Genomic DNA, 57,671 nt, shown 5'->3' with positions numbered 1-57,671 from the left:
ATTATCCGGCATTTGTCGTCAAGTAAATATTCTGAATCAACTGAGTCACCGTATGCCCATTTGCCATACGGAAGCCAGCCGGCCAGTGGTTCGCCTATTCGTTCGAGTAACCATAGCGCAACCCCTCGATAGCTCCTGATCCATCTAGCCAAACGGTCTCGATCATAAAAATCAAGAGTCAGTGATGTGCCTGGTGGCAGATCCGAGATAGCATCTTGCATCGCACTCTTGCGATTGTTAAGTGCACTATCTGCTGTTGAGCCTTTTCCACTAACGATTACATAGGCTCCTTTCTTAGAAGCCAACTCGCAAATTGAGAGACGAAGCTTTTTATTTGGACGCATCTCAGGCCGAATGGCGTTTGGTGGCATATCTTCCTGCTTGACCTGAAAACCAGTGACACTTTTTAGGATGAAATCCAAATCAGGAGAACCATCTGGTAATTCCACTCGGACATCAATACCACCATCCGCCGCATTTTGATGTCCACCAGCAGTAACCGCAGATAAAGGAATATTTAATCGGCGAAGCTCCGCTTCACATAACCTTACAACTAAAGTACGAAGATCTTCGTCGTTAAGTTTACTGATGTGATCACCAGTGATATCTAGCATTTCAAAATTTTGGAATTGGGAAAACGGTACTGTACCACCCTAAGCAAAATAAAAGGAAATCGGGGGCATACCACAATTTTTATTTTCAAGCAGTTTTATGCATTGCCAGAAACTTATAACATGACATATTTTTTCTGCCAGTTCTTAGTTACTACTTTTCTCGTAACCTCATGGAATGTCACCATCGACATAAAACCATGATTCGTCCTCGCGCACGAATCGGCTGATTTCATGCAATCGATGAGCACGCCCATTGATTTTGTAACGTGCGACAAATTCAACAATGGCGCGATCTGGAGCGGATTGTTCGTGGCGTTTCACGGTGAGGCCCGACCACTGGTTGGGCGGCTGACTTGCCAGCCCGAGTGAGGTGGGACGCGTGCTGTGATGCCAGGTTGCCAGCAGGTAGTCTTCACGATTCAGCGTATACGCCGTGTAACGTGAGCGCATCAGGTGTTCTGCCGTGACGGCTACTTCACCCTGATCCAGATAGCGGCCGCAGCAATCGCTGTATTGCTTCGAATTGCCGCATGGGCAGTGCAGTGTTTTCAAATTGGCAGATTGAGTATTCATATACAATGCGGTTTATTTGACAGTGTAATTTATCACAGTCCTTCTCTGAAATTGTGTGAATAATGAATGCGCCGCAACGTCGTATCGCTCATCTGGATATGGATGCTTTTTATGCCTCCGTGGAGTTACTGCGTTATCCCGAATTGTGCGGTTTGCCGGTTGTGATTGGCGGGCGGGACGAGCACCAGCCGGTGATGCGGGCGGATGGCAGTAAGCATTTTTTCCGCTTGCGCGACTATGCCGGTCGCGGGGTCATAACGACCGCCACGTATGAAGCGCGTGCAATGGGTGTTCATTCCGCCATGGGGGTCATGAAAGCAGCACAGCTTGCGCCGGATGCCATTCTTCTGCCGGTTGATTTTGCTATTTACCGTCATTATTCGTGTCTGTTTAAGGCTGCGGTTGCCGGTATCGCGCCGCAGATTGAAGATTCCGGCATTGATGAAATCTACATTGATCTCAGCGATCTGCCGGATGATACCTTGGCGCTTGCGCGGCGCATTAAGCAGTCAGTGAAAGAATCTACCGGACTTTCCTGTTCTATCGGCATCACACCAAACAAGTTACTGTCAAAAATTTGTTCGGATCTCGAGAAACCCGATGGATTGACAATTCTCGGGATATCCGACATTCCTGATCGAATTTGGCCGCTGCCGGTAAGTAAAATCAACGGTATCGGCCCTAAGGCTGCCAAGAAACTTGCGTCACTGGGTATCACCACCATTGCCGAGCTGGCGCAGGTCGAATTGAGTTTTCTCCGGATATACTTTGGGCGCAGCTATTCGATCTGGTTATATGAAGCTTCTCACGGAATCGATCAGCGCCCGGTGATTACCGATGCTGAACCTAAATCCATCAGCCGGGAAACCACTTTTGAGCGGGATCTGCACCCGCGTCAGGATCGTCATGATTTATCAGAAGCATTCACAGCTTTGTGCACACAAGTAGCCGATGATCTAAAGCATAAAGGCTATGCTGGACGTACCATCAGTATAAAGCTGCGTTTCGAGGATTTTCATACGCTCACACGAGACTGCTCGCTGACTGTACGTACTGCGGATCCTGTTTTGATACGTCGTACCGCAGGAGAATGTTTGCGAAGAATACCATTGAAGAAGAAAATTAGGTTGCTCGGTATAAAAGTCAGTACACTTTCTCCGGTTGAATCCAAACAGGGAGTCGAAGTACTTCGTCAAAGAGAGTTGCCGCTGGAATTTTGAAGCATTATAAATGGCAGTTATCCATAAGCCAGCGATGGATCATGTGGCATGTGTTTTTTTAGTACTTAAATTTTTAATCTTTCTTTATAGACTGGCCGGAATGATATGAATTAGCGTACTGCTAATTTTGGCAATAACACCACAGTTAAAAGAAAAATTCAGAAGGAATTTGTTATGTTTGATCGTGCTAATTTATATCGTGTGGCGCCATTCGGCGCGTATGTCTTCTTCATGCTGCTGGAAGATATGCTGTTGAAGTTTGGCTGGGAGGCTAATGATTTGCGCCTGCTTTATGTGGTGAAAATAACTGTCGTGGCCGGTTTGCTTTGGACGATGAGAAGTGCCTATAGCGAATTGCGCTGGCCAATTGGCGCCAGCTTTCGTACTTGGGCTGTTGCAATAGTTGCCGGTATCGTTGTTTTTGTTGCGTGGATTAACTTGACAGCAGACTGGATGGTGATGGGAGAATCCGTTGGCTTTGATCCGCGCGATCAGGATGAGATTGATTGGTTTCTGGTTGTGGTGAGGCTGGTGGGTGCGGCACTGATAGTTCCGGTGATGGAAGAGCTTTTCTGGCGGTCATTTCTGATGCGTTGGATAGATCATCCAAACTTTCTTTCGGTTAGTCCTGCGCACGTCGGATTAAAAGCATTCTGTATCACGGCTGTACTTTTTGCACTGGCACACAGTCTGTGGCTGGCTGGTTTATTTGCCGGTATTGTTTATAACTTATTATATATGCGTAGCGGAACGCTATGGTCACCGATTCTTGCCCATGCAATTACCAACGCGATATTGGGTATATGGATCGTATCGACAGGTAATTGGGGTTTCTGGTAGACGGATTTGCCGGTGAGATTTTGTAATTAAATTACATTCTCAGGATGCTCGACGATTTCTTGATAAATCAGGTGATGTATTGTCTGCATATGTTCTGATTTTATGTCGACAAATTCAACGCCAGTGGAGATTGTTTTGTGTCCGTTCTTATTGATTGGTTTGGCAGATCTGATAGCACTTTTAACGGTTACAGGTATTTCTTTGTCAAGAATTGTGATGGTAAAAGCTAAAGTGATTATTGTACCTAGTGGTCCCAAAGGGAGGCTTGAGCTGATCCCTGCACCACATACACTGAGATCTATGAGGGATAGCGGGATATGTTTTTCAACGACAGATCCTGGAAGACTGCAACGGATCCTTCGTGATTTCCGAATGTTTTGACCTTGAATTTCCTTGGGGAAGGATAAGTGCAAATACTTAAACGGTACTTTAATAACCTTGTCGACAAAGACTATAAAATTGAATACAGAATTTCCGCTGAATAAACTTACCTGAACTTGATCGCCTTCAACGAATGGTTCTCCTATTAACTGATCAGTTGCGGGCATGGCAGTGATGACAGTGCTGTCTTGCACATAACCAATCAAGGATGTTACGTAGGAATTATATTTTATCTCGACTGGGCCTTTTGATCGCGAGGATAGTTTAAGCTGTAGCTTATGTCCCACTTTGAGCCGCATATCATCAAATCTAAACTTATCACCGCTTGACTCAATCTGCTCCGGTTCGGGCTTTTGCATGCGAAATATCGACGATCCTTCCAATTGCTTTAATTCATCCTCTGTTTCGAAGACATAACCGCGCTTTTGTATCGGCTGATGCGCTTGATCGAATAAATCCCATGGTAATGGCTGACCAATTGTCAGATCGGTAGTTTGTATCGGTATCAAATTCATAATCGATTATTTTTAGAGTGAGTAATGAATATTTAGTTAGCGAATCGGTCCGTAGCGCTGATAGGATGCAAGCCAATACTTGGCAGTTAGCACAGGATTGTCTTTTTAACGGTTTGAGCGATTTAAAACTTTAATCGTGGCAGGAAAGCGTTCAGGGATGAATACACCGGTAGGAAGTGGGTTAGCTATTGCATCTGTTTAGCTGGTGATGACAATTTCTATTGCAGATATTTGCTGCTTACTCCACATGGATTAATCCAGCTCCAGCGGTGTAATTGCAAACCCAGAGCTTGCATGCCACAGCAAGAAGAATTATCTTGCAATTAACCAGTGCTTCTTGGGCAGACCAGATAGGGAGATTGTACAATACACATTTACGCTAATATTCGAGAAAAAACTGAATGTAGTGACGATAAAACCACTATTTGTGTTGTATTTTTTAATGATAAGCCGATTAACTCGCTTGTTCGCGTTGACCCCTTAAGCGATTCAGTGTTAGAGTTCTTTCCACGTGGTGGCTAGGGTCTTTTGTGGTTTTTAGTTTTTGTATCTTTTTCATTGTCTTATTTATATTTAGAGAGAGGGGAGAGTAATGGAATATCAATCGCTATACAAGAAACAGATGTTTCACGCTGTGGCTGGTGGGTTACTGTTGATCGGCATGAGTTCGTCGAGTGTTTATGCACAAGCTGTCACGAATAACAAAGATAGTGGTGGCAGCAGTTTTATGAATTTGCTTAAAAATAGCGGCGTTAAGTTTGGCGGCTGGGTGAATGGCGGCGCGACTTTCAATCCAAGTCAGACTGATGGTTTTAACGGTCCGATTACTTTTGCTGATCAAGCGAATAGAGCTCAACTGAATCAGTTGAACATTTTTATGGAGCGTGCTGTGAAGACGGAAGGTAAAAGATGGGATGTCGGTTTCCGTGCTGATTTCATGTTCGGTACTGATGCTATCTTTACCCAAGCCTATGGCAATCCGGCATTTGATGTCAATAATGGTAGGGGTTTGTCTGATCGGGGTAACTGGGATCTTGGGATATGTTGTAACTCTAGTCGCACATACGGCATCGCAATTCCACAAGCCTTTGCAGAAGTTTATGTGCCGATTGGCAATGGGCTCAATGTGAAAGCAGGCCATTTTTATACGCCGATTGGCTATGAAACGGTTCCTGCGCCTAATAATTTCTTCTATACCCATGCTTACACGATGCAATACGGTGAGCCTTTTACCCATACCGGTGTGTTAAGTAACTATACGGTGAATAGGAATTTTACCGCGATGGCTGGTGCAATCGGTGGTAGTGGAACCGGTGGCTGGGATGGTAATTTTGATAGGCAAATGGGAAATTGGGGCGGAATTGGCGGTGTTACCTGGACCAGTGATGATAAACAAAGCTCACTGAATATTGCAGGTACCGGTAGTACAGCCTCCACACGCAGCAATAATTTCTGGGGTATGTATAGCATCGTGGCGAAACATAAGTTTACAGAAAAGACCCATTTTATCTTGCAACATGACCATGGCTTCGCTGATGGTGTGTTGACAGCTAACGGGGTGACGAATGCTACGTGGTATGGTATTAACTCACATACATATTATGATCTGACACCGGATCTGTCGGTCGGTGTCCGCGCTGAGTGGTTTCGCGATACCGACGGCTTCCGTGTTTTCTCGCCAGGGCGGGTAGCCGCAGCAACGAATCATCTTGGAAACAGCTATGCGCTGGGTGGCGCAAGCTCACTGGCCACTAGTACTCCTGCGGATTATTATGCAGTAACCTTAGGTGCAAATTGGAAGGCAGCTAGAACATTAAAACTTGGCTGGCAGGGGTTAAGAAATTTGAATATTCGCCCCAATATTCGCTATGACAGAGCCGATGCACTTCATGCCGCTGCATATCGGCCATTTGGCGGTAATAAGGATCAAATTTTATTTTCATTGGATGCGATGATACCTTTCTAAGTTCTTTACCAGTCTATGAGTTTACTGATGAAGCAAGAAGAAAAAATGCGCCTGCGGGCGCATTTTTTTATTCCGTGATCTCTGATCTGCTGTGTTGCCGCAATAGCTGCAATAAATTATTCAGGTCTTCTGGCGCATCGGCTTTCCATTCGAGGATTTGCTCCGTTTGCGGGTGAGTCAATGCAAGTTTCTGAGCATGCAGAGCTTGCCTGGGAAAGCTAATCAATAGCTGTCCGATTACTTGCCCTGTTTTTCCGGGTCTGCCACCATAAACAGGATCACCGGCCATTGAATGTCCAATAGAACTCAAGTGCACCCGGATTTGATGTGTGCGCCCGGTTTCAAGGCTACATTGCAGTAACGTGCAGCCTGTAAAGTTTTCGATAACCTGATAGCGTGTGCGTGCTGACTTGCCGTTTGTTGTAACGGCCATTTTCGTGCGATGTATGGGATGACGGCCTATCGGCGCATCGACACTGCCAGCTTGCGTAACCTCTCCCAGAACCAACGCCAGATAATCGCGTTTTACCGTATGTTGCTGTAATTGGCGGACAAGGTTTGTTTGTGCTTCTAGTGTTTTTGCAACGACCAGTAAACCGCTGGTGTCTTTGTCCAGACGATGGACTATGCCGGCACGGGGTACGTTTTCCAGTTGTGGCGCGTGATGTAGTAAGGCATTTAACAAAGTGCCCTGCCAGTTGCCATTCCCCGGATGTGTGACCAAACCGGCTGGTTTGTTGATAATAATAATTGCATCATCTTCGTGAATGATGTTCAGATCGATATCTTCAGCCACATACGTTGATTCAGCGGGCATATCTTGAGGAGAGACTTGAACATGCTCATTTCCCCATACTTTTTGTTTTATCGTGGTGACTTGGCCATCCAGCATGACTCGATTTTCAGTAATCCAAGTTTGCAAGCGGCTGCGTGACCAGTTGGGTAAAAGCTTCGCCAGAGCTTGATCGAGGCGCAGTCCTGCATAATCCGCAGGAATCGTTAAGTCAATGATGCTGTGCGCTGGTTCGTTGCGTACTGGCGGAAGTGGCTTTACGCTATAATCGCCAGATGTATCTTTGTTTTTTATGGAATTCGTCATGTTACGTAGTTTAGCTTTATTTCTAGTGTTATGGTTACCGGCATGCGGTTTGTTGCCGGATCGCACCGAAGATCAACAGGACTGGTCTGCCAATAAGTTCTACAGTGAAGCAAAAAATAAATTGAATGATGGTAGTTATGCTGCAGCCATCAAACTGTATGAATCATTGGAAGCGCGCTATCCTTATGGCCGGATAGCACAGCAGGCGCAGCTTGAAATTGCCTATGCACATTATAAAAATGAAGAACCGGCTTCTGCAATCGCAGCCACGGATCGATTTATTAAATTGCATCCGAATCATGTGAATGTTGACTATGCCTATTATATAAAGGGATTATCAAGTTTTAACGACAATTGGGGAATGATGGGTTTCTTGATGAAAGGCCCGCTCAAACAGGACATGAGCGAGCGTGATTCAAAAGCATCGCGTGAGTCATTTGAAAATTTCAAAGAACTCGCGACGAGATTTCCTGAGAGCAAATATGCGGTCGATGCCAGGCAGCGTATGGCCTATTTGGTCAATGCGGTCGCTATGAGTGAAATTCACATTGCACGCTACTATATGAAGCGCAAGGCCTATGTTGCCGCGGCCAACCGGGCGCAAAATGCAGTCAAGGAGTACCCTCGTACACCGGCGACTGAAGAGGCCTTATATATTATGATAAAAGCCTATGAAGCATTGGAGATGCATGATTTGCGGGGTGATGCCGAGCGCGTGATGCGAATCAATTTTCCTGACAGCCACTTTCTTGCGGAATTGCCAGAGGTTGGTGCTAAGGCTTGGTGGCAGTTCTGGAAATAAACCGAGCACTTCAGTGGATGTTGGTTATTCTTGATGGTCTCTCAGGTGAATAGCCAGTACATCACATTCTGCATGATATAAAACGCCTTTGGCCGTTGAGCCCATCAGTATGGCAAGTCCATGTCGCCCATGTGAACCCACGACAATCAGATCAATTTGCTCTTGTGCAGCAAGCTGGGTGATTTCCTGTTGCGGCTCACCCCAGATCATCCAGCGACGTTCTGGTGGAATATCCAGTTGCTTGCTGATTTGTATTAATTTATCTTTTTCTGCTTCCAGTAAATCATACGATGAATCTTCATTCAGTGGAATCGCCATGCCATAAGGCGTGTCAGGCATAGGAATATTATCCAGAACATGAATGATATGGAGACGTGCATTAAATTGATTTGCCAGAGATCTTGCCCTTTGCGCCACAAAATGGCCATAATCGGAGAAATCGATAGCGAGTAGAATATTCTGGTAGTTATTCATATTGGGTTCCTTCTTGTGCAAGCAGAAATATGGATTTTAACCCATCTTTAACATCCACAAAAATATATTTATGTTAATCAATGTATTATCGTGTACTGGTATTTTCTGTTATTGATTTACGTGTAATTTTCTTGTCAGCTGATCAGTTTTTTGGTTCCACCGGGAGCCGGGTTAATTTGCAGCGTTTGATAAATCGCCATTAACTCAGGTTCGGCTAGCGTACTTTTCCGAAGATGAATCGTTTGTCCATCTTTCCGGCGTAGACTGGTAGTCACACGCTGCTGCACCAGCAGAGTGCGCTTTAGTTGTGACCAGGAATCGTTGATTCCGGCCTTTTTAAGCGTTGTCCTAATGGCTTGCACACATTGATAGGCCAGTACCGTGATAAACAAATGCCCATCCGACCGACTCTCCTTCGAGTGAAACACGGGATGCAAGCTTAGCGCATCAAGCGGGACATGAGACTAGAACTTGATATACAGCGGGTATGGAAAGACAATTTCCGAGTTTATGGTGCTCGCAAAGTAGGGCAGAAGTTGTTGCGAGAAGGCATGGGTGTTGCTCGTTGTACGGTCGATCGGTTGATGAAGAAGCTTGGAATGCAAGGTGTTCGGCGTAGCACGAAATGTTGGACTAATAGGCACTGGCGTATCTGGAGTCAAGCAGTTACACATTGAGGTCTACATGAAAATGACAATCTTGATCTGTTGATGATTGCAACGGCCAGACAGCAAGTGTTATCGCAGCATTAATTCACGTTCACCGAGCTGCATAATCGTTCGATTGACATCGGGCTCGATAAATCCGTTTCACTCATCAACTGCAGCAATGATTCATAAGGCACAGGGCGGCTGAAATAATATCCTTGCTGCAAATGACAGTGATGATGAAGCAATATCCTGACTTGCTGCTCAGATTCGACACCCTCCGCAATGATAGCCAGATCCAAATTCATACCCAAACCAATAATTGCCTGAGTAATAGTCAGATCATTGAGGTTTTGATCCAATGCGCGGATAAAGGATTTGTCAATCTTCAAGATATCGATTGGTAATTCACGGAGTAATGTGAGCGAGGAATAGCCGGTCCCAAAATCATCCAGCGCGATTAGAGCACCGAGTGCTTTTATTTGTATCAAAATATCAGATGCCCGCCCAATGTCGCTCACGACAGCGCTTTCGGTAATTTCAAGGATAAGTGAAGTGGCAGGTAGTTTTGTTTCGCTTAATACTTGCGAAAGTGTTTGCATAAAATTTCCATATAAAAGCTGACGAGGGTTAACGTTAACCGATACATTGACCGGTTTGCCAGCTTGTAAAAGCTTCTCAGCGGCGGTGCATGCTGATCGCAATACTTCTTCTCCCAGCTGTTCCATCAATCCAACACTTTCTGCTAATGGTAGAAAATCACCCGGTGACAGGTATCCGCGCGTGGGATGCGGCCAGCGCACCAGAGCTTCCATGCGTACGATCCGCCGTTGATGGACATCGACGATAGGTTGGTATAAAACTTGTAAATGACCTTCGTTCAAAGCGGTGCGCAATTCTTTCTCAAATTCAAGCCGATCGCGCGTCCAAGCGACAGAAGATTCTGCCGAATAAAATCCAAAACTATTACCGCCCTCATTTTTTACCCGATGCATTACTGTACTTGCGCGTTCTAATACAGCCTCAGAGTTTTCTCCATCTTCCGGGAAAAAACCGATTCCTATGCTAACGGTTACAAAAACTTCCTGATTGTGTAAGCGAAACTTCTGTCTGATCGACTCAAGGATTTTTTGCGCCATTTGCGGAGTGGTATCGTCTTTGTGCAAATGGTCAAATAGCAAAACAAATTCATCACCGCCCCAGCGCGCAACAATATTACTCTGATGCGCTGTGTTAGTGAGTCGCTGTGAGACCATTTTCAACAACTCATCGCCTGCGCGGTGACCTAATGCATCATTAATTTTTTTAAAATTATCTAATGTGACAAAAAACGCGGTAATAGTTTTACCGTGTTTCTGTACTGTTGATATCAATTCTTCAAAGCGTGTCAGCAGCAATGCCCGGTTGGGAAGTTTGGTTAAAGTGTCGTAACTTGCCTGATAGGCAACTTGTTTAGTCAATTCAACGGTATCGGTGATATCTGCAATTGCGATAACAAACCCCATTAACACTTCTTGTTCATCACGCAATGTATGCCGGGTAATGCGCACGGCGCGCTTCTCACCACCGGCAGTCTTCAAATAGCATTGGATTGTATTGACGTTGAATGCAGGCACAGGCAACTCTGACCCTTCTGATTCATTATAGGTGCCATCGCGGATCTTGCTGAGATCAAGTATTGTGGGGAGTAGGGTGCCTTGCACCTGGTTGAGGGTCACACCGAAAATCCTTTCCGCTCCTTTGTTCATATAAATAACATGATCGCGGGCATCGGTTGTAATGACGCCGTCTCCTACCGATTCCAGAGCTGCATTGGAACCCGCCTTAGCAACAAATAACGACTGCATGAATTCGTTGATGCGCCGCCAATTCAGTAATGGATAAATCGCTATCGTTCCAAGCAGGGCAGCGCTCGGGGGAAGCCAGATATGCGCCAGACGTAGGGCTACCCAAACAAAAAATAAACCGCAACCCAACAAAATTAGCAGAAAAGGTATCGTGATGTTGCGCTGCAGAATACTTACAGCGAGTAGTGCAGTCAGTACCCAAATTACCGAAATCAAGCTGATTGCATAATCGGCTACAGGATGGATAGCGCGATTATGCAACAACATATTGAGGACGTTGGCGTGCCATTCAACACCGCTCATCGGTTGCCGGTTGAGCGGAGAAACGGGTGTGGCGAAGCGCGTTCCCATGCCGGTTGCCGTCATTCCAACAAGAATGATTTTATCTTTCAAGCTGGCAAGCACCTGATCATCAAACAAAACCTGCGTATAGGACAATTGCCGAAAACTACCCGGTTGTCCGGCGTAGGGAATCAGCGCTTCGTGCGAGCGCACCCAACGGCCCCGGGTATTTACAGGCGTTTCGCTTAAATCACCGGTCCAATCCGCCATGTATTTGTTTGATTGTGTTGCCAATGCAAGTCCGAATGCAGGCCACCGGGGTTCTTCGATACCGGCTTTTAGAAAAACCCGCCGGGCTATGCCATCACTATCCAGTTCAATATCTACATGGCCGAGCCTTGCGCTTTCACGAAAGAAGGAGAGTGGTTCAACAAGATAGATGCGCTCAACGTTACCATCCGCGACGGGCGCAACCGGTAAGATAACAGCGCCGTGTGCGGCAATGGCAGCAGCCAGCAACTCATCGGCAAATGGATCATTTTGCGGTTCTGAAAACAGAATATCAAGCCCAATGACATTACTGCCGGTCTTTTGCAGCCGATTGATTAGTTCTGCATGCAAACTTCTTGACCAAGGCCAGCGTCCCAATGTTTGCAGACTTTCTTCATTAATTGCTACGATAACGATGTTGTTGTCGGGCAGGGATTGCTGAATGGTGGAAATTTTGTCATAAAAAACAGCATCAATGCGCTCCAGGACTGAGAAAAATGACAGCAATCCCACCCCGACTACTAGCAGGATCGTGCGTAAAATGAAAGTGACGTGAGGGAAATACGTATGCCATCCGGTCATAGAAGAAGGTCAATTAATGGCATAAAGGGTATTAAGTTCCAGTAAGGATTAGCATAAGGGATATCAATTGCTTGCGCTGGTCCCCATGGTCCTTCGAAACCATCCGATTCAATCGTTTTGGTGCGCAGGAAATATTTTCCGCCATCGGGGCGATTAACGGTGAGTTGCGTCGTGGTTGTATTTTCGTCATGTAAAATTTTCGTGAATTCCTTGTCGCGCGCCAGTTGGAAATGAAAGCGCTGTCCTTCACCGCCAGCTCTCCATGCAAATGTCATTTGAGATTTATCGAATTTAGTTTCTTCCATTGCTGGCCCTGGGAATGGCATCCGGAACGGCATGGCATCTGTAAATGGTCCGGCCCCCTCGATTGCGGAAACCGATGCAATGCGCCAGAAATAATGCCCTGGCGATAAGGGATCGATCAAACGGAACTTATTGTCTGTTACTTTGGTGTCATGCACGATCGTCGCTGAGAATTCAGGATCCTGGCTGACCATAACAATATAATGTGCCGCTTCCGATTGAGCCGCCCATTGGAATTCTCGCGCAATCGGATCAATCACGCCGTCGGGTAAGGGCATAATGACAAAAGGCGGTTCAGGCCGTGCGTTCAACGTAAATGGTATAACGGCATCACGCCCCTCAATTCCCGAAGCATCAATGCCGCGAACCCGCAGCCAGTAATCGCCATCCGGAATGTCACCGTCGCGGAAAGGCAATTTGGTTGTAGTAAATTCAGACCACATAGCGTCAAAATTCCGATCTTTGGCGATTTGTGCGCGGTAGGTGCTGGCACCTGCTAAAGCGGGCAATGTGATTATTAATGGCAAGCGTTCATAAATAGCGGATGTTTGTGTCAAATCGGGCGGTGGTAATAATTTTACCGGTGGAGAAGGCGGCGCACTGAGCGCAGTCACTGTTCCAAATCCAGCGGAAACGTTAATCGCTTTCTGGCCGCCACTAACTTGTACCAGGCCAGTCAGCACTTCACTGCTGGTATCCGTGCCGTTGATTAAAGTGCCCACGCGGAAATCAGTGCCGCGAACCGAACTGACCGCAGAAGGGGTTTTAATTCTAAAACGGGTGCCGATTTCTGATTTAGGCGGCACAGAACTTTCGGTTCGGCCTTGTTGCAGCTCAATCAAGGTATCCACTAATCCATAATCGCCAAATACTTTCATCTCGTTGATGCGAATATGGCTGTTATCCTGGAGGCGCATGCGTGATTTGTCCGAAAATTCAACGGTAACGAAAGCGTCATTTTTGCTTTTGATTTCATCTCCGGCATAAAGCGGCATGCCTAACTCTACCGGTACATTTTCCGCCGTACTCACGCGCGTTAACATTGCAGTGCCATGGATATTCACTACACGAGCGGTAACACCTTCAGTATGTTGTTTTGACCACGCGACAGGAATTCTGATTTTTGTGCCGGGCGGGATGGTATAAGCATTTGGAACCCGGTTGAGCTGTTGCAGTCTGTTTACATATTGCATGCTGGTGAGATGCCGCTCACTAACGTTCCAGAGATTGTCGCCAGGACGTATCGTATAAATCCATTCCTCGGCCGTGGCTTGAGCGGATAAAGTCAGTAAACTGGTGAGAAACAATATCCAACAGGTGAATTTAAATCTTTTATTGATTAATTGCGGCTTCATTTTATCCTCCAGTTATCAGCGAATTGACTTGAATTCATCCGGATAGAGAAAACCCGTCGACTTTAATCCTCTACCTCACGATGCAATAATTTCAACCGGAGCGCCAACACTGATCCGGTCAAATAATTCCAATAAATCACTGTTACGCATCCGGATGCATCCGATTGAACCGGGTTTGCCCATTTCCACGCTATCCGGTGTGCCATGGATGTAAATATAACGTCGCATGGTGTCGACCGTACCGAGGCGATTAAAACCCGGCTCACAGCCGGAGAGCCATAAGATGCGAGTCAGAATCCAATCTCTTTTGGGGAATTGCGCGGCAAACTCCGGCGAATAGAATTCGCCAGTAGGCCGTCGCTTGATAAAAACCGTATTGATCGGCTGACCGGCACCGATCTTGGCGCGAATGATATGTTTTCCTAATGGCGTGCAGAAGCTACCATTTTCCTGGCCAGTACCATTTTTTGCAGAGGAAATCCGATATTGCCGGATGAGCTGTCCGCGTTCATCCAGCAGATCAAGTTGTTGGGTTGCAATAGTGATATTAATTTTCATGATTGCTCCGCACGGCTGTTTTGCGTCTTTGTGCGAAAAATTGTTTCAATAATGCACTGGCTTCGGGTGCCAGGATGCCTGCCGCAACTTGTAGGTGATGATTCAGCCGCGTCTCTGCTGGTAGATCAATCACACTGCCGCACGCGCCGGTTTTCGGATCCGCAGCCGCGTAAACCAGGCGTTGGATGCGGGCATGAAAAATCGCACCGATACACATCACACAGGGCTCCAATGTGACATAAAGCGTGCAGTCCTGCAAACGATAATTGACCAGAATACTGCTTGCATCGCGCATCGCCATGATTTCAGCGTGTGCGGTAGGATCGTCGGAAGAAATGGGACGATTATGGCCACGCCCCACGATGACTCCATTTTGCACTACCACAGCGCCAACCGGCACCTCGCCAATAGCTTGCGCCTGTTGAGCGAGTTCCAAAGCAACCTGCATGAAATGACTATCGGTATCGGTTTTTAGCGTCATTTTGGTTTCAAATAATGTTTGGCAATTCCGCGTGATGCATTCACGCCATGGTTTTTATGCTACATTGCTACCCATTGTAAATCCTGAATCTTCATGGCGAGCTGTTTCCCGGCTTATTCTGCATTAACGCGCTTGATTCCTAAAACTTTTATTACACATGATCGCTCAAGCTCAATCGCAACTTCATACTATTCGTGATCTTTTACGTTTTGCGGTCAGCCAGTTTAATAAAGCCGGCCTGCATTTTGGCCATGGCTCCGCCAACGCGTATGACGAGGCGGCTTATCTTATTCTGAAAACCCTTTATTTGCCACTGGATCAACTGGAACCCTTCCTGGACGCTCGCGTGACGGATACTGAGTGCAGCCAAGTGTTGGAAATGATCGATCGCCGTGTCACAGATAGAATTCCCGTCGCTTATCTGACACATGAGGCCTGGCTGGGAGATTTTAATTTTTATGTCGACGAACGCGTAATTATACCGAGATCTTTCATTGCCGAATTGCTGCAAACGCAACTCTCGCCTTGGATCACCGAACCCGATACTATTATTTCCGCACTGGATTTGTGTACCGGATCAGGTTGTCTCGCGATTCTGATGGCGCACGCTTTTGAGAATGCACAGATCGATGCTGCCGATATTTCTACTCAGGCGCTGGCAGTGGCACATAAGAATGTACAGGATTACGGACTGGAACAAAGAATTGATCTGATCGAGTCCGATCTGTTTTCAGCTTTACACGGAAAGCGCTACGACCTGATCATCAGTAATCCACCGTATGTAAATGCCGAATCTATGACGGCATTACCTCAGGAGTACCGGCATGAGCCAGAAAATGCACTGGCAAGCGGATTGGATGGGCTGGATGCAACGCGCCAAATTTTGCAACGGGCTGCACGGTACTTAACCGATGACGGCATATTAGTGGTCGAAATCGGCCATAACCGTGCGGAACTGGAACAAACTTATCCGAAAGTGCCGTTTACTTGGCTGGAAACCAGTGCCGGAGACGAATTTGTGTTTCTGTTGCAGCGGGAACAGTTGCCGGATGACTGAACGAAGCTTCAATCGAAGGGCCGTAGGATGTGCTGAGCAAAGTGAAGCGCATCGCGCTCTCGAAATATGCGCCTCCTTATTGCGTCGGCACATCCTACACACTTCCTGTATAAATTATTAACTTAAGGATTTTCCCTATGCCGATGCTATCGATCAACCCGGCCACAGACCAAACCATACAATCTTTTCCAACTTGGCAAAGCGCCGAAATTGATGCGACATTAAATCAGGTTGCAGCCGCGCAGATCGATTGGGCTGCGCTCAGTTTTGCGCAGCGATCGAACTGTATGCGGAATCTTGCGAAAATATTCCGGCAGCGTAGCGAAGAGTATGCCAATCTGATTACGGAAGAAATGGGCAAATTACTCAAAGAGGCCAAAGCGGAGATAGAAAAATGTGCGGTGGGTTGTCAGTACTATGCCGATCATGCGCAATCGTATTTAAACGATGAAGTGATCACTTCCGACGCCAGCCGCAGTATGGTTATTTATCAGCCTTTGGGCACCGTATTGTGCATCATGCCGTGGAATTTTCCTTTCTGGCAATTAATACGTGCCGCAGCACCGGCGATGATGGCAGGTAATGCGGTGGTGTTAAAGCATGCGTCGAACGTTCCCCGCTGTGCCTTGGCGTTAGAAGAAGCATTCCGGCAAGCCGGATTTCCCGCTTATACATTCCGCACCCTGATGATCAGCGCCGAGCAAGCGGAAGCAGTGGTCGCCGATAAACGTATTGCAGCGGTCACCTTAACTGGCAGCAGTGCGGCGGGACGGAAAGTCGCGGCCGCCGCCGGCCAGCATCTAAAAAAATGCGTACTCGAACTCGGTGGGTCGGACCCCTTTATCGTACTCGACGATGCCGATATCGAATTCACAGCGCAGCAAGCGCTCGTTGCGCGTTTCCAGAATATGGGGCAGAGCTGTATTGCAGCCAAACGTTTCATTCTTGTGGATACTATCGCCGATTCATTTGTTGAGCAATTTAAGGCACTGGTCAGCCAATTGCAGAGCGGCGACCCGAAAAACGATGCCACCAGCATTGCGCCGATGGCGCGCACCGATTTGCGCACTGCAATGCACGACCAGGTCGAAAGGAGTTTGGCAGCGGGCGCAAAGCTCGTGATCGGTGGCACTTTTATCGGTACACAAGGTGCCTATTATGCACCGACAATTTTGGATCATGTGCAACCGGGCATGCCGGCGTTTGATGAAGAATTGTTCGGCCCGGTGGCTGCGATAGTGCGGGTAAGAAATGCCGAAGAGGCAATCCAATTGGCCAATCAGACGGATTTCGGTTTGGGCGGCAGTGTGTGGACATCGAACGCGGCGCGGGGTGAAACGCTGGCGCGGAAAATTCACGCGGGTTGCGTCTTTGTCAATGGTATCGTCAAAAGTGATCCACGCTTACCGTTTGGCGGCATTAAAGATTCAGGGTATGGGCGGGAATTGTCTTATCACGGCATCCGTGAATTCATGAATATCAAAACGGTGTGGATCAAGTAGCTGCGGGTAAATCATATGATACTGTAGTGCCATTGACCTTAACATAACCGCGCGACATTAAACCCTTATATACAGCTTCAATATCAGCAGCTAAAGTGTTTTTCCCGAATTTGGCATGAATGGTGCTCATCAATGTTTTTGGAGTGCGCGGTTTCGATGCGTTGCGTTTAATGAGATCTTCCACAGTAATTTCAATTAATTCATCGATGGATGTTCTGGTGGAAGAGCTTTTCTGATTAATTACAATTGCCTTGCCTTTTGTTGCCGGTGGAGTAAGACAAGGCATTTCTTCTATTGATATTGATCGTACGGCAAAAATCTTATTCGCCTTCATATGCTTGATCAGAGGATCAAAGCCGGTATCCTTAGAAACAATGTGAAAAAAACCTGAAGGATCGTTTGCAGCCAGAATCCCAAGATAGTAAGCAATATGGAAATCAAGCGCATTGACTCCAGGTGTTTCAAGTATGACATAATCTGCTCGTTCTCCCAGTTCATGCATCGCCAGAACAAGTTCAACCGGAAGTTTCGTATTGTTTGGACCTAAGAAGATGCGCACTTGAAATTGCTCACCTTTCAGCAAAGCAAGCGACTTCGTTTGTACATTCTCGTAATCGATCAAAATATAATTTGTTTTCAAGGCAATCACTCAGTAAAAATCACTAAACAAAACTATGTGGCAAGTGATCTATTTAGCGGCATCTCTGGTTTTATACTTTACTTTGGCGGAATGTTTACAAGCAGTATTGCGAAATATTAAGTCATGCACCTGTGTTTCTGTAATTCTGCCACCATGGTACCTTGGGAGACTGACACTAACTTTATATTAACGGAGACGGTTTATGCGACATCTGTTGGCTACAACACTGGGCTTTATTGTTTTCGCATCGCTATCCGCACCAATCTTTGCAGCCGATCCTGGAGCAGTGCCCGCTGCAATCGTGAACATGCTGGGTATGAAGTTTGTATTGGTGCCTGCCGGTGAGTTTGTGATGGGTAGCGATGAGTCACCGGACATATTATCAAAAGTTTATCCGCAGTACGAACGCCGTCGTGTCGAGGAACTGAGGGACGAAGCGCCAGCGCATCGCGTGCGTATCACACAACCTTTCTATCTTGGCCAGTTTGAAGTCAGTGTCGGCCAGTTCCGCAAATTTTTAGAAGTGTCCGGCTATATTCCGGAACCAGTGGAAGATGGCACGGGAGCTTACGGATACAACACAGATTATGATGCGGCAAAATCAGCTAGCGGCGATGCTTTCGAGGGGCGTGATCCGAAATACTCCTGGCGTAACGCGGGTTTTGTTCAAGGAGACGATCATCCGGTTTTGAATGTAACTTGGAACGATGCGGTGGCGATGGCGAAATGGCTTAGCGAAAAAGAGGGCGTTAAGTACCGCCTGCCTACTGAGGCGGAATGGGAATATGCCTGCCGTGCTGGTACACGCACACGCTATGCAAGCGGCGACGATGCGGAATCCTTGCTAACAATCGCCAATATTTTCGATGCGGATGCTAAAGCATACTGGGCACGCTGGGCGGAATTTACGTTGTCAGGACATGATAATTTTGCATTCACCGCGCCTGTTGGCAGCTTTGCACCCAATGCCTGGGGATTTTATGACATGCATGGCAATGTCTGGGAATGGGTTTCTGATTGGTATGCGGACGATTATTATGCCAGGTCGCCGGTCGACGATCCGCAAGGGCCAGACGATGGTATCGTGCGCGTACGCCGTGGCGGCTCTTGGCATACCTGGTCCTTGTACGCGCGTTCATCCTATCGCAACTGGATTTCGCCGAATTCGCGCTACGCACTGGTCGGGATACGCCTGGTTCGTGAATTGCCAGCACGCTAGCAGCTTGCTTGGATCAAAGGAAAGCGATTGACGCAGTTTCAATCATTGTGATTTTTCCTCTGTTTTGCAACGCCAGATTTCATCACTCACCTCACAAAATTAGAGTTTTTAGGATCAAACCAACTACCGCACAAGCTGCGATGACGTGAATCACGTTGCCTTTGAAGCGTAACAGCGCAGCGGCTGCTCCGAGTGCGATTAACGCGGATATCCAATCGAAAGTGCCCTCGAAGCCATTAGGCCAAAGGACGTAGTAGCCAAAAAACAGCGCCAGATTTAGAATCACTCCGACTACGGCGGCCGTGATGGCGGTCAATGGCGCGGTGAACTTCAGGTCTCCATGCGTGGATTCAACCAGTGGCCCGCCGGCAAGGATGAATATGAAAGAGGGTAGGAAGGTGAACCAGGTTACGAGTGTTGCCGCCACGGCACCGGCAAGAAACATTGCATCCGGGCCGAACAGAACTTTGACGTAGCCACCGACAAAACCAACGAAAGCCACAACCATAATAAGCGGTCCGGGCGTTGTTTCACCCAGTGCCAGGCCATCGATCATCTGTGCCGGTGTCAGCCAATTAAAGTGTTCGACTGCGCCCTGGTAGACATAAGGCAACACGGCATAGGCGCCACCGAAAGTCAGCAGGGCCGCTTTGGTAAAGAACCAGCCCATTTGTGTCAAAGTGTGGTCCCAGCCATAGGAGGTAGTCAGCAAGCCCATCGGTATCAACCATAAAAACGTACCGGCAAGGACGACCTGAGCCAACCGGCTCCAGCGAAATTTGGCATGTGGCGGTGTCGGCGTGTCATCGTCGATGAGGGCTGGATCGGACGATAGCTTTGTCTTTCCATGACCACCCCCAGCTTTGAATTTATCCGGCGCGATGCGGCCGCCAAAGTAGCCGATCAAAGCTGCAGCTGCCACAATCGCCGGGAACGGCACATTGAGTGCGAAGATAGCGACGAAAGAGGCCGCTGCGATGCCCCATAACCAATTGTTCTTGAGCGCACGCGAACCGATGCGATGGGTTGCTTGCACCACGATGGCGGTGACGGCAGGTTTGATGCCGTAGAATAGTCCTGCGACTACTGGTACATCACCGTAGGCAATGTATACCCAGGAGAGGGCAATCAGAATCAGCAGCGAAGGCAGCACGAACAACACTCCAGCAACGATTCCACCCCAAGTGCGGTGCATCAACCAGCCGATGTAAGTGGCAAGTTGTTGAGCTTCCGGGCCGGGGAGCATCATGCAGTAGTTGAGCGCGTGCAGAAAACGCCGCTCGGAAATCCAGCGCCGATTCTCGACCAATTCTTGATGCATGATGGAAATTTGCCCGGCAGGGCCACCAAAGCTGATGAAACCCAGCTTGAGCCAGAAAGCAAAGGCTTGCCAGAAACTAACCGGTTGCAGGGGCAGGGTTGTACTGAGGGTGTTTTGCGTTTCGGGTGGATTCATTGCGGGGATACTCCTTCATTAAAATTTGCCAGCGTCGGCCCAAAATACCGGTAGTGCGTGCCGATGAACTCAATAGCCGCGGCACGGATGGTTTCATCCAGCCAGATCTTCCTCTAGATAGCGCTTTGCCAACCGCCTAACTTGACGTGTACCGACACTTATTACCTTCGATGCTTGTTGTTGATTAATCTTGCATTCCTTCAGATGATCCAGTACTTGTGCTCGTTGCACTTCCTTTTGACAATTAGCTTGTCCATTCCAAAATATCCGCCCCTGTTTTAGTAGCGGTGAGTTTAATCAATTGCGGGCATTTCTATTTGGGAGAAAGCGGATATTACTACTTGGGGCTAACAAATTTAAGCCCGATTGTCCTGGTTAGTCTACGCATCTAATGTCCTGAGAATGTACTAATATATGAGGACCTGAAGACTATAGAGTTAATTCTTTCTTTGAATTAAAATAGCATTAATCGTAATTAGAGTAAGGAAGCTCTGATTAAGTTGATTACATTCATGGTTCGCAAGCTTACCACGAACGTAATCAATATCTTACCGTTCGTCCTGAGCCTGTCGAAGGACTTAATCAGAGCTTCCTTAATATTAGCAATAATTTACTTATGTAAAAAATTCGTTGAATCACTTTGTAAATATAGTTACATATACGCAGGAGATAAGAGATGTTTAAAAGATTGATAAAGCAAGCAATTATTTTTATAGGGTTTTTGATTACGACTGGCACCGCCTATGCGGGGCTTTCATTCGTGACAACTGATACGGTAACTTTAACCCAGCCATTTAATGGAATAAGTGGATTAATCCCACATCCAATTGGTTCAACATTAAATGTCGGTCATCTCGATTTCGCGGGCTCAGGATCGGAGATAATTACTTATACATATCTGGGTGCGGAATCAGTTACGTTTGTAGACAAGTTTTATAATAATTTAGGCGGCACCACATTACTTGAATCCGATCCGGTTGGAACTTCAGTGAGCTCTGTGGTAAGCACAGTTGGGCCGTTAAGCTTCATGTTTGAAGGAAATACCGATAAATTCGCCATCAATGGCGGGGCTTGGTATAAAGGTACGTCGATTGCACTAATTGGAACGGATGTGCATATCGGCTCCGCTATATTTCAGTATGTAATTGGCTACAATGATAGTGCGGGCAGTGCGCTTTATGGTGATTGGGATGATTTTGTAATTGGCGTAAATGCTTTGCCTGTACCAGAGCCTGAAGCCTACATCATGCTGCTTGTCGGATTGGGCCTGCTGGGTTTTATAGCGCGTCGTAGGAAGCAAAATGCTTAAAATATAGATGCGCTTCAGACAATCAGCGTAGCTTTGGGGGCGAGGTTATGGCTGCGTTATAAAACTCAAAGAGCCATTCGCTTTAATTTGTCACATTAGTTAGTCCAATCTCAGAAGGTTTTTTGGTTCAGCCTGAGAAGTTTTTCTCAAAAATAGTAGCATAAAAATAAACGGCGAAAACCTACTGTACAGGTGCAAAACTCAGACTAAGAAGAGCGCGTATGAAGAAAATAAAAGATTTTGGGTTTGATATGGCGAAAATTATATTATTAATTATTTTAACTTCGTCAATTCTGGGTGGATGTGCTGCTCATCATGCTGTCGGTAATGATTTGAATCCAGGTAAATTTAAAGACATGATGAAAAATGCTGTGGCAGCTAACGCTAAGCATTATCAAAATTCCACCTTTAATGGAAGGAAATATCTTTTTTATACGCCTAATCAATCAGGAATACCGTTACTTATTGTCCTGCATGGCGGATTAGGGAATCCGGATTTGGTTGCAAGTACACTAAATATGCGCCCAATGGCCGAGAGTAATGGGTTTGCCGTTGCTTATCTAGGCGGTACAGGGGGTAGATTTACTCCTAATAATTTGACATGGAATGCGGGAGGGGACTGTTGCGGAGATGCTGCCAGATTAAATGTTGATGATGTCTCTTATATAGAATCATTCATTAGAGAAATGATTAAAACACACGGAATTGATCCAAAGCGTGTTTTTATAGTGGGGTACTCCAATGGTGCGATGATGGCCTATCGTTTAATGTGTGAAAAAGTGAATGTTGCCGGCATTCTTGCTATTTCCGGTCCCTTAATGGTTGATGCATGCCCTCATGTTAGCGGTATTAAAGTTCTTCATATTCACGGACGACAAGATGATCATGTGCCCGTTGAAGGTGGCTATGGTCCAAAATCTGTGGTGAAAATTAAATGGAATTCTGTATTTAATACCGAGCAATCGTTAAAGGGTTCTGGAGCCGATATATCTGTACAGATCCTTCCTGATGCAGGTCATGGGTTGCCTTCGATAATGAGAGCCGTGAATTTACCAGAAATCATTACTCAATTTATGTTTTCAAAGTGAGATAACAATTTGTATGGCTTAGTAAAACCAATAGCTCTTATTTATTTTGGTAATGAAAGTTACATGTTGCATAGCTAAAATATCAAGGGATATTTTGCTAGACTTATTGTTATCGAAAGATCTTAAGGCAAGCTTTAAATATATTAATGCAGCAATAGAAAATTCATAACGTGATATCCGGCTACCCAAGAAATTGTTAAGCGTGTCGAATTCGCTTTAACTAGCAGATGAGTTAGATGTACTTCAGATTAAAATGTGAAGCACGTACTTTAGAGTTAGTGATATTGGCGGATTGCATAGTTCAAATACCATTCAACTTAATCGCACTAGTAGCCGTAAACTCCCTTCAATACAGGAAATAAGTTACCCAAATTTTACATTCTGGATTTAGAGATGAATTGCAGTGTATTTTTTGATAAATAAATCAGAAACTTAATATTTCTTAGTGAGTGCCTAACTTCCTAAAACTAACAGGTAATTAAGATAAAAATCATGTCAGAATTTAAAAAATTTGTTTATACACCGATAGAACATGGCGATGTAACTTTGATTATTTCTGCATGCCGATCAGGGGGAGTTGGAGTTCTTAATGCTGAATACGAAACAAGTTCTGCACTAATTGTGGATCAGCTTGACCTGCTGGTTAAAAAATCTTGCCAAGGGTATGGTCTTAAAGTTAATTCGCTAAACGAAAATTTAATAACCGAAATTCATAATTGTAGCAAGAAGGGTTTGAATTGGTTAATAGTCGATTCCAAGATTGTCAGTACTCATGAAGTTTTTATTCAAGAACTGAGACATGCAGGTATTAAGGTACTTGCCGAGTTGAAACAATCTTATTGGCCAACTCAACCTTTCGATCAATTAGTCGATGGATTAATACTTAAAGGTAACGAAGCCGGCGGTTTTGTTGGTGAAAATAGCAGCTTTATCCTATTTCAAAAATGGCATAAGCAAACTAATTTGCCACTATATATCCATGGAGGTTTGACCCCTCATGTTGCGGCGGCCTGTAATGCAGTTGGTGCAGCAGGTGGTGTTTTTGATTCCCAAGTATTGTTGATGGATGAATTTCGATTACCTGATTCCTTGCGTTCTATGTTTAGCAACCTCGCCGGAAATGAGACCGTTCTAGTTGGTAATGGAGAAATAGGTGAATACTTCCGCTTACTCGTTCGTCCTGGTTTTACTGATGCGCAGGCTTTTATTCGTGCTGGTGAAGGACAAGACCATGACACGCTCAAGCGCTTGGTAAACACTAAAATTAACTGGAAAGAATTACGAAAAGGATTATTGCCAATAGGTCAAGATATTTGTTTTGCTGGCCCATGGCATAAAAAATATAGGCATTTAGCTGATCTATTTAAAGCAGTTGATGCAGCAATTGAAAAAAATTTGCATCAAGCAATTGAGGCTAAATCGATATCCCGGAATGCTCCATTGGCAGAAGCTCTAGGTATTCCTTATCCTTTGGTGCAAGGACCAATGACCAGAGTATCTGATTCTGCTGAATTTGCTGCAGCCATAGCAAACGGTGGAGCTTTGCCAATGTTGGCGTTTGCGTTGCTGAAAGGCTCTGCATTAAGAAAGTTATTGTCGGAAACTACACATTTGCTTGGCGATAGTCCCTGGGGTATTGGTTTGCTAGGTTTTGTTCCTCAGGAATTATTCGATGAACAGCTAACATTAGCAATCGAATTTCAACCTAAATACGCAATCATTGCTGGTGGACGGCCAGATCAAGCCGTTCGTTTGGAAGCTGCTAAGATTCCTACTTTTCTTCATGTACCTACCGCAGATTTAATTTCACTTTTTATTCAGGAAGGTGCGCGCCGTTTTATTTTTGAGGGCCGTGAATGTGGAGGCCATATAGGACCACTGAGTAGTTTTGTGCTCTGGAGCGCAATGGTCGATCGCCTATTAGTAGAATTGCAGAGTGGTAAAGTACAAGGTAGTGAATTTGAAGTTCTCTTCGCTGGCGGCATCCATGACGCAGTTTCTTCTGCAATGGTCCAAGTTCTGGTGGCTCCATTGGCAGCAAAGAAAGTAAAAATAGGAATTCTGATGGGTAGCGCTTATTTGTTTACGAGAGAAATTGTCAGTAGCGCTGCGATACTTCCCTTATACCAAGAAGAGGTAATCAAATGTACGCGAACGGTAAATTTAGAATCAGGACATGGTCACGCAAGTTGTTGTGCGTATACTCCTTTCGCCAAGGAATTTTTTCGTAAGCGTTCGCTGTTACGTAAAAAAGATGTGCCAGCTGACGAAGGCCGCAAAATATTAGATGATTTAATTATGGGCCGATTACGTATTGCATCAAAAGGTTCCGTTCGGAAAGGTGCTAAAGGCAAATTACAATATCTTGATGAGGAAAAACAACACGAAGAAGGCATGTATATGCTCGGTCAGGTTGCAACGCTACGCTCGGAAGTTACTGATATAGGGTTGCTTCACCAGCAGGTGACTGAAGATGCTGCTGGACTGCTTGCTACCCGATTTTCAAAGACTAGTGGGGAATCCCAGCTTCTCGCCGAGAAGCCTGTTGATATTGCCATTGTTGGCATGGCATGTCTGCTCCCGAAAGCAAATTCAATCGAAGATTATTGGAATAATATTCTTAATAAAGTTGATGCTATAACTGAAATCCCGTTACATCGGTGGGATTGGCGCTTATATTTTGATGAGGATCGCTCAGCGAAGGATAAGATTTATTCAAAATGGGGTGGATTTCTCGATGATATGCTTTTTGATCCAATTCGCTATGGAATGCCGCCAAAATCGCTAGAGTCTATTGATCCGATGCAGTTGATGGCATTGGAAGTGGCTCAGCGCACATTGATTGATGCAGGATATCAAGACAGAGACTTTAATCGAGAGCGCGCATCAGTCATCCTGGGTGTCAGCGGTGGAACTGGGGATGTCGGTACTCAGTATGGATTGCGCGCAGAGCTTCCTAGATTCTACGGTTCTTTACCTGAAAATATTGCTGATCGCTTACCTGAATGGACAGAAGATTCGTTTGCTGGACTATTAAATAATGTCAGTGCTGGACGCATCGCAAACAGGCTTAATCTGGGCGGAGTAAATTTCACTACTGATGCAGCCTGCGCATCTGCGCTGGCTGCACTATATCAAAGTGTGTCGGAGCTAACTTCAGGGCGTAGTGATTTTGTCATTACGGGTGGTATCGATACTGTACAAGGCCCATTTGGGTATTTATGCTTCAGCAAAACCCAAGCACTTTCACCGCGAGGTCGTTGTTCCTCATTTGATGCTTCCGCCGATGGCATAGTCATTTCTGAAGGCATTGCAATGGTTGCACTTAAGCGTCTCAATGACGCAGAACGTGACGGTGATCGCATCTATGCGGTGATTAAAGGTACCGGGGGCAGCAGTGATGGCAATGCGAAAGGAATGACTGCTCCATTACCCGAAGGACAATTACGTGCAATGCGCCGTGCTTATGCTCAAGCTGGTTTCGATCCCAATACAGTCGGTCTTTTTGAGGCTCATGGTACTGGTACTGTTGCTGGTGACACAGCTGAACTTGAAAGTACAATGAAATTAATTAAGGAGAGTGAGTACAATCCCAAGCAAGCAGTAATTGGTTCAGTAAAAACAATGATAGGTCACACCAAAGCTACTGCTGGTATAGCTGGGTTAATCAAGGCTGCTCTTGCACTACATCGTCGTGTTCTCCCTCCCCATCGTTGGGCAAGTCAGCCCAATCAGGTTTTACAACAAGCTGATTGTCCCTTTCAACTCATAGATCAAGCGCAGCCTTGGATAGTGTCTGAGGTTGTTCCACGGAGAGCGTCGGTAAGTTCATTCGGCTTTGGCGGCACAAATTTTCATATCGCGCTAGAAGAGTATACACAAGAATACCGTGAATGGCTTTCTCCAGTGACTTCTCAGCGGTGGCCGGTTGAACTGCTATTGTGGAGTGATGTTAGCCGTGAAGGATTAGTTGCTCGATTCATGGATATGCAAGGAAAATTATCAAACATACAAAGTATAGAATTGCGCGACATTGCGAACAGTTTGGCCAAAAAATGGCAAATGGGTAATGAAAATGTCGCAATTGTTGCAAAAGATTTAACCGATTTAAAAGAAAAGATTGCGGTTTTATTAGATTATCTGCAGGACAAAAGTGTAGAGCTGCCGGTAGGTGTTTATCATGGATCGGGTAATGCTCCGGTTGGAAAACTTGCAATACTATTCCCTGGGCAAGGTTCTCAGTACACAGGTATGTTACGTGAAGTTTCGTTACATTTTCCTATTTATACTGAGATGTTAGCCGAAGCTGATAGAATCTTGGGTGAAAACTTTTCACAACGTTATGGTGAAAATAAGCATCTGAGTCACTTCATTTTTCCACGTGGCTGCTACAGTGAAGACGCCAAAGCCGAGGCGCAACGGAGTTTAACAAATACAGATATTGCTCAGCCTGCATTGGGTGCTGTTGAAGCAGGACTTTGGAAGTTATTGCAAGCATTCGAAATTGAACCGGATATGCTCGCCGGGCATAGCTACGGTGAGTTTGTCGCGTTGCACGCAAGCGGTGCAATCGATTTAAATACATTGATGACCTTATCCTCTGCACGTGGAAGATTCATCATTGATGCAGCAGATACAGGAAAAACAGAACTAGGTACAATGCTTGCAGTTCAGGCACGCCGGGAAGATATAGAAGCAGTGTTGACAGGCCAGAATGACGTCGTTATCGCAAATCATAATGCACCATTACAAAGTGTTCTTTCTGGTTCACGCTCCGCCATTGAATCTGCAGAGAGAAAATTATTGGCAGCAGGAATAATCACCAATCAAATACCTGTGGCAGCTGCATTTCATTCAAACTTGGTTAAACCAGCGCAACGTGCTTTAGCAAATCTAATCGATAATATGGAGTGGCAACCATGCCGTATTCCTGTTTATTCAAATACAACAGCGAAACCACATGCTGCTGAAGTAGCTATTACCAAGAAGTTAATGGCGGAACATCTCGTGAATCCAGTCGAGTTCGTGGCTGAAATTGAATCGATGTATCAAGATGGTGCGAGAATTTTTCTAGAACTTGGTCCAAAATCCGTTTTATCAAAATTAACCGATAAGATATTAATTAATCTGCCGCATAAGGCAATTTCTATCGATAACGGTAGTGGATTGTCAGGTATGCTGAATGCGCTTGGGCAATTAATATGCACTGGTATTAATCTCAATGTAATGAAACTTTTTACGCATCGAGATTGTATGAGTGGCGATCCCGCCAAGTTGGAATCACTGCAACGGCATAATGCGGTGCCAAAACATTCTTGGATGCTGAATGGCAGTGGTGTCAGGCAAGCAAATCAGCCGGTTAAACAGATTGGAGTGACAGCCAATCAAATAATCAATCAATCTCTGAACGTTGCAACTGTTCAGGCTAGCACCGATAAACCACAAATTTCTGAGTATCAGGTAAATCAAGTAAGTCAGGTAAATACCGCCGATTTGGCTGATACAAAGCAAATACAGCAACAAAAAACATGGAAAAAGGAGAATCAAATGAGAGAGCGACGACCATTGACGAACTCTGGAAATTCTGCGGTTATGTCAGAGTATTTTGAGACTATGCGGCAGTTTCTTGAAACTCAAGAGCGAGTCATGACAGCATATATCGGTGAGCCGATTGTTGATCAAGCGAGCATGCGGGAACAGAGGATTGTTAGTTCATATGTGCCACCCAAAGTTCAAGCATACGAAGCTACGCAAGAGCTGGAGCCGGCAAAGCAGAATCAAGTTATGCAAATACCTGATAAAAAAACGGCCATGCCAGTATCTACAAATGCGACAACTACTCAAAATACTTCTACCGTTACTTCTGCTCAGGTAATTGATATATCTGATAAAAGTAAGGAGAAAAGTAAAATAGTTTCGTCTGTTGATCGTGACAGCATAACTAAAATACTACTGGGTGTGATTGAAGACAAAACTGGCTATCCGCCCGATATGATTGGACTAGATCAGAATCTCGAATCCGATCTTGGTATTGATTCTATAAAAAGGATAGAGATTGTAGGCACCTTATTGCAAAAGCTTCCTGAAAACTATCGCCAGGAAATAGGTGAGAATCGTAGCAAGCTCAATACGCAATCGACTCTAAATGGGATACTCAACATACTAGTTAATTTGAAAGCTGGAGGGACCGTAGCTGCCCCTTTTAATTTTGCCGAGGTGGGAGAAATGACTTCTATTCACAGTCATCCACCTCGGCATATTATTGAATATAAACAAGAAGATGTTGATAGAGCTGCACTTAAGCAGCTAAAGCAAGGACATTATCTTGTCACCGAAGATGAGCTAGGTATCGCGGATGAGTTAACGGAAAAACTTATTTCCCGTGGGTGTACTGTTAACTTAATCAAACGAAATACACTGCTACATGATGATTTGTTAAATAGCTGGTGTAATGAGCATAAAAATGAATTCAATGAACTTGCTGGTGTAATCCATCTTGCCCAGCTTAGTCGAGATTGGTTTAAAGCCGATGCTGCGTTGGATGAGTGGCGGAAGCAGTTGCAAATCAATGAGAAATCTTTTTTTGTTTTGTTGCATGATTTTAGTGACAAACTTGCAAAAGATGCGCATATAGTGTCATCAAGTTCGCTTGGCGGTTTTTTTAACCGAAATGGCAGTAGTTCACGCGGCGGGTTATGTATACAAAGTGGAGCCGTCGGGATGCTTAAATCATTGTTTGACGAACGCCCGTCACTGCGTATCAAAGCAGTTGATATTGACCCATCGCAGAATTCTTCTGAGATTGCGTCAATTTTACTTGGAGAAATGGAATTAGTTGGCGGGCGCCAGGAGATCGGTTATCCAGAAGGTAAACGTACGGTTTTTCACACGGTATCCGCACCCGTTAGCGTCGATCAAGCTAATAGTAAAAAATTGCAAAACATTATCGTTTTCGCAACGGGTGGCGCAAGAGGTGTGACTGCAGAGGTTCTACGGGAACTGGCGCTTCCAGGTAACACACTTATTCTTACCGGGCGCAGTACATTAGCAGATAAAGAACCGGAAATACTAAAAACGCTAACTACTGCTGACGCTTTGCGCCAATACTTTATTTCTGAAGCACGAAGCAATAATACCCCTAGCACGCCAGCTATGATTGGCCAGAAAATTAGCGCAGTACTTGCTGCAAGAGAAATGCACAGTAATATTGCAGATTTTAGACAGCGTGGTGCAATTGTCGAATATCGTGCAGTTGATGTGACAAATGAAGATGATATGCATCACTTACTGAATGATGTTTACAAGTGCTATGGCAGAATTGATGGCGTCGTACACGGAGCCGGCATCATTGAAGATAAATTACTTGCAGATAAAAAAATTGATAGCTGGACGCGCGTAGTTGAAACCAAAGTTATGGGTCTATTAGTATTGCAAAAATATCTGCGCGTTGGGTCACTCAAATTTTTTACAGTTTTTAGTTCTGTTGCTGGACGATATGGAAATAGTGGTCAAACGGATTATGCTACTGCAAACGAGATTATGAATCGATTATGTTGCCAATTGAACATGAATTGGAACAATCAGGTAAATATTATCGCTTTCTGCTGGGGTCCTTGGGGTCAAACAAAATTTGGTTCAGGAATGGTGACTGCAGAAACCGAAGCAAAATTTGCAAAAAATGGTGTAAAACTGGTAACAGCCGAAATAGGACATCAGTTATTTAAAGATGAGTTAATGCGGACTAATAATTCTAATGTTGAAATTATTTGTGGTGAAGGGCCATGGGAAAAGCGCGAATCAACTATTGGAGAGATCAAGAAAAGTTCTCAAACATTGGATACCCATAGTATAGGGTCGCTGATAGGCCGTTCGGAAAGAGCTGTATTAGCAAAGAATAATCAGGCAATTAATTTTCATATTGATGCTAAACAAAGTTATCTGCAGCATCATCGTATTGATGGAGTTCCGGTGCTGCCTGCGGCAGCCGCGCTGGAAATGTTTGCCGAGGCTGCCCAGCATCTTTGGAATGGCTGGAAGGTAGTTGAGATACAGAACTTCTGCCTCCTAAAAGGAATTGAACTAAAGGAGGATGAACGTAATTTTAGTATTGTTATCAATCCGCCTCCTTATGGCAGTAGTGCTGGTTTTGAAATCAATGCGATACTGCAATCTGAAAAGAAGGGTAGTAAGCCATTAGTTCATTACAAATCTACCCTGCGTTTAGAACAAAAACTACCGCATGGTATTGAGCAAGTTAATAAATTACATTCCGAGAAAAAACTGACAGTAACCAAAGCGTACAATGAGTTATTGTTTCATGGTCCTTGCTTTCAGGTTATCGAAGATATTGAGGGATTATCAAAGGATGGCGCAAACGCAACTGTAAAAACTACTCACCCGGTTAATTGGGTTTTAAATGCTGAAAATCATGATAAATGGATCTTTGATCCTGCAGTCATTGATTCTGCTGCCCAAATGGGTATTTTATGGACACGGAGTTTTCGTGATGAAACGGCGTTGCCGACAAAATTTGGTCGTGTTGTACGCTATCAAGAAACATTTCCTGACCAGTTATATATGGAGTTTGAGCTTATTCCATCGCAAGACTCGAATTTGCTGTGCGCTAATATTTATTTCTCAGATATTGCTGGTCAGATGGTTTTGTTGATTGAGAATATGGAATGCATATCGAGTAAAGCTTTAAATCGGCTTGGGGGAAGTGCAAAAGTTACGCCGAAAGCTATTGAATTGTTTTCTGGAGAATTGTAATGGGGATCGCCAATGACGGCTTGGAACCAATCGCAATTATAGGGATGGCCTGCGTATTTCCCCAAGCATCTAATATACAGGAATTCTGGAAAAATATTGTTACTGGTGTGGACGCAGTCACCGAGCCGACATTGAAATGGGATGCCGATCGTTACCTAAAATCTGGTCGAATTAAAACGGCTTGTGGGGGATATCTTAAGGATTTGTACCATTTCGATCCGCGAGAGTTTGGCATTATGCCGAACTCATTGGATGGCGGAGAACCAGATCAGTTCATGGCCCTTCGGGTGGCCCGTGACGCACTCCTTGATGCTGGATATTTAACTGGCGATTATGATCATTATGATACCGGAATTATTCTTGGACACAGTACTTATTTGCACAGAGGGCAAGGCACGCTAATACAGAATCATATTGTCTTAGATCAAACTATTGAATTGCTCCAAGTTGCTTGCCCTTTTATCAGTGAAGAAAAATTGACTGCGATAAGAGTATTGCTCGAAAGTAAGTTACCACAGTCCAATTCAGATATTGCACCCGGTTTAGTTCCAAACGTAATGACTGGCAGAATCGCTAATCGTTTAAATTTCAAAGGTCCCAACTATTTAATTGATGCTGCGTGTTCATCCTCATTATTAGCTGTGAATGCAGCGATTGATGAACTACGCGCTGGACGGAGTCGTATGATGTTAGCTGGAGGGGTTAATGCTTCCCTACCAGCTGAAGTTGCAGTAATTTTTACTCAACTTGGTGCATTAAGCGAGCGTCGTAAAGTACGTCCATTTGAAGAGGGTAGTGATGGAACATTACTTGGCGAAGGTCTCGGTGTTGTCGTTCTAAAGAGATTATCTGATGCAATTTCCGCTGGGGATCGTGTTTATGCAGTTGTCAGAGGGATCGGGCAAGCTAGTGATGGGCGGGGGCATGGCTTACTAGCGCCAAGTATTGAAGGTGAAACATTAGCTATACAAAGAGCATATAGCAAGAGCGGCATTGACCCAGCTTCTATTAGTTTAATCGAAGCGCATGGTACTGGTATTCCACTCGGTGATAAAACAGAAATAGCGGCACTAGAGAATGTGTTTGGTAAGCGCAAAGAAAATTATGGTAGCGTAGCGTTAGGATCAGTGAAATCAATGATCAGTCATTGCATTCCTGCTGCAGGAATCGCTGGATTGATTAAAAGCGCGCTTGCCCTGCATCATAAAATTTTACCACCAACACTATGTGACAATGTTAATCCGGAATTGGGAATTGCAAGCACGCCGTTCTATATTAATACGCAGAAATCTCCTTGGATTAGTCAATTAAATATACCTCGTCGGGTAGGGATCAATTCTTTTGGATTCGGTGGGATCAATACTCATGCGATTCTGGAAGAAGCACCTGAATCCGCGCTGAAACCTGAAAGATTTACTCCGTGGGAGGCAGAAATCTGTATTTTTTCTGCGGATAATCGTGAGGAATTGGCGAACAATCTTAAGCAGACTTCAGATTTTATAGGATTTTATCCTGAGAGACGGATAGCAGACATTGCAGCAGCATTAGCTGCTAAAGATAAAAAAGGTCAATATCGCCTTGCTATCATAGCCAAAGATAACGAAGATCTACCGATAAAAATTGAAGATTCATTACGGCGATTACGTAAAAGTGATTCCGCTAGATGGTCAACAAAAAGCGGTATTGTGTACAGTGAGACAAGATCTTCTGGAAAGCTTGCATTCCTGTTTCCGGGAGAAGGTTCACAGTATATTGGCATGTTATCTGATCTCGCAATATACTTTGATGAAGTGCGTCAATGGTTCGATTTCTGGCGTAGCTTATATGATGCTCCACCTGGTTCTACACGAACAGATGTGATATTTCCTCCAATCAGTGAACTGACAGAGCAACGTCGATCAGAGTTAGAAAAACGACTCAATGATATGGATGTTGGCTCAGAGGCAGCATTTATTGGCGGGCAAGCTATGTATGCTTTACTCCGTTCACTGGGAGTGGAACCCGATGTCATGGTTGGCCACAGTTCTGGGGAGTCATCTGCACTCGCAGCATCTGGTGCAATTCTTGCAGATAATCCACAACAATTGGCTGAGTTTATTCGACAGCTTAATAAAGTTTATCAACAGATATTAAAGGATGGCAAGATACCAGTGGGTAAATTGCTGACTGTCGGTGCATTGCCATTGACAGTTGTTGAAAAACATATTGATGCGCTTAATGAAAATATAGTTATTGCGATGGATAACTGTACAAATCAGCTGATACTTTATGGCGATGCCGGTCCCATTGAGTCAATCCATAAATCTCTTAGCGCGGAAGGAGGAATCTGCTTTCCGTTACCTTTTGACCGTGGTTATCATACAGCTGCATTCTCTGAAGCAAGCAAGGCATTTTTAAAATTTTATAAAAAAATCAAGTTAGTCTGTCCAAGGGTACCACTTTATTCTTGTTCATCGGCTGATTTATTCCCAGATACTACACAATCAGTGCAGCAATTAGCTGCCGCACAATGGTCTACCAAAGTCCGCTTCAGAGAAACGCTCTTAAAAATGTATCATGATGGAGTGCGCTATTTTATTGAAGTTGGACCTTCTGGTAACCTGAGCGCATTTGTAAAAGATACTTTAACTAAAAAACCACATGTTTCACTTGCCACGAATCTTCGTCACCGTAATAACCTTGATCATTTTCTGACGACACTGGCTTTTTTATATGTTGATGGTAGACCAGTAAAAATTGAAAATTTATTTAATTCACGTTTCATTACATCAATAGATTTCTCTAATAGCATACAAATAAAACATTCGAGTGTATTGCTGGACAATACTATGCCAAAAATACGTCTGAGTGATGCCGATCGCATTAGTTTACAAAAATTAACAATTAATCTTGATAGAGAAACTGATGTAATAAGCTTGTCCTCAAACGACGTAGAAATAAAATGTGAAGACAGTCGATCGAAAGGATCAATAGTTCAAGAAAGTGTTATGTCGGATTATTTTGATGTGATGCGTAACTTCTTGGAGCAGCAAAGTTCTGTAGTGAAAAATTGGCAATTGCAAACGGAATTAATACCAGAAGAAGAGCAACCGTCATCTTCAGTAATAGAATATACGAGTTTACTGGATTCAATTGAGGAGCTAGATCATCAACATCTGAAAGCGCGATGCTATTTTAATATTAAAGATGATCGATTTATTATAGATCATGTTTTGTCAGGTATCGTATCAAAAAGTGAGCCCGATTTGCGAGGTCTTTCTTGTATACCTTTCATGGTTAGTTTAGAGATAATGGCAGAAGCATGTGCAGTTCTGGCCAATAGCATTGAAGTATTTGTAATTGAAAATGTCAAAGCTATGAATTGGATTACGCTTGATGATGGAGAAATTACATTTGAAGTACATGCTGAATTGACTGATATAGAATCCAGAATTTTCTGTGCAAAAATTATAACGGCCCAAGGTGTTGCAGTAAGTGCGGATTTCCGATTTAAACCCGACTGGCATTGCAAGAAATTGTCTGCGCTTAAGGAAAAAAGAGTATCTCGCTGGAATGGGTCTGAATTATACTCGACCGGAATGTTTCATGGCCCCATCTTTCAAAGTATAGCTCATATTGAAGGTTGGGATGAAGAAGGTATTGATGCAAATCTTTCAGATGTTAGCTTAGATGGATTTCTTACTGCAAGAGAAACACCCAAATTAATAATTAATCCGGTCTTACTCGATGCGATGGGGCAACTTTCTGCGTATTGGATCGCACAGCAGATTGGCACTGACTTTAATAGTTTTCCATCCACTATTCAACGAATCGAACTCTATACTCAATGCCCGGCAAATATAACTGGCCTAAAACTACAGGCCCGACAATACTTATTGGATGATACAAACAAAGAAATTTCATCTGCACGTGCCTGGCAGTTTGAATGTATCGATCAGAATGGATATCCGGTTGTTAGGCTAGCTAATTTAATTAATATTTTTTTTCCTGTTCCAAACAGATTCTATCAAGTCAGGCGTGATCCACTTAATGGTTGGCTTGGACATCAATTTCCGGTGTTAAAAGATGATGTTTTAGTATGGGAGTTACCAAATTTATCTGATGAATTTTGTGCACAATCCGGTGGAGTTTTCTTGCGTATTTTATCGCACATCTTTTTGTCCTTTGAAGAACGCGATGCATGGAAGCAATTGCAAGCAAATAAGCGTTATCAATCCCAGTGGTTGTTAGGTCGAGCATGTATAAAAGAAGCTGTTCGTTATTGGATTTTTCAAAAAACCGGTCAATTACTTTATCCGTCTGATATTTATGTACTGCATGATCAATATGGAGCACCGTATGTTGATGGGTTATGGTGCAATACTCTTATACAGCCGCCAGAAGTTTCACTTTCACATAATAATTGTGCGAGCTTAGCCGCAATTTCGGAGTCACGATCTCCAGTAGGTATTGATATTGAAGAGATTAATAAAATTCGAAATAATGATCTAATGATTGAAACACTCACTGCTAGTGAAGAAGCTTTTGTACGTGGTCTGGATAGCTCAGTACTGAATGATAAACTTTTGCGATTCTGGTGCGCTAAGGAAGCGGCGTCAAAGTTTCTTGGTTTGGGTCTGCAAGGCAAACCAACCGCTTTTGAAGTTTCGTTTATGGATACTAGATGCGAGAGTGCTTGTGTTACCTATTCAGAATTCAAAATTGATGTCGTTGTTACTCGCAAAGATAATTCGATCATTGCACTGGCCAGTTGCTAGCAAATTAATAAAAGGAAGTAAATTGGAAGATATAGTAAAACAAGAAAAAATCATTCTGACTGTGATAATGATTGTTGAAGATTTAGTTCAGGATTGGGAATTAAATTTGGATGAGGCGATTAGCCAGGAAACATTTCTAGTTAATGATCTGAATTTTTCTTCAGTTGATATCATACAGTTATGTGTAGCACTAGAGCAAAATTATGAGCGAAAGCTGGAATTCCATGAACTTCTTATGGAAGATGGAAAATATGTCGGGGATTTGTCAATTCAACAGATTTCTATTTTTCTCGAATCTAAACTAAAAAATCAATAGGAGATGAATCTCGGATGACTACTCGTACATTATTTATCGGCATGGACGGTGCTACTTTTACAGTACTGAATGATCTTGTTGCAAAAAGTGGGGAAGGTCCAGTGATGCCATTTATGGCGAAAATATTCGACAAAGGAGTACGGGGCGTTTTACGTTCAACGCCTAATCCTTTGACTCCGCCTGCTTGGGTCTCTCTAATGACCGGACGAAATCCAGGAAATCATGGTATTTTTGATTTTATTCGTGCAGAAGAACGTGGAAACGATGTGTTTTTTACGCTATACGATTCTCGAGATTGTAAAGCAGAAATGATATGGTCGATTGCCAGTCGTCAGGGCAAACGAGTAGCTGCGCTAAATTTTCCTTTCACTGCACCTCCACCAAAAAACTTAAACGGCTTTATGCTGCCAGGTTTCATTCCATGGCGTCATTTGCGGCGTAACTCAGCCCCAGAAGATTTATATGATCGGTTAAAAACTATTCCAGATTTTAATCCGAAAGAATTGGCTTGGGATTTTGAGCAGGAAAAGCAAGCGCTTGATGAGCTAACTAACGAGGATCGCGAAAACTGGGTACGTTATCATTTGCCGCGTGAGAAACAGTGGTTTTGTATCGCTGATTATTTGCTGCGTGAAGAATCACCAGATTTAATGGCGGTAATGTTCGATGGTGTTGATAAACTGCAACACCAAGCTTGGTTATTTGTTGATCCTAACCTACAGACTGGCGAGCTCAGTGAATATCACTTAAGAATGCGCAAGTTGTGCCACGATTATTTTCGCCAGCTTGACAGTTTTATAGAACGTTTGGTCACAGCAGCGGGACCGGATGTACAAGTATTTATGGCATCAGACCATGGTTTTACTTCAACAACCGAAGTGGTGCGAATTAATTCTTATCTGCATGAAAAAGGATATCTGGAATGGAAAGATGTGCCCGATACTGAAGCAGAAAAACGACGAGAAGACAGCATGTTCGCCTATCTGGATTGGGAAAAGACAGTTGCTTATTGTCGCACGCCATCCAGTAATGGAATTAATATCCGTGTTGCCAGAAATCCCGGTGAATCTGGTATAAAACCAAGTGAATATGAGACTGTTAGGGCCAGATTAATAAGTGATCTTGAAGAATTAAAAGATCCAGTTACAGGAGAGCGGATTATTGCCGAGATACATACTAGAGAAGAAGTATTCCCAGGTGCGAGTATGGAAGATGCGGCTGATTTGTTATTGGTTTTACGTGATTTCGGTTTTGTTTCTATTAAAAATAAGAAGCCTGTAGTTGAGTTACGCACAGAAATAGCAGGTACTCATCATCCTGATGGTGTTTTTCTTGCATACGGACGAGGAATAAAACAAGGCGTAGTTGCAGAGAAATGCAATATTGTTGATGTTGGGGCAACTTTATTATATAGCTTAGGACTAGAGGTGCCTAGTGACCTTGAGGGAAAAGTGCCATTTTCAATCTTTAATGAAGCTTATCTCTCTGAGCACCCGATTGTGATTGGTGCTCCCACTAATAAGCATGTCAAAGATAATGAATCAGCCAGGATAGATGAAGATGAGAAAGAAAAAATCATGGAACAACTACGTCTATTAGGATATATGGAGTAGATGCTGTGCCAGTTGAAATTATTAATGGTCACCGGTTAAATTATGTTCAAATAAATTCTGAGCAGTCAGGGGATCAAGTGGAAGATCTGATCATGGTGCACGGCTTGGCCACGAATATGGCTTTCTGGTATTTCCAATATGCACCAGCTTTTTCGAAGAGATATCGAATAACGTTATACGATTTGCGCGGGCATGGTCGGTCAGAAATGACAGAGAGTGGTTATACTCCGCAAAATCTTGCTTCTGATCTTCAGAGTTTGCTTGTCCATCTTGGAATTAAACGTGCATATTTTATTGTTCATAGTTTTGGCGGAATAATTGCTCTCAATTTCGCTTGTCTTGATCCAAAGCGTGTGGCGGGTTTGATATTAGCCGATACGCATATTTATACTTTTCGTCAATTGCAAGGTGAGAAAAGTTGGGAATATGGCAAGAAAATTCAATCGCTCCTGCACCAATATGGATTGGATCTTGAAATCCATAACTCAAAGTTTGGATGTAAGCTATTAACTTTAATGGCACAAATGCAAATAGAAGAAAAGAATATTCCGGAAAACCTAGCTGAATTGATTATTCCATATTCAGGAAAATTCAGTAACCGCACGGCAATGCAATGGCTAAATTTAATGACCAATACATCTGCCGAGAATGAATTGATGAGTGAAGATGGTTTGACTTTAGAAAAATTACAGAAATTTAATTTCCCAATCCTGTCAATATATGGTGAAAATTCACAGGCTAAATTAACTGGAAAACAATTACTAGATATCTGGCCGAATGCAGAATTTAGACATGTGCGTGGTGCCGGACATTTTTTTCTGACATCAAGGTCGGATGAGGTATTAACGATATGTAATCAATTTCTTAATGGTGAGCTTACTAACAATTCTAAATACAGAAATGGTGAAGATTTTAAAAACTATTTTCGTTGCGAGCGTTTTTTTAAATCTAATGGAAAGTGGTTTTTTTTCACTCGGGAATCTACCAGAATTGGACCATTTATTGAATTAAATGAAGCTAAAAAATTTGTAGGCTCGTATCTTTCCAAAATAATCACAAATGATCGATAAGTGAGTCGGGTAAAAAATAAACTAAGCATCAGACCAGGCCTTAAAAAAGAAGACTTTAGGTTAATTGCACACGGTGGTTTCGGCGATGGACTTAATGCTTATGCACATTCTATGGCCTGGTTTAAAAACCAACTCTATGTAGCGACGACGCGCGGTAATTTTCCCTTTATGAGCTCGCGTCTTTCAATTGGGTTGAATACATGGCCAGTCGAGTGTCCGGAGGATCCATTTGAACTAGATATGCGGGCAGAGATTTGGCGGTATAGTCCAAACAGTGAAAGCTGGGAGAGGATTCATAAAGCACCACTCATAACAGGTAGTCACGGTAAACTCATTACACGAGAAATAGGCTATCGTGGAATGATAGTCTATCAGGGAAATAATAATGATAAACCTGTTCTGCTCGTTAGTACTTGGTCACCTGCAAAAGGACCTGGGCCACTAATATTATCGTCTGAAGACGGCGCCACTTTTACACCAACTTGTGAACCAGGTTTAATTGGTTTACCCGTAACAACAATCCGAACAATGGTGATGTTTAAGGGGCGTCTTTTTACAACTCCAGCTGGCTCTCGCGGAGGAAATCCAAATATATCTGCACATTCAGTGGTCTACGAAAGTAAAAAACCAGCGAGTGGTCAATGGAGACCAGTTAGCGATTTTGGTTTTGGAGACTCTGGTAATAAAACAATCTTTGAAATGGCTGGCTTTGAAGATTATCTATATGTTGGTACTTTTAATCTGGAAGGCTATCAGGTTTGGCGTAGCACAGTAGATGGAGAACCCCCTTATCATTGGGAAAAAATCATTGATCGAGGTGCGTATCGTGGTGCTTTTAATCAGTGTGTACTCAGTATGTATCCATTCAAGGGCGCGCTGTATGTTGGCAGTGGAATACAAGGTGGAGGGGTTGATCGGCAAAATAAAATTGGTCCTGCACCACCCGAATTGATACGAATTTACCCAGATGGGCATTGGGATTTAATAGTCGGTGATGCACGCGAGACTCCGGATGGTTGGAAAGAGGCTCTTTCTGGATATATGCCGGGATTCGATAATTTCTTCAACGGTTATTTTTGGCGCATGTGTGAGCACCAAGGATGGCTTTATTTAAGTACTTTCGAGTGGAGTGCGTTATTAGGCTATGCAAATAGAGAAAACTGGCCAGAAGCTTTTACTGGGATAGTAAATCACGTCGATCCACAATTTGTTTTGGAACGTCAATCGGGTTTTGATCTATACAGGAGTTTCGATGGCGAGAATTGGATACCAGTGACAACCAATGGTATGGGTAATCCATATAACATTGGTCTACGAACACTGATATCTTCACCGGATGGATTATATATTGGCACTGCTAATCCTTTCGGTCCAAAATGTATGCGCTTGAATGATACACGATACCGTTATAACCCACATGGAGGGTGTGAGATATTTTTTGCGGAGAATAAAGAATAAATCGTCGCAGCAGTGATGTTGTTTTTATAAAATAAATATTAAGTTTGACTGAATTCTATTTTCAAAGACGCAATCGGGTATACTTTATAACTTTTCCTAATTTTGATAGATAAAACTATGAGTGAATATCTTTTTACTTCCGAATCTGTTTCTGAAGGGCATCCTGACAAAGTTGCCGATCAAATTTCTGACGCTGTTTTGGATGCAATCCTGAGTCAAGATGCCAACGCGCGGGTTGCTTGTGAGACATTATGCAGTACCGGTTTAATTGTGTTATCGGGTGAGATAACAACGCATGCTTCTGTGGATTACAACATTATTGCACGGGAAACTGTTAAGAATATCGGTTATACCAGTTCTAATATCGGCTTTGATTCTACTACGTGTGCGGTCTTAACGGCTTTTAACAAACAATCACCGGATATTGCGCAGGGAGTTGACCGTACCAAAGAAGAGGAAATGGAACAAGGGGCTGGAGATCAGGGACTTATGTTCGGATATGCTTGCGATGAAACACCGCAACTGATGCCCATGCCAATTTTTTATGCACATCGTTTGGTTGAACGCCAAGCCGAATTGAGGAAAAAGGGCAAATTAGCATGGTTGCGTCCTGATGCCAAATCGCAAGTTTCAGTGCGATACCTGAATGGTAAGCCACAGCGTATTGAGACTGTTGTGATTTCAACACAACACGATCCTGATATTTCCCATCAGGCATTGACTGAAGCGGTTATTGAAGAAATTATTAAGCCAGTATTGCCTGCCGAGTTGATCAGTGATCGAATTAAGTATCTGGTAAATCCAACAGGTCGTTTTGTTGTAGGCGGTCCAATGGGTGATTGTGGTTTAACCGGCCGTAAAATTATTGTAGATAGTTATGGCGGTGCCGCACATCATGGTGGCGGTGCTTTTTCTGGTAAAGATCCTTCTAAAGTTGATCGATCAGCGACTTATGCCGGACGCTATGTTGCAAAGAATATTGTAGCGGCTGGAATTGCCAGCAGATGTGAGGTGCAAGTTGCCTATGCCATTGGTGTTGCAAGACCTGTTTCATTGATGGTTAACACATTCGGTACAGGGAAAATTGCTGACGAAAAGATTGCCGAATTAATTGAAAGACATTTTGATCTACGTCCCCGCGGTATCATTCATGCACTGAATCTGTTACGCCCTATTTACGGGAAAACTGCAGCCTATGGACATTTTGGTCGTGAGCTTCCTGAATTTACCTGGGAATTTACGGATAAAGCTGCTCAATTACGTGCCGATGCTGGTCTATAAATTATTCGTAGCATTTGCCGCTATTAGTAAGTTCTAATTGATTCTTCCCCTATGCTGAGGAGCGCTGCAGCGGTTTGTTCCGTGAGGCTCAGCAAAGGTGGGTATTGTTACAACGGCGCTCGTTCATATTTAAGGAGAAGATTATGAACGCTGTGCTTAACCCAAAAGGTGGTTCTTTTACTGACTATAAAGTTGCCGATATTTCGTTGGCAGAATGGGGACGTAAAGAGATAGCAATCGCCGAAACAGAAATGCCAGGTCTGATGGCATTGCGTAAAGAATATGCGAATCAAAAACCACTAGCAGGCGCACGTATCGCAGGTTCTTTGCATATGACGATTCAAACTGCTGTGTTAATTGAAACATTAGTGGCTTTAGGCGCGGAAGTGCGTTGGGCTTCCTGCAATATTTTTTCTACGCAGGACCATGCCGCTTCAGCCATAGCAGCTAAGAATATACCTGTGTTTGCCTATAAGGGAGAGTCTCTGGAAGATTACTGGGTATATGCTCACCAGATCTTCGAATGGACAGTTGCTGGACAACCCAGTGGTGCCAATATGATTCTGGATGATGGCGGTGATGCTACATTGCTGCTTATTCTGGGAGCCAAAGCAGAGAAAGATCCTTCAGTTATTGCCAATCCTACCAACGAAGAAGAAACCGTATTGTTTGCTTCAATCAAAAGCAAACTGTCATCCGAACCTAACTGGTATTCAAAAAATCTTGCCAGGATTCGTGGGGTTACTGAAGAAACTACTACAGGGGTTCATCGTTTATATGAAATGCATAAAAATGGAGAACTTCCGTTTCCAGCATTTAATGTGAATGATTCTGTCACTAAATCAAAGTTTGACAATCTTTATGGTTGTAGAGAGTCATTGGTTGATGGCATCAAGCGTGCAACGGACGTGATGATTGCTGGAAAGATTGCAGTAGTCTGCGGGTACGGTGATGTAGGTAAGGGTTGTGCGCAATCATTACGTGGTCTCGGCGCAACCGTCTGGATTACCGAGATTGACCCAATCTGCGCGCTTCAAGCAGCGATGGAAGGGTATCGTGTGGTTACGATGAACGATGCTTGTGATCAAGCGGATATTTTTGTTACAGCGACTGGTAATTTGCGAGTTATTGCGCATGATCATATGTTGAAAATGAAGGATCAAGCGATAGTTTGCAATATTGGCCATTTTGATTCCGAAATCGACATTGCATCTATCCAGAAATATCAATGGGAAAATATCAAACCACAGGTTGATCATGTCATATTTCCGACAGGACGCCGCATCATTGTACTAGCGCAAGGCAGGTTGGTAAATCTGGGCTGTGCTACTGGGCACCCTTCCTTTGTAATGTCCAGTTCATTTACCAATCAAGTATTGGCACAGATGGAGCTATGGCAGAATGGGGAAAATTATCAGAAAAATGTTTACGTCCTACCCAAACAATTGGATGAAAAAGTAGCGCGTCTGCATATTGGGAAGTTGGGAGTAAAACTCACTGAATTAACGGATGAGCAGGCATTATATTTAGGTCTCGATAAGAACGGTCCCTATAAGCCAGCGATGTATCGTTATTAATCATTTAATCTTTCTGAACGGGAGAATCGTTTGAATTTACATAAATTCGAATGATTCTCAGATTTAGCAATAGCTTGTTATAAAACAGAGCTGATTAGTATTCGTATTAATGTGGATTGAAATAATTCTGACCCTATAAACTCGTGCAGATGAAATCACAAAAGAAATTTTCCCCAACTTTCAGCTTTGAGCTTTTTCCGCCTCAAACCCCGCAAGGTGTTGAGAAACTCCGGTTAACACGCAGGCAATTGGCGCAATACAATCCTAAATTCTTTTCTGTAACTTTTGGTGCCGGAGGCTCAACTCGTGAACGAACACTGGAAACAGTGTTAGAAGTTCAAGCAGAAGGACACATTGTCGCTCCTCACCTTTCTTGTATTGGCTCGACTCAGCAGAATATTCGAGCGATTCTTGAAAAATACCATCAAGCAGGCATTCGGCATATTGTTGCGCTCCGTGGCGATTTGCCATCGGGTATGGCACAAGCTGGAGAATTTCGTTATGCCAGCGAACTGGTTGCTTTTATTCGGCAGGAGTTCGGATCTTCGTTTCATATCGATGTGGCTGCTTATCCGGAGTGCCATCCACAAGCGCGTTCTGCACAAGCAGATTTCGAAAATTTTAAGCGAAAAATTGAAACCGGAGCAAATTCTGCGATTACTCAATATTTCTATAATGCGGACGCTTATTATCATTTCGTTGAATCCTGTGACTCAGCGGGTTTGAACATTCCTATTGTTCCGGGCATCATGCCGATTAATAAATTCTCTCAACTGGTTCGGTTTTCAGATACTTGCGGTGCTGAAATTCCTCGCTGGATTCGTAAGAAACTGGAAGGTTATAGTGATGATAGTGCATCCATTCAAGCTTTTGGGTTGGATATTGTCACTGATCTTTGCGAGCGTTTATTACAAGCAGGTGCGCCCGGATTACATTTCTACACATTAAATTCAGCCGATCTGACATCGATCATCTGGCAGCGCCTCAATCTTAAAGGGAATGCTGTTTAAGTTAGATTTCCTTGTTTTTTTGTTACTCTGGTCAAATATAAGCAGTATCATCAGCAGATGATACGATCTTTTTCCTGAATTCTTCAGCCAGTATATAATGCGCATCAATATTCTGATTAAAATAATAAAGCACGAGGTCTCAAAATGAAAGAGGTAACAACTGATCCAGATAAATCTACTGCCGAAGCAGTTGTTCCGGAGATAACCACTCCAGATGTTTCAACAACGGATGCTTGTGTTGCGCATGCAAGAGAAATGCTGATTGCTCAGCTTGAGCGCATCAAAAGTAAAGATTATGACTTTGCACCTGAATTTAAAGACATGACCATTCAGCTTTATTTATTGGGTGTGATGTGGAAATTTGCTGAAAGCTTGGGAAATGTAAATGATGCACGTGAATTGGCTTTTGTAGCTTTGAGAGCCATGCTAATTCAAGATGGGCTACATAAAAATAAAGTAGCCAAGCGAATTGAGTTTTTGAGAAAAATGTCAAAAATTGAAGATGATCACAATGCTTTGGCTGTAGCTGTCGGGTATGAATCTGAACCCGATGATAACAGTCTGGCAGAAGTTTTTGATCACCACATCGATGATACGCAAGTTTCAGGAGCCTTTTGGCGATTATATGATCGCGGTAGAAAGATTATGTTGTATGGTGGTTTATTTATCGCCTTTGCCGTGATCTGGTTTGTAACATTGTTTATGCCAGGGAATAGTGCGATTGCAATTCTTGCTGCGGGATTGATTTCAGCGGCTCTTTTTGTAATACCGGTATTTCTTATTGGTGTATTTATATATCGCAAAAAAATAAAGAAAAGCAAACTAGCGGGTTAACCTTTGTGCGTATTATGTGTATGTTCGATATTATCTGGCGAATAACGAGAAATTAAGATTAACTGACCAAACTGGTTGCTGGCGTAAGAATGAGCGCTCATATTATAGATGGCAAGAAAATAGCTGAGTCGGTACGTGCTGAGTGGAAAATACGGACCGAGAAATTGATCCGGTCCGGCATTAAACCAGGATTGGCAGTGATTATCGTTGGAGATAATGCCGCATCTGGTATTTATGTCAGGAATAAAGTTAAAGCCTGCAGTGAAATCGGCATTTACTCGGAGGTGCATAGTTTTCCAGGGAATACGCAGCAAAGTGAGGTGTTAAATTGCATTCAATCACTCAATGAAAACCCACATATTCATGGCATTCTGGTTCAGTTACCATTACCATCGCATTTTGAAAATAATCGCGTGATTACATCCATTGCCGTAGAGAAAGATGTGGATGGTTTCCATCTTTATAACATCGGTGCACTGGTTACCGGAAATACAATATTTTCTCCTTGCACACCTTATGGTGTTATGGTGATGCTGGAAAAAAATCATATTCCGATTGAAGGTCAACATGCCGTAGTGGTAGGACGTAGCAACATTGTGGGTAAACCGATGGCATTGATGTTATTGGAGCGGGGAGCCACTGTCACCATTTGTACTTCAAAGACACGTGATTTACCTCAATTTACAAAAAATGCTGATATCCTGGTGGTAGCAATAGGAAAGCCGCACATGATTACAGCAGAAATGGTAAAGCCTGGTGCGGTAGTAATTGATGTGGGTATTAATCGATTACCGGATGGGAAACTCTGCGGTGATGTTGATTATGAATCTGTTAAAAATGTTGCAGGTTATATTACTCCAGTTCCTGGAGGGGTAGGGCCGATGACCATTTCCATGTTGCTATGTAATACCGTTCTGGCGGCTGAACGTGCACAAACCGGTATTAATAATAGATAAGCAAGTTAAATTTGATGAGTGTGCCAGACATGGAATTGCAACCTGATATTGATCCACAAGAAACACAAGAATGGCTGGATGCTCTCGATTCGGTCATCATCAATATAGGTGGAGAGCGTGCACATTTTCTATTGGAAAAGCTTATTGAAAAAGCTCGTCGCTCAGGTGCTTACCTGCCTTATAGCGCGACAACTGCCTATATCAATACAATTCCACCCGGCAAAGAAGAACGCTCGCCTGGAAATAATGCGATAGAACACCGTATTCGTTCCTATGTGCGATGGAATGCGATGGCCATGGTGTTGCGCGCAAACAGAAATACCAATGTGGGTGGTCACATAGCCAGTTTCGCATCGGCAGCAACACTCTATGACGTAGGCTATCATCATTTCTGGCATGCGCCTTGTGAAACGCACGGCGGGGACTTGGTATATATCCAGGGCCATTCTTCTCCGGGTGTCTATGCCTATGCATTTCTTTTCGGACACTTAAGCCAGGAACAACTTGATAATTTTCGTCAAGAAACTGGCGGTAATGGTCTGTCTTCTTATCCGCATCCGTGGTTGATGCCGACTTTCTGGAAATTTCCTACAGTTTCAATGGGATTGGGGCCTCTTATGGCTATTTATCAAGCGCGATTTATGAAGTATTTAGATAGTCGCGGATTCGTCAATACTGATGGCCGTAAAATCTGGGCTTTTATGGGCGATGGCGAGATGGACGAACCTGAGTCACTCGGGGCAATTTCATTGGCATCTCGCGAGAATCTCGATAATTTAATCTTTGTTGTTAATTGTAATCTTCAGCGTTTGGATGGCCCAGTACGGGGAAATGGCAAAATTATTCAAGAACTGGAAGGCGCCTTTCGTGGCGCTGGATGGAATGTGATCAAGGTGATCTGGGGTTCTTATTGGGATCCTTTATTGGCTAAAGATACCAAAGGATTACTACAAAAACGCATGATGGAATGTGTTGATGGAGAATACCAAAATTTTAAAGCCAGAGATGGGGCATATGTACGTGAACACTTTTTTGGCAAATATCCTGAGTTATTGGAAATGGTTGCCAATATGTCTGATGATGATATCTGGCGGTTAAACCGGGGCGGGCACGATCCTTATAAAGTTTACGCTGCTTATGCTGCTGCGATAAAACATACCGGTCAGCCGACAGTAATATTAGCCAAAACCATCAAAGGTTATGGCATGGGAGAAGCCGGTGAAGCACAGAATATTACCCATCAGCAAAAGAAAATGGGGACAACTTCATTAAAAGCCTTCCGGAATCGTTTTGGTCTGGATATTCCAGATGATAAGATCGACGAAGTGCCTTATCTCACTTTAGCCGAGGATTCACCCGAGTTTATCTATATGCAAGAGCGGCGTAAAGCTTTAGGCGGTACCTTTCATAGCCGAAAAACAAGTGCTCAGGCACTGCAAATACCGCCTTTATCAGCTTTTGAGTCATTGCTAAAAGCTAGCGGAGAAGGTCGAGAATCCTCAACAACCATGGCTTTTGTGCGTATTCTCAATATCCTGGTTAAAGATAAGCAGATTGGCAAGCATATTGTCCCGATTGTCGCTGATGAATCGCGTACTTTTGGCATGGAAGGCATGTTCCGTCAATTGGGCATTTGGTCATCCGTTGGCCAACTGTATACACCGCAGGATGCTGATCAGCTAATGTACTACAAGGAAGACAAGCACGGACAGATTCTACAGGAAGGGATCAACGAAGCAGGTGCCATGTCATCCTGGATAGCTGCAGCGACATCCTATAGCACTCATGGGATTCAGATGATTCCATTCTTTATATTTTATTCAATGTTTGGTTTTCAGCGTATCGGAGATTTAGCTTGGGCTGCTGGGGATATGCGCTGTCGTGGTTTTTTGCTGGGGGGCACGGCCGGACGCACGACTTTAAACGGGGAAGGGCTCCAGCATGAAGATGGTCACAGTCATATCGTTGCTTCAACGATTCCTAATTGTGTCTCGTATGATCCGGCATTTGCTTATGAATTGGCTGTCATTATCCAGGATGGATTGCGACGCATGTATCTGGAGCAAGAGGATGTCTACTATTACATTACTGTAATGAATGAAAACTACTCGCATCCTGAAATGCCGGATGGCGTTGAAAATGACATATTGAAAGGTATGTATTTATTTAGCGAAGGAAATAAGAACAGTAAGGAATTACATGTGCAGTTGCTAGGTGCTGGAACTATCCTTCGTGAAGTGATCGCGGCGGCAGAAATTCTCAAGAATGAATATAACGTTAATGCCGATATCTGGAGCGTGACCAGCTTTAATGAGTTAAGGCGCGAAGCTTTAAGTGTAACACGCTGGAATATGCTGCATCCCGATCAATCAGCGAAACTGTCTCATGTGGAAAATTGCTTCAAAGGTCGGGAAGGACCTGTAGTGGCAGCCACTGATTACATGAAAATTTATGCGGACCAGATCCGTGAATTTATTCCTGGAAAATATCGTGTTTTAGGAACGGACGGATTTGGACGCTCGGATACGCGCGAAAAATTGCGTCATTTTTTTGAAGTCGATCGATTCTATATTACGGTTGCAGCACTTAAAGCATTATCTGAAGAAGGAAAAATATCAAACCAACAGATTGTTAAAGCGATAGAAAAATACGGTATTGATCCAGAAAGACCTAATCCAGCAACCAGTTAAATCAGAAACTTATTTATCAAATATAAGAATCGATAACATAAATAAAATGACTGCATCAGTGTCTTTTCGTATTGAAGTATATTGAGGAAAGCATGTGGCTGAATTGAAAAAAATATTAATTCCTGATATCGGTGACTTCAAAGATGTTCCGGTTATTGAAGTTCTGATAAAAGCTGGTGATGAGGTTAAAGCTGAAGATTCATTGATCACACTGGAGTCCGACAAAGCTACCATAGAGATTCCATCCCCATACTCCGGCCTGATTAAGGAAATTTTTCTCAAGGCAGGTGATAAAGTATCTGAAGGTACAGCGGTTCTAACGATTGAAGTTTCAGATAGCGATCATGCGGTAGCTCCTAATTTAGCTGCTGAGATTGTGTCGGTCAAGAAAGCTGTTGCAACGCAACCTAAAATGGCAGTCAAGCAAGCAGCCGCCATTCAGCAAATTCAGAAATTGCCGCAGCAAAATGGATCATCAGTCAGCAGTGCTTTTTCTAAAGCACATGCGAGTCCATCAATACGCCGCTTCGCACGGGAATTAGGGGTAAATCTCGATTTAATTACAGGCAGTGGCCCTAAACATAGAATTCTCAAAGAAGATATACAGGCCTATGTAAAAACCGAACTATCAAAAACTCGTAGCAGTGGAACCGGACTGGCACTTAATTTACTACCATGGCCACAGGTTAATTTTGCCAAATTCGGCCCGATTGAGCTAAAACCGTTAACGCGGATTAAACAAATTTCTGGTGCTAATTTGCACCGGAATTGGGTAATGATTCCACATGTGACTCAGTTTGATGAAGCTGATATCTCTGATTTAGAGAATTTGCGAAAAGAATCCAATGAAAGTGCCAAAGAAAATAAAGTAAAATTAACATTATTGGCTTTTTTGATGAAGGCATTAATTGCGCCTTTGAAAAAATTTCCGGAATTCAATGCATCCCTCGATAATACTGTAGATGGCGAAGCTAATCTGATCATTAAGCATTTTTATCATATCGGTTTTGCCGTCGATACGATCAATGGATTAGTTGTTCCTGTCATTAAGGATGTTGATCAGAAGGGAATCATAACTATCGCCGAAGAATTAACAAGACTCTCTTTGCTGGCACGTGAAGGTAAATTAAAGCCAACTGATATGCAAGGCGCAAGTTTCACCATTTCCAGCTTGGGTGGAATTGGCGGCACTGCGTTTACACCGATTATCAATGCACCTGAAGTTGCCATTTTGGGTATTTCAAAGGCAAGTATTAAGCCTGTTTATCGCGACAACCAATTTATTCCGCGCTTAATGCTTCCCTTGTCACTCTCCTACGATCACCGAGTTATTGATGGAGCAACTGCGGCACGTTTTACGACTCATTTAACGGAAGTATTGACGGATATGCGTTTGGCCTTATTATAAGCAGATATGAGGAATATTTGACAAAGAAAGAATTCGATACCAATGGGTTTTCATACTGATACAGGTGGCGGCTATCGATAAATTTCCTCTCATTGGTATTTATGGTGGGACATTTGATCCTATCCATTATGGCCATCTACGTATTGCTGAAGAATTGCTCGATGTGATCAATCTGAAGCGTATCATCTTTGTTCCTTCTGGCGCCCCCCGTTTACGTGCTGCTCCTATTGCAGCAAGAAATCATCGTTCTAATATGGTGCATTTGGCCATCCGGGATAACAGTATGTTTTCGCTTGATGAGCGAGAAGTCAATCGCCCTGGAATCAGTACAACGATCGAGTCACTCCGAGAATATCAATGCGAATTGGGGGATAGCGCGGCACTTTGCTTTATCCTTGGGATGGATGCATTTGTAAAAATAAATCAGTGGCATAATTGGCATGAGTTGTTCAGCCTATGCCATATGATAATTGTCGCACGTCCAGGTTATACATCCCCCAATGATTATCAAATTCTACCGGTAGATCTCAAGAAAGAATTTATTTCCCGTCGTGTTTTGGATGCCAATGATCTAGGGCTTCAAACCAGCGGTTTTATCTATACGGCACAAACATCATTGTTGGAAATCTCTGCTTCACATATACGATCATTGATAAATGCCGGAAAAAGCATACGTTATCTGCTTCCGGAAAACGTCTCTGATTATATTAAATCCAATTGCTTATATACCGGGAATATATGAATTCAGAAAAGCTGGTCAATATCGTTGTCGACGCACTCGAGGATATTAAGGCCTATGAAATTGATGTCATCAATGTTTCAAAAATAACATCAATGTTTGAATATATCGTTATTGCGAGTGCAGATTCTTCGCGCCAGACAAAATCTCTGGCTAACAATGTGCAAGAAAGAGTTAAGGCTGCTGGGGGAAGAGTTTACAGTATGGAAGGTGAGCAGACAGGAGAATGGCTGCTCGTTGATTTAGGAGACGTGATTGTGCATATCATGCTGCCGGTTGCACGCGAATACTATAATCTGAAGGCATTATGGTCTGGACAGAAGAATTAAAACAAGCTACCTGGCGCAACAGAATGTGAACTGTCTGTCTTCTGATTTCTCCTAATCATGAAATTTTTTATACTTGCGGTTGGAAACAAAATGCCGGATTGGGTCAGAGCTGGCTATTTTGAGTATGTCAAACGTTTGCCGCGTGAAATAACGATTAATTTAATTGAAATTAAGCCCGAGAAGCGTGTCAGTGGAAAACAAACCGCGCAACTGTTACTTGCCGAGTGTCAGCGGATTCGTGCAGTCCTGCCACCCAACTGCCATATTGTGGTTCTTGATGAAGGCGGTCAACAATGGGCAACAGTAAAATTTGCAAATGTAATAAAAGAGTGGACGACTGATGGGGGTTCCGTTGCATTTGTTATCGGGAGTGCGGACGGGCTGCATGCAGATATCAAGCAGACAGCAAGTGAAATGCTCGCTTTATCAAAGCTTACCTTACCACATGGTCTTGTACGCGTTTTGCTGGCGGAACAACTGTATCGTGCCGTATCGATTATCAAGAATCATCCATATCATAGGAGTTAAGTGAAATCATGAAGTCATGACTAGCATCACTTTCCATTTCTCTTTTAAGATACGATGGATAAAACAATAGGGATAAAAATTAAGCGTATTTGAATTATAGAGTATTGATTACGATGTTTTCAGAAAACCAAATATATCTTGCTTCAAGAAGTCCAAGAAGACGTGAATTGTTAAGACAAATCGGTGTGAAGTGCAATCTATTAATGATGCGGGAAACGCTTGGCCGTGAAATTGATGTTGATGAACAACCGCTTGTTGACGAGTCGCCGACTAATTATATCTATCGTATTACTCAATCTAAAGCTGATGAAGGCTGGAGGCGAGTGATCCAGCGTCGATTGCCAATACTACCCGTATTGGTGGCTGATACGATTGTTACTATTGATGGTTGTATTTTAGGTAAGCCACAAGATGATAAACATGCAGAAGAAATGCTAAAAACATTGTCAGGCCGCTCACATCAGGTTTTAACAGCCATTGGTGTTGGGGTCAAGGATAAAATACAAGTTAGATTATCGACATCAACAGTAAGATTTCGTGAGATCAGCGAGCGAGAAATTCGTAATTACCTGGCAAATAATAATATCCTGGATAAAGCGGGTGCTTACGCTATCCAAGGCATGGCTGCTGCATTTATTGTTGAGATATCCGGCAGCTATAGCGGAATCATGGGATTGCCGCTCTATGAAACAGCACAATTATTAGAAGAAATTGGTATAGGAATTTTTCAATAACTGTCAGTCAATTATGGCTCTAAGCTATTGAAATTAGAATGTAGTATTGCACAAATTGCTATAGCACAAGTATTGTCTTATGCATACTTAGCTTTCAAATCCAGAGATCAGACTTACTATATGTATAGTTCATACTCAAATGAGCAATGAAATTCTTGTAAATATCACCCCGCAAGAAACCAGAGTAGCCATACTAGAACAAGGTGTGACACAAGAGTTGCATATTGAACGGACGAGCGGCCGTGGCATTGTGGGCAATATTTATAATGGACGTGTCAGTCGCGTTCTGCCGGGGATGCAATCTGCTTTTGTCGATATAGGCCTTGATCGAGCAGCATTTTTACATGTGGCGGACATAAGGACTTCCAGTCAAGAGGGAGATACCACCAAACCAATTGAGAAACTATTATACGAGGGTAATAGTATCTTGGTGCAAGTGATCAAGGATGCGATTGGTACAAAAGGTGCGCGACTATCCACACAAATCAGCTTGGCGGGCCGCCTATTGGTTTATCTACCCCAAGAGTCGCACATCGGTATCTCTCAACGCATTGAAGATGACAGTGAACGTGAGTTGTTGCGCGAGAAATTACAACAAATTCTACCTACAGATGAAAAAGGCGGTTATATCATCAGAACAATGGCTGGAACTGCGGATGAAAGTAATTTACGTGCCGATCTCGAGTATCTGCACAAGTTGTGGCATGACATCCAGCAACAATCTGTGACTATTGCCGCGCCTATTTTGCTTTATCAAGATCTAGATTTAAGTCACCGGGTATTGCGAGATTATGTGAATGAAGATACTGCGCGGATACTGATAGATTCCCGTGAAAATTATCAAAAACTTGTGAAATTCTCGCAGAGCTATATGACATATATCGTTGAGCGTATAATTTTGTATACCGGAGATCGTCCATTATTTGATCTGTATGGCGTTGAGGAAGAGATTGAAAAATCTTTGGCCAAGCGTGTTAATTTAAAATCCGGTGGGTATCTGATTATTGATCAGACGGAAGCACTCACCACCATGGATGTCAATACAGGTGGATTTATCGGCGTTAGAAATTTCGACGACACCATCTTCAAAACGAATCTTGAAGCCGCTCAGGTAATTGCGAGGCAGCTTCGGTTGCGTAATCTGGGCGGGATGATCATTATTGATTTTATCGATATGGATTCTGAAGAACATAAAAATGCGGTGCTGACTGAATTCAATAAAGCTTTGCTGAAAGATCGCACGCGTATCACAGTCAATGGATTTAGCGCGCTTGGATTGGTTGAGATGACACGGAAACGAACGCGGGAAAGTCTCGCGCATGTATTGTGCGAGTCTTGCCCGACCTGTCAAGGACGAGGAGAAATCAGAACGGCACAAACTATTTGTTATGAGATCCTACGTGAACTACTACGAGAATCCAGGCAGTTTGAAGCCAACGAATTTCGTATTCTGGCATCACAGCAAGTAATTGATTTTTTCCTTGATGAGGAATCCCAAAGCTTGGCGCAATTGGGTGATTTTATAGCAAAGCCAATAAGCCTGCAGGTTGAAGAATCCTATACACAAGAGCAATATGATGTCATATTGATGTAGTGTATTTCTTTTAAATTTTGATATTTTACTGGTCGTAAAGGGTTTTGAGAAAATGCCGAGCGCCTGCCGCTTGAAGTTGGTTATTGAAGTTTCTTAGGCTAATTCACTTTGTTTTTTAAATAGGACCATCAAAAGGATAGAACGAAATCAAGCGAAAACAAGATCTGATCTTTGTTTCCGGCAAATGGTCTGTTCGTGGCAGCGTGATAAGAATCCACTCTGTCATAGCGAATGTTCGGACGAATATTGAGTTTCTTGAGTGAATCCCTCCTAGCGAGTAAGGTTAGATTGTGGCTTCGCTTCGCGAACACAATCTAACCTTACTCGTTAAATTAACCTCCTTTTGATTGGTTTTTTCGGGAACGTATTGATCCGGGTTTAAATGAACGACACGAACTGGCTGCCAGTTCCGAGTAACGCCGTTCCAGCGTTCTGCCGGGGTTACAAAGTGGATGGCACTGTGACGATGTTCATGGTTGTACCATTGGATAAGCATGCCGACCCACCGCCTGGCGGCAAGGAGGCTTTTGGCCTGGATAAGCTGGGCGGTATTCATCGTCTTGAATAGCGACTCTGAATAAGGATTGTCGTTACTGACCGCCGGGCGGCTGAATGATGGTGTTACATCCAATGCTTGCAGGGTATTCAACAACGTTGCGCCTTTCATTGGGCTGCCGTTATCCGAATGCAGTACCACCTGGTCTGGTGCGATATTTTCTCGTATCTCTGGGATGCACCATTCCTGTTTTTGCCAGGGTTTAAGCGTGTTTTTTTAAAAGCTGGCGAATGGTTTCGTAACTGCAGGAATCGGCGTAATTTGATTCCACTACTTTGTCCGCCAGCAGGCGCAGTGTCCAGTGGTTATGGCCATCGGGCGCATCGCTGCAGGCCACCGTAATGAGATGAGCTGCCATTTATCGCTGAGTTTTGGCGCCTTGCCGGGGCGCGGATGATCTTTCAAGGCCGCTTCCGGCCCTTCTTCCACGCAACGCTGTCGCGTCTTTGCCACCATCGGCGACGAGACATTCAGCGCATCTATAATGTCCTTGTCTCGCGATCCCTCAGCGGCCTTGAGCAGAATGCGAGCGCGTGTTTGGCTGCGTGCAGCGTTCTTGCCTTTTTGTACTACAGCTTGCAAGATTTGTCTTTCATCATCACCCAGATTAACTTTGTATTTAATGGCAGGCATGGTAGGTTTCTCTCGCAACAAAAACATCTTAATAATATACTTTAATATTATCTTGCATAATATTGTTTTTTAATGACTAATTACTAGATATCTAAAGTCGGATTATATTGAATTAGAGGTGTGAATTCGGTATCAAATACTGGTTTTAGTGAAATAGCCCATAAAGATCATTCTGTTCTTCTTCAACATTCCCTTGAGATTGCCGAACTAAAGAGTTCGCATATGTGTAGGAATATGTTTACAACTCAAGGAGTGTTAGATGAAAAATTTTGTTAGTAAGATGATTTCTGGAAGTGCACTTTTATGTGTGAATGGGATGATGTCACCATACGCTTTAGCGCAAGATACAACAGCGGATCGCGTTAAGGAATTGGAGAGTCGATTGCAAGTGATTCAGAATGAATTGGAGAAAGTAAAATCCCAGTCTTCCAAAGTTACACAAAAAGTTGACAGTATTGAGCAGAAAGTAACAGAAGTCGAAGCCGACAAGAAGGAAAGTATTGAAGGTCATATGCTGTTCTTCCGTGGTGGTTTTGCACATAGCTCACAACATCGCAACGGTACATCCATTCAAAGTAGTGTTGCTCCTGCCGGCGCTCAAGATCAAGCTGATAAAAATGCATGGTATTTTGGCGCGGGCTTTGATTGGAATCTGACTAGAGATGTATGGGGTCTTGTGCCAAAAACCAATATTTTTGCTGAATTGATGATCGAGTACAAGGAATTTGGTTCTCACGTGCAGGGCAATGCCCTCGCCAATGGACCCACGCAACTGGTCGGTGGCGCATTGAATCCTCGGGATGTAACTGTCAGTCAATTAACCATATCCGCAGCGCCGAAAGTCAAATTTATGGAAGGCTCCAGGTTTAGACCTTGGATCATCCCCGTCGGTTTCGGCGTCCATGTCATCAGTCCCCCTTCTGAGTCGATAACCTTTTTCAACCCAGGAATCATGTTTGGCGCTGGCGCCGATTATAAAATATGGAAAGATTTTTATGTAGGTGTTGATGCCCGCTATCATGTGACCGGCGGCAAAAAGGACGGTGTTAATGTTGATGGCCTGACAGCTGGTGGTTATGTTGGTATAGGTTTCTAGGAGTCTGTCGGACTTAGCGAATAGACACCATAACAATTCCACCAGATTCATGAAAAGGGCTATTTAATGAAATTAAAAAACCACTTTAATCGCTATTTTTAATTCAATATGCCAGTAACTATCCACTCTGGCGATCGAAACAATGCCTATCCGACAGACTCCTAGGCTTCTGGATACTGTTTTGTCCGTTCACTGATTAGTTGTTGTTGTGAAGGGGTTGCTTTTTCAACTACCAGTTCGTGCGTTTAGCACGATAGCCGATAAGGATTGCATTCAGAACGAGAACAGAAACTCAACAGTAAATGCAGGTTATTGTATGACTTGCATTGCCCGAAAACTGATATTCAAGGCAACCCTTTGTCATGAAGGCAATTTATTGCCTAGAAACGCGAACCATTTAATTGCTACAATTGCTGCTTTCACAAAGAGATGATTATCGCTTGACGAAGGTAATATGTCTGACTACTATAAACAAGGAGACAGTCCATGCTATTGCTGTTTTCTTTGTGTTTCTTTCAGTAGTGTCCGGAGATTCGAGAATTGTCGCATGATAACTCGTTGAACGACCATTACTAAATGACATATTTTTCTGTAATCGATTTCAACTTGCGCCAAACTTCTGACTTTTGTCAGGAGATTGCAT

At 43.7% G+C, this 57,671-nt stretch carries 41 protein-coding genes, 4 pseudogenes and 1 riboswitch (1 of these 46 running past the window's edge); of the genes and pseudogenes, 29 read left to right on the top strand and 16 right to left on the bottom strand.

The genetic code is table 11. The annotated features are described in order from the left end of the window. Both QZ942_RS02070 and QZ942_RS02065 read right to left on the bottom strand, forming a co-directional pair. A protein-coding gene (locus tag QZ942_RS02070) for a hypothetical protein (RefSeq protein ID WP_292992949.1) crosses the window boundary here: on the bottom strand, positions 1-614 show its start. Its footprint begins 3,211 nt before the window's first position; 614 of the gene's 3,825 nt are visible here — the first part of the coding sequence; the start codon lies at positions 612-614; its stop codon lies beyond the left edge, outside the window. 168 nt (positions 615-782) lie between these two features. Beyond that, the gene (locus tag QZ942_RS02065) at positions 783-1,187 is read right to left on the bottom strand and encodes a YchJ family metal-binding protein (RefSeq protein ID WP_292992947.1); all 405 of its coding nucleotides are present in this window, start codon (positions 1,185-1,187) and stop codon (positions 783-785) included. A 62-nt stretch (positions 1,188-1,249) separates the two neighbouring features. Between QZ942_RS02065 and dinB the strand changes: the two genes are divergently transcribed. Together dinB and QZ942_RS02055 are read left to right on the top strand one after the other, a co-directional pair. Then, complete coding sequence (gene dinB / locus QZ942_RS02060; RefSeq protein WP_292992945.1) at positions 1,250-2,407, top strand: DNA polymerase IV; 1,158 nt, start codon at positions 1,250-1,252, stop codon at positions 2,405-2,407. Between the two features lie 174 nt (positions 2,408-2,581). Further along, the gene (locus tag QZ942_RS02055) at positions 2,582-3,247 is read left to right on the top strand and encodes a CAAX prenyl protease-related protein (protein WP_292992943.1); all 666 of its coding nucleotides are present in this window, start codon (positions 2,582-2,584) and stop codon (positions 3,245-3,247) included. A 26-nt stretch (positions 3,248-3,273) separates the two neighbouring features. Here the strand turns inward: QZ942_RS02055 and QZ942_RS02050 are convergent, their stop codons facing one another. Then, entirely contained in the window at positions 3,274-4,143 is an 870-nt protein-coding gene (locus QZ942_RS02050; protein ID WP_292992942.1) for a flagellar brake protein, read from the bottom strand. Positions 4,144-4,735: 592 nt separating this feature from the next. Between QZ942_RS02050 and QZ942_RS02045 the strand changes: the two genes are divergently transcribed. Continuing rightward, positions 4,736-6,109 (top strand): porin, encoded by a 1,374-nt coding sequence (locus QZ942_RS02045; RefSeq protein WP_292992941.1) that lies wholly within the window; start codon positions 4,736-4,738, stop codon positions 6,107-6,109. A 67-nt stretch (positions 6,110-6,176) separates the two neighbouring features. Here the strand turns inward: QZ942_RS02045 and rluD are convergent, their stop codons facing one another. Continuing rightward, complete coding sequence (gene rluD, locus QZ942_RS02040; RefSeq protein WP_292992940.1) at positions 6,177-7,208, bottom strand: 23S rRNA pseudouridine(1911/1915/1917) synthase RluD; 1,032 nt, start codon at positions 7,206-7,208, stop codon at positions 6,177-6,179. On the opposite strand from rluD, the gene QZ942_RS02035 reads away from it, so the two are divergent. Beyond that, a complete protein-coding gene (locus QZ942_RS02035; protein WP_292992939.1) occupies positions 7,207-8,010 on the top strand; it encodes an outer membrane protein assembly factor BamD in 804 nt (267 codons plus the stop codon). The genes rluD and QZ942_RS02035 overlap by 2 nt on opposite strands. A 24-nt stretch (positions 8,011-8,034) precedes the next feature. Here QZ942_RS02035 and QZ942_RS02030 read toward each other — a convergent pair whose 3' ends face one another. Then, positions 8,035-8,484, bottom strand: coding sequence for a universal stress protein (locus QZ942_RS02030; RefSeq protein WP_292992938.1), 450 nt, complete (start codon positions 8,482-8,484; stop codon positions 8,035-8,037). A 134-nt stretch (positions 8,485-8,618) separates the two neighbouring features. Beyond that, positions 8,619-8,912 carry a hypothetical protein gene (locus tag QZ942_RS02025; RefSeq protein ID WP_292992937.1) on the bottom strand — a complete coding sequence of 98 codons (294 nt, stop codon included), beginning with the start codon at positions 8,910-8,912 and terminating at the stop codon, positions 8,619-8,621. A gap of 15 nt (positions 8,913-8,927) precedes the next feature. On the opposite strand from QZ942_RS02025, the pseudogene QZ942_RS02020 reads away from it, so the two are divergent. Beyond that, positions 8,928-9,101 (top strand): annotated as a pseudogene (locus QZ942_RS02020) (IS3 family transposase); the annotation flags it as partial. Positions 9,102-9,232: 131 nt separating this feature from the next. Here the strand turns inward: QZ942_RS02020 and QZ942_RS02015 are convergent. The 4 genes from QZ942_RS02015 to tadA all read right to left on the bottom strand — a co-directional run bounded on the left by QZ942_RS02015 (position 9,233) and on the right by tadA (position 14,809). Next, entirely contained in the window at positions 9,233-12,112 is a 2,880-nt protein-coding gene (locus QZ942_RS02015; RefSeq protein ID WP_292992936.1) for an EAL domain-containing protein, read from the bottom strand. Further along, positions 12,109-13,770 (bottom strand): FecR domain-containing protein, encoded by a 1,662-nt coding sequence (locus tag QZ942_RS02010; protein ID WP_292992934.1) that lies wholly within the window; start codon positions 13,768-13,770, stop codon positions 12,109-12,111. Before QZ942_RS02010 ends, QZ942_RS02015 begins: the two co-directional genes overlap by 4 nt. A 75-nt stretch (positions 13,771-13,845) precedes the next feature. Further along, positions 13,846-14,328, bottom strand: coding sequence for a L,D-transpeptidase (locus tag QZ942_RS02005; protein ID WP_292992932.1), 483 nt, complete (start codon positions 14,326-14,328; stop codon positions 13,846-13,848). Then, positions 14,318-14,809, bottom strand: a complete 492-nt coding sequence (gene tadA / locus QZ942_RS02000; RefSeq protein ID WP_292992931.1) for a tRNA adenosine(34) deaminase TadA — start codon at positions 14,807-14,809, stop codon at positions 14,318-14,320. The genes QZ942_RS02005 and tadA overlap by 11 nt, the downstream gene beginning before the upstream one ends. A 157-nt stretch (positions 14,810-14,966) precedes the next feature. On the opposite strand from tadA, the gene prmB reads away from it, so the two are divergent. Together prmB and QZ942_RS01990 are read left to right on the top strand one after the other, a co-directional pair. Beyond that, positions 14,967-15,866 carry a 50S ribosomal protein L3 N(5)-glutamine methyltransferase gene (gene prmB / locus QZ942_RS01995; RefSeq protein WP_292992930.1) on the top strand — a complete coding sequence of 300 codons (900 nt, stop codon included), beginning with the start codon at positions 14,967-14,969 and terminating at the stop codon, positions 15,864-15,866. 137 nt (positions 15,867-16,003) lie between these two features. Continuing rightward, positions 16,004-17,368 (top strand): NAD-dependent succinate-semialdehyde dehydrogenase, encoded by a 1,365-nt coding sequence (locus QZ942_RS01990; protein ID WP_292992929.1) that lies wholly within the window; start codon positions 16,004-16,006, stop codon positions 17,366-17,368. Here the strand turns inward: QZ942_RS01990 and QZ942_RS01985 are convergent. Next, positions 17,361-18,008, bottom strand: coding sequence for a PIN domain-containing protein (locus QZ942_RS01985; protein ID WP_292992928.1), 648 nt, complete (start codon positions 18,006-18,008; stop codon positions 17,361-17,363). The genes QZ942_RS01990 and QZ942_RS01985 overlap by 8 nt on opposite strands. 202 nt (positions 18,009-18,210) lie before the next feature. On the opposite strand from QZ942_RS01985, the gene QZ942_RS01980 reads away from it, so the two are divergent. Then, entirely contained in the window at positions 18,211-19,227 is a 1,017-nt protein-coding gene (locus QZ942_RS01980) for a formylglycine-generating enzyme family protein (protein WP_292992926.1), read from the top strand. Between the two features lie 91 nt (positions 19,228-19,318). Here the strand turns inward: QZ942_RS01980 and chrA are convergent, their stop codons facing one another. Then, positions 19,319-20,683, bottom strand: a complete 1,365-nt coding sequence (chrA, locus tag QZ942_RS01975; RefSeq protein ID WP_292992925.1) for a chromate efflux transporter — start codon at positions 20,681-20,683, stop codon at positions 19,319-19,321. 26 nt (positions 20,684-20,709) lie between these two features. Next, a pseudogene (locus tag QZ942_RS01970) lies at positions 20,710-20,950 on the bottom strand (helix-turn-helix domain-containing protein); the annotation flags it as partial. A 409-nt stretch (positions 20,951-21,359) separates the two neighbouring features. On the opposite strand from QZ942_RS01970, the gene QZ942_RS01965 reads away from it, so the two are divergent. The 20 genes from QZ942_RS01965 to rng all read left to right on the top strand — a co-directional run bounded on the left by QZ942_RS01965 (position 21,360) and on the right by rng (position 54,743). Next, the gene (locus tag QZ942_RS01965) at positions 21,360-21,992 is read left to right on the top strand and encodes a PEP-CTERM sorting domain-containing protein (protein WP_292992923.1); all 633 of its coding nucleotides are present in this window, start codon (positions 21,360-21,362) and stop codon (positions 21,990-21,992) included. Positions 21,993-22,213: 221 nt separating this feature from the next. Beyond that, positions 22,214-23,080: a PHB depolymerase family esterase gene (locus QZ942_RS01960; protein ID WP_292992922.1), complete on the top strand. Its 867-nt coding sequence runs from the start codon at positions 22,214-22,216 to the stop codon at positions 23,078-23,080. 492 nt (positions 23,081-23,572) lie between these two features. Further along, positions 23,573-31,849: a type I polyketide synthase gene (locus tag QZ942_RS01955; protein WP_292992920.1), complete on the top strand. Its 8,277-nt coding sequence runs from the start codon at positions 23,573-23,575 to the stop codon at positions 31,847-31,849. After that, positions 31,849-36,606, top strand: a complete 4,758-nt coding sequence (locus QZ942_RS01950; protein WP_292992918.1) for a type I polyketide synthase — start codon at positions 31,849-31,851, stop codon at positions 36,604-36,606. Before QZ942_RS01955 ends, QZ942_RS01950 begins: the two co-directional genes overlap by 1 nt. A 22-nt stretch (positions 36,607-36,628) precedes the next feature. Beyond that, positions 36,629-36,922 carry an acyl carrier protein gene (locus QZ942_RS01945; protein ID WP_292992917.1) on the top strand — a complete coding sequence of 98 codons (294 nt, stop codon included), beginning with the start codon at positions 36,629-36,631 and terminating at the stop codon, positions 36,920-36,922. Between the two features lie 14 nt (positions 36,923-36,936). Continuing rightward, a complete protein-coding gene (locus QZ942_RS01940; RefSeq protein ID WP_292992915.1) occupies positions 36,937-38,535 on the top strand; it encodes an alkaline phosphatase family protein in 1,599 nt (532 codons plus the stop codon). Between the two features lie 5 nt (positions 38,536-38,540). Continuing rightward, the gene (locus QZ942_RS01935) at positions 38,541-39,605 is read left to right on the top strand and encodes an alpha/beta fold hydrolase (RefSeq protein ID WP_292992913.1); all 1,065 of its coding nucleotides are present in this window, start codon (positions 38,541-38,543) and stop codon (positions 39,603-39,605) included. Further along, positions 39,606-41,063 (top strand): hypothetical protein, encoded by a 1,458-nt coding sequence (locus tag QZ942_RS01930; RefSeq protein ID WP_292992911.1) that lies wholly within the window; start codon positions 39,606-39,608, stop codon positions 41,061-41,063. Between the two features lie 117 nt (positions 41,064-41,180). Further along, positions 41,181-42,344: a methionine adenosyltransferase gene (gene metK / locus QZ942_RS01925; RefSeq protein WP_292992910.1), complete on the top strand. Its 1,164-nt coding sequence runs from the start codon at positions 41,181-41,183 to the stop codon at positions 42,342-42,344. Positions 42,345-42,394: 50 nt separating this feature from the next. Further along, a riboswitch (S-adenosyl-L-homocysteine riboswitch) is annotated at positions 42,395-42,472 on the top strand. Positions 42,473-42,487: 15 nt separating this feature from the next. Continuing rightward, complete coding sequence (gene ahcY / locus QZ942_RS01920) at positions 42,488-43,921, top strand: adenosylhomocysteinase (protein ID WP_292992909.1); 1,434 nt, start codon at positions 42,488-42,490, stop codon at positions 43,919-43,921. Between the two features lie 149 nt (positions 43,922-44,070). After that, entirely contained in the window at positions 44,071-44,931 is an 861-nt protein-coding gene (metF, locus tag QZ942_RS01915; RefSeq protein ID WP_292992907.1) for a methylenetetrahydrofolate reductase [NAD(P)H], read from the top strand. A gap of 144 nt (positions 44,932-45,075) precedes the next feature. Continuing rightward, entirely contained in the window at positions 45,076-45,765 is a 690-nt protein-coding gene (locus QZ942_RS01910; protein ID WP_292992906.1) for a hypothetical protein, read from the top strand. 89 nt (positions 45,766-45,854) lie between these two features. Further along, positions 45,855-46,721 carry a bifunctional methylenetetrahydrofolate dehydrogenase/methenyltetrahydrofolate cyclohydrolase FolD gene (gene folD, locus QZ942_RS01905; RefSeq protein ID WP_292992905.1) on the top strand — a complete coding sequence of 289 codons (867 nt, stop codon included), beginning with the start codon at positions 45,855-45,857 and terminating at the stop codon, positions 46,719-46,721. A gap of 29 nt (positions 46,722-46,750) precedes the next feature. After that, a complete protein-coding gene (gene aceE / locus QZ942_RS01900) occupies positions 46,751-49,411 on the top strand; it encodes a pyruvate dehydrogenase (acetyl-transferring), homodimeric type (protein ID WP_292992970.1) in 2,661 nt (886 codons plus the stop codon). Positions 49,412-49,505: 94 nt separating this feature from the next. Further along, positions 49,506-50,819 carry a dihydrolipoyllysine-residue acetyltransferase gene (gene aceF / locus QZ942_RS01895; RefSeq protein WP_292992903.1) on the top strand — a complete coding sequence of 438 codons (1,314 nt, stop codon included), beginning with the start codon at positions 49,506-49,508 and terminating at the stop codon, positions 50,817-50,819. A gap of 64 nt (positions 50,820-50,883) precedes the next feature. Beyond that, positions 50,884-51,561 carry a nicotinate-nucleotide adenylyltransferase gene (nadD, locus tag QZ942_RS01890; RefSeq protein ID WP_292992901.1) on the top strand — a complete coding sequence of 226 codons (678 nt, stop codon included), beginning with the start codon at positions 50,884-50,886 and terminating at the stop codon, positions 51,559-51,561. After that, complete coding sequence (rsfS, locus tag QZ942_RS01885; protein WP_292992900.1) at positions 51,558-51,887, top strand: ribosome silencing factor; 330 nt, start codon at positions 51,558-51,560, stop codon at positions 51,885-51,887. The genes nadD and rsfS overlap by 4 nt, the downstream gene beginning before the upstream one ends. 57 nt (positions 51,888-51,944) lie before the next feature. Further along, complete coding sequence (rlmH, locus tag QZ942_RS01880; RefSeq protein ID WP_292992898.1) at positions 51,945-52,415, top strand: 23S rRNA (pseudouridine(1915)-N(3))-methyltransferase RlmH; 471 nt, start codon at positions 51,945-51,947, stop codon at positions 52,413-52,415. A 113-nt stretch (positions 52,416-52,528) separates the two neighbouring features. Beyond that, positions 52,529-53,149 (top strand): Maf family protein, encoded by a 621-nt coding sequence (locus QZ942_RS01875; RefSeq protein ID WP_292992896.1) that lies wholly within the window; start codon positions 52,529-52,531, stop codon positions 53,147-53,149. A gap of 139 nt (positions 53,150-53,288) precedes the next feature. Further along, complete coding sequence (gene rng / locus QZ942_RS01870) at positions 53,289-54,743, top strand: ribonuclease G (protein WP_292992894.1); 1,455 nt, start codon at positions 53,289-53,291, stop codon at positions 54,741-54,743. Between the two features lie 128 nt (positions 54,744-54,871). On the opposite strand, the pseudogene QZ942_RS01865 reads toward rng, so the two are convergent. The 3 genes and pseudogenes from QZ942_RS01865 to QZ942_RS01855 all read right to left on the bottom strand — a co-directional run. Beyond that, positions 54,872-55,009, bottom strand: a pseudogene (locus tag QZ942_RS01865) (porin); the annotation flags it as partial. Positions 55,010-55,026: 17 nt separating this feature from the next. Further along, positions 55,027-55,464: pseudogene (locus QZ942_RS01860) on the bottom strand (integrase core domain-containing protein); the annotation flags it as partial. Positions 55,465-55,569: 105 nt separating this feature from the next. Then, positions 55,570-55,932 (bottom strand): helix-turn-helix domain-containing protein, encoded by a 363-nt coding sequence (locus tag QZ942_RS01855; protein ID WP_292992892.1) that lies wholly within the window; start codon positions 55,930-55,932, stop codon positions 55,570-55,572. Between the two features lie 259 nt (positions 55,933-56,191). On the opposite strand from QZ942_RS01855, the gene QZ942_RS01850 reads away from it, so the two are divergent. Continuing rightward, positions 56,192-57,028: an outer membrane beta-barrel protein gene (locus tag QZ942_RS01850; protein WP_292992890.1), complete on the top strand. Its 837-nt coding sequence runs from the start codon at positions 56,192-56,194 to the stop codon at positions 57,026-57,028. Positions 57,029-57,671 lie beyond the last annotated feature (643 nt).

It is taken from the genome of Nitrosomonas sp., from assembly GCF_021731985.1.
Taxonomy (GTDB): domain Bacteria; phylum Pseudomonadota; class Gammaproteobacteria; order Burkholderiales; family Nitrosomonadaceae; genus Nitrosomonas.
Note: the sequence above shows the minus strand (reverse complement) of the source record. Positions and strands in the feature narration are given on the sequence as shown.

Bases quoted from the DNA above. Each gene is read 5' to 3' on its own strand.
- rlmH (WP_292992898.1), top strand. From the start codon at position 51,945: ATGAAATTTTTTATACTTGCGGTTGGAAACAAAATGCCGGATTGGGTC.
- prmB (WP_292992930.1), top strand. From the start codon at position 14,967: ATGATCGCTCAAGCTCAATCGCAACTTCATACTATTCGTGATCTTTTA.
- QZ942_RS02065 (WP_292992947.1), bottom strand. From the start codon at position 1,187: ATGAATACTCAATCTGCCAATTTGAAAACACTGCACTGCCCATGCGGC.
- rsfS (WP_292992900.1), top strand. From the start codon at position 51,558: ATGAATTCAGAAAAGCTGGTCAATATCGTTGTCGACGCACTCGAGGAT.
- rng (WP_292992894.1), top strand. From the start codon at position 53,289: ATGAGCAATGAAATTCTTGTAAATATCACCCCGCAAGAAACCAGAGTA.
- metF (WP_292992907.1), top strand. From the start codon at position 44,071: ATGAAATCACAAAAGAAATTTTCCCCAACTTTCAGCTTTGAGCTTTTT.
- QZ942_RS02030 (WP_292992938.1), bottom strand. From the start codon at position 8,484: ATGAATAACTACCAGAATATTCTACTCGCTATCGATTTCTCCGATTAT.
- QZ942_RS01850 (WP_292992890.1), top strand. From the start codon at position 56,192: ATGAAAAATTTTGTTAGTAAGATGATTTCTGGAAGTGCACTTTTATGT.
- QZ942_RS01940 (WP_292992915.1), top strand. From the start codon at position 36,937: ATGACTACTCGTACATTATTTATCGGCATGGACGGTGCTACTTTTACA.
- QZ942_RS01950 (WP_292992918.1), top strand. From the start codon at position 31,849: ATGGGGATCGCCAATGACGGCTTGGAACCAATCGCAATTATAGGGATG.
- QZ942_RS01955 (WP_292992920.1), top strand. From the start codon at position 23,573: ATGTCAGAATTTAAAAAATTTGTTTATACACCGATAGAACATGGCGAT.
- rluD (WP_292992940.1), bottom strand. From the start codon at position 7,208: ATGACGAATTCCATAAAAAACAAAGATACATCTGGCGATTATAGCGTA.
- QZ942_RS02050 (WP_292992942.1), bottom strand. From the start codon at position 4,143: ATGAATTTGATACCGATACAAACTACCGATCTGACAATTGGTCAGCCA.
- aceE (WP_292992970.1), top strand. From the start codon at position 46,751: ATGGAATTGCAACCTGATATTGATCCACAAGAAACACAAGAATGGCTG.
- tadA (WP_292992931.1), bottom strand. From the start codon at position 14,809: ATGACGCTAAAAACCGATACCGATAGTCATTTCATGCAGGTTGCTTTG.
- QZ942_RS01960 (WP_292992922.1), top strand. From the start codon at position 22,214: ATGAAGAAAATAAAAGATTTTGGGTTTGATATGGCGAAAATTATATTA.
- QZ942_RS02045 (WP_292992941.1), top strand. From the start codon at position 4,736: ATGGAATATCAATCGCTATACAAGAAACAGATGTTTCACGCTGTGGCT.
- QZ942_RS01910 (WP_292992906.1), top strand. From the start codon at position 45,076: ATGAAAGAGGTAACAACTGATCCAGATAAATCTACTGCCGAAGCAGTT.
- chrA (WP_292992925.1), bottom strand. From the start codon at position 20,683: ATGAATCCACCCGAAACGCAAAACACCCTCAGTACAACCCTGCCCCTG.
- QZ942_RS01980 (WP_292992926.1), top strand. From the start codon at position 18,211: ATGCGACATCTGTTGGCTACAACACTGGGCTTTATTGTTTTCGCATCG.
- QZ942_RS02055 (WP_292992943.1), top strand. From the start codon at position 2,582: ATGTTTGATCGTGCTAATTTATATCGTGTGGCGCCATTCGGCGCGTAT.
- QZ942_RS02035 (WP_292992939.1), top strand. From the start codon at position 7,207: ATGTTACGTAGTTTAGCTTTATTTCTAGTGTTATGGTTACCGGCATGC.
- QZ942_RS02010 (WP_292992934.1), bottom strand. From the start codon at position 13,770: ATGAAGCCGCAATTAATCAATAAAAGATTTAAATTCACCTGTTGGATA.
- dinB (WP_292992945.1), top strand. From the start codon at position 1,250: ATGAATGCGCCGCAACGTCGTATCGCTCATCTGGATATGGATGCTTTT.
- QZ942_RS01965 (WP_292992923.1), top strand. From the start codon at position 21,360: ATGTTTAAAAGATTGATAAAGCAAGCAATTATTTTTATAGGGTTTTTG.
- QZ942_RS02005 (WP_292992932.1), bottom strand. From the start codon at position 14,328: ATGAAAATTAATATCACTATTGCAACCCAACAACTTGATCTGCTGGAT.
- QZ942_RS02015 (WP_292992936.1), bottom strand. From the start codon at position 12,112: ATGACCGGATGGCATACGTATTTCCCTCACGTCACTTTCATTTTACGC.
- QZ942_RS01855 (WP_292992892.1), bottom strand. From the start codon at position 55,932: ATGCCTGCCATTAAATACAAAGTTAATCTGGGTGATGATGAAAGACAA.
- ahcY (WP_292992909.1), top strand. From the start codon at position 42,488: ATGAACGCTGTGCTTAACCCAAAAGGTGGTTCTTTTACTGACTATAAA.
- QZ942_RS01875 (WP_292992896.1), top strand. From the start codon at position 52,529: ATGTTTTCAGAAAACCAAATATATCTTGCTTCAAGAAGTCCAAGAAGA.
- folD (WP_292992905.1), top strand. From the start codon at position 45,855: ATGAGCGCTCATATTATAGATGGCAAGAAAATAGCTGAGTCGGTACGT.
- QZ942_RS01990 (WP_292992929.1), top strand. From the start codon at position 16,004: ATGCCGATGCTATCGATCAACCCGGCCACAGACCAAACCATACAATCT.
- metK (WP_292992910.1), top strand. From the start codon at position 41,181: ATGAGTGAATATCTTTTTACTTCCGAATCTGTTTCTGAAGGGCATCCT.